The following is a 56,219-nucleotide window of genomic DNA, read 5'->3' as shown; positions in this document are numbered from 1 at the left end:
CGGCCCGTGCCAGATCGGCGTGATTCCGATCGCAGGCGACCTCTTCATGGTCGAGAAATTCGGGGCCTTCACCTTCCTGGACAAATATTCGCATACCTCGGTTGCGGCGTGGGCGCTCGACGACCTCGTCGTCTCGCGCGTTCGCGCCGCAGCGTCCGGCAGTTCAGTGAGGCGGATTCCCTTCACTAGGGAAGAGCTCAAGTCCGGAGGTCGTGCAAAGCAGAATCCATTTTTTTACCGCACCTCGACCGCCGTCGAAAGCTTCGTTCGGTTTCTCGCGCCGAAACTCCGTTGTGAGCGCTACGTCGTCGTGCACCGTCACGGCGGGAGTCAGCGGGAATACGGCATTGGGATCTCGCAATACCCTTTAAACGGGCCAGTATTTCTCTTCGCCATGATGTACATCCGGGTCTATGACGGCACGACCTTCGCCTTGATCAGGGAGGCACCCGCCTTGATGACCGAAGACACGTATATCGAGCGCGTGATGCACAATCCGCTTGGCGGCCCGTCAACCGAGCTGGATCGCACGATGTTTCCCGAGAAGCCGGCGGACGCGATCAGCAATCCGGTGCTGCGCGACGGCGTACGCACGATGCTGACGAAGAGCCTCGACAAGACGCTGCCGGCCCTGCTGCAGCGCCCGTCTCCGTCGCGTTGACCAAGATGTCGCTCGCACAGCGGCTCATCCATCCAGGCGTAGTGCGTTGCGCATCCGACGCAAACACGCAATGAATGCGCCCTCGCCCGTCCCTCGCCGATGAAAGGTCAATGCGATGATCAAGCTCTATTGGTCGCCCCGCTCGCGCTCGTTCTCTGCGCTCTGGCTGATGGAAGAGAGCGGGCTTCCCTATGAGCGCGTGCTGACCGACATTTCGACCGGCGCGCAGAAGGCACCGGACTATTTGAAGGTCAATCCGATGGGCAAGGTGCCGGCGCTCAGCGACGGCGACGCTGCGCTCGGCGAGGCCGCAGCGATCTGTGCTTACATCGCCGACCGCTATCCCGAAACGAAGCTCGCACCGGCCGTGACCGATCCGCGCCGCGCGCGCTATCTGCAATGGCTGTTCTTCTCGCCGAGCTGCATTGAGCCTGCGATCATCCAGATCTTCACCAAGATCGAGGTACCGACCTCGACCGCGGCCTGGGGCAGCGCGACGCAGGTGTTCGACGTCCTGGAGGCGGCGCTCGAAAAGGGGCCGTGGATTCTTGGCGAGCAATTTTCCGCGGCCGACATCACGATCGGCGCAGGCCTGAATTTCGCAGTGCGCCTGTTCAAGATGGTGCCGACACGCACCGTGTTCGATGCCTATATCACGCGCTGCATGGCGCGGCCGGCGTTCCAGCGCGCGGAGAAGATCGCTGCGGGCTAGTCCGGCATCTTCAAATCGTCCGGCCTCGGCATCAGGACGGTGTTGTAGCCGGAATCGACATAGTGAATTTCGCCGGTCACGCCGCCGGAGAGATCCGACAGCAGATACAGCGCCGAGCCGCCGAGCTCGTCGAGCGTAACGCCGCGGCGGAGTGGCGAGTGCTTTTGCATGAAGGCAAACATCGCGCGCGCCTCGCCGATGCCGGAGCCGGCGAGCGTGCGGATGGGGCCGGCGGAGATCGCGTTGACGCGGATGCCGCGCGGCCCGAAATCGGAGGCGAGGTAGCGCACCGAGGCTTCCAGCGCCGCCTTGGCCACGCCCATCACGTTGTAATTCGGCATCGATCGCTCCGAGGCGCCGAAGGTCAGCGTGATCATGCTGCCGCCGTCCGTCATCAGCTCGGCCGCGCGTTTCGCGACCTCCGTGAACGAGAAGCAGGAGATCACCATGGTGCGCGAAAAGTTTTCGCGGCTGGTGTCGGCGTAGCGGCCCTTCAGCTCGTTCTTGTCGGCGAAACCAATTGCGTGGATAACGAAGTCGAGCTTGCCCCACTTCTCGCGCAAGACGTCGAACGTGGCGTCGACGCTGGCAGTGTCCTCGACGTCGCAAGGCAGCACCAGTTCGACCCCGAGAGACTCTGCGAGCGGCTTGACGCGCTTGCCGAGGGCCTCGCCCTGGAAGGTGAAGGCGAGCTCGGCGCCTTGGGCATGCAGCGTCTTCGCCATGCCCCAGGCGATCGAATGATCATTGGCGATGCCCATGATCAGACCGCGCTTGCCCTGCATCAAACCTTCCATCTCGCGATCACCTTCCGCTTTCGTCACGCCTGTGAGAGCTAAGAGCTAAGACGTGGATGGCCGGGACATCATTCGCGAAGACGCGCTTCGCGCTTTTGCCCGGCCATGACGAGAAATTATTGGCGCGCCAACAGTGACGTCACACATCCAGCCGGCTGAACACCAGCGTGGCATTGGTGCCGCCGAAGCCGAAGGAGTTCGACAGCACGGTGCCGATCTTGACGTTGTCGATGCGCTTGCGCACGATCGGCATGTCGGCGAACACGGGATCGAGCTCCTGGATGTGTGCGCTTTCGCAGATGAAACCGTTGTTCATCATCAAGAGCGAATAGATCGCCTCCTGCACGCCGGTCGCGCCCAGCGAGTGGCCGGTCAGCGCCTTGGTCGCCGAAATCGGTGGGCACTTCTCGCCGGCGCCGAACACGCGGCGAAGCGCGTCGATCTCCGGCGGATCGCCTGCCGGCGTCGAGGTGGCGTGCGGGTTGATGTAGTCGACCTTGGTCTTCACCGTCGACATCGCCATGCGCATGCAGCGCTCGGCGCCTTCACCTGACGGCGCGACCATGTCGTAACCATCCGAGGTCGCGCCATAGCCGACGATCTCGCCGTAGATGCGCGCGCCGCGCGCCTTGGCGTGCTCAAGCTCTTCCAGGACGAGGACTCCCGCGCCGCCGGCGATGACAAAACCGTCGCGGTTGACGTCGTAGGGACGCGAGGCAGTGGCGGGCGTGTCATTGTACTTCGAGGACATCGCACCCATGGCGTCGAACAGCACCGACAGCGACCAGTCGAGCTCCTCGCAGCCGCCGGCGAAGACAACATCCTGCTTGCCGATCTGGATCGTCTCATAGGCGTTGCCGACGCAATGGTTCGAGGTCGCACAGGCCGAGGAGATCGAATAGTTCACGCCCTTGATCTTGAACCAGGTCGCGAGCGTCGCAGACGCCGTGGATGACATCGCCTTCGGCACTGCGAACGGACCGACGCGCTTCGGTCCTTTGGTGCGGGTGATGTCGGCGGCCTCCACGATGGTGCGCGCCGAGGGACCGCCGGAACCCATGATGATGCCGGTGCGGATGTTGGAGACTTCGTCAGGCGACAGACCGGAGTCCAGGATCGCCTGCTCCATCGCGACGTGATTCCACGCCGCGCCCTGGCCGAGGAAACGCATCGCGCGGCGGTCGACCACTGTCGAAGGATCGAGCGTCGGCGCACCTTGCACCTGCGAACGGAAGCCGAGCTCGGCATATTTCTCAGCCCGCGAAATGCCCGACTTCGCCTCGTGAAGGCTCGCAAGCACTTCCTGGGTGTTGTTTCCGATCGACGAGACGATACCCATCCCGGTCACCACAACCCGCCTCATGACAGCCTCGCCCTATAATCGTTGTCTTCTTGGTGATGCGCGTTAGCTCAGGCTCGTGCCCTGCTTGAACAGGCCGACCTTCAGATCCTTGGCGCGATAAATAATCTGGTCGTCGACCGAAAGCCATCCGTCGGCAATGCCGAGCACGAGCTTTGAACGCATCATGCGCTTGATATCGACGTTGTACACAACCTTGCGCGCCTCGGGCAGCACCTGGCCACTGAACTTCAATTCGTTCAAGCCGAGCGCGCGGCCACGACCTTCGCCTCCGGTCCAGCCCAGAAAAAAGCCGACCATTTGCCACAGCGCATCGAGACCGAGGCAGCCGGGCATCACGGGATCGTTCTTGAAGTGGCAGCCGAAGAACCAGAGGTCGGGTTTCACGTCGAGCTCGGCGCGCACCACGCCCTTGCCGTACTCGCCGCCATTGTCGCTGATTTCCGTGATGCGGTCGAACATCAGCATCGGCGGCAGCGGCAGCTGGGCATTGCCCGGGCCGAACATCTCACCGCGGCCACATGCCAGCAGATCTTCGTATTCGTAACCGTTGCGCCTGTTCAGCATGCGGAAGCCTCTGTTTGAACCCCGATTGAGCGGCGTTTCTGGCAAAAATGGGCCCGGTTTCGTTCGGAAAGCAACGCCAATTGCCGTCGTCAGGCGCGAATGCCGAGAGCCCGGATGGACTTGCGAACCTGGCCTCAATGCCCGGCCGCGCCACAATCGGCTAAGCGGAACCGCGCGCTCTCTAACACAGGCCTTTTCGGGTGGCAAAGCGGTCCCATGAAGGTAAAGTGACCGGGACCCGGCTCGGTTCCTCCGCTGATTAGAACCACTCTAGTTGCGAGAAACTTGCATCTGCATCTATCTGTCCATATATTGCAAATAGATAGTGTTCACGCGTGCCCGAATTCTGGAAATGAGCGAAAACAACGCCACCCATCACGACGAAGACGCCCATGCGGCGGCCCTTCTGTCCGGCCGCCAGCCGGCCCTGACCGGCTGTCCCTGGCACGACGTCAATGAAATGCTCCAGTCTGCCGGCCTACGGCCGACGCGCCAGCGCATGGCTCTGGGCTGGCTGCTGTTCGGCAAGGGTGCACGCCACCTCACGGCTGAAATGCTCTATGAGGAAGCGACGCTGGCCAAGGTCCCGGTCTCGCTCGCGACCGTCTACAACACGCTGAACCAGCTGACCGATGCCGGCCTGCTGCGTCAGGTCAGCGTCGACGGCACCAAGACCTATTTCGACACCAACGTCACCACGCACCATCACTATTACCTCGAGAACAGCCACGAGCTGGTCGATATCGAGGATCCGCATCTGGCGCTGTCCAAGATGCCGGAGGTGCCGGAAGGCTACGAGATCGCGCGCATCGACATGGTCGTGCGCCTGCGCAAGAAGCGCTGAGATCGTCCTACATCACTGACTTGATCGTCATGGCCGGGCTTTGTCCCGGCCATTGTCGTTTCGGGCCGTCAGTTGACCTGCTCGTCCGAATACACGCCCCAGAGGCGCTCCTGCTGGATCCAGCCGTCAAAGCCGTTGCCGGCGACGTGGCACCAGTTTGTGGTGCACTTCTTCACCTGTGTGACGACGCCGGCCTGGAGTTTCGCCGCCACCGCGCTGTCGGGATCGGCGCGGTCATAGATCGGCGCCAGCTCGTCCTTGTTCTTCATGGTGACAACCGCAGTGCGGCGGCCCGACAGCAGCGAATGATAGACCCATCCCTCGGCGCCTTCGGAATCGCGCACCCGGCGCCAGTTCTCGAACTCGGCGGTGATTTCGACCGGCAGGCCGGAACGGGTGTAGACCCACGCCACGTCATTGTCCTTGGTCGGGCCGGCGCGGACGTTCACGTGATCCGATTTGAGGCTGACATAGCGCGGCACCGGAAGGCCGCTGGCCGTCTGGGGGGTGCTGTCCTTGGCCGAGTGCCCGGGGCTGACCGAGGCGCTCAACCAGGTACAAACGAGCGCCATCACCGAACAAAAACGCCCCAACGCCATCAACCCGTCTCCTGTCGAAGACCTCGGCCTGAGCCAGGTCCTCACCCCAAATTCCAAAACCTGCCGTGTAGACCCTCTCCCGCCCCACGCGGGTGTTCCGCCAAGCCTTGACCCGTGGTTCTTGTCTTGGCCCGGCCTTCTGCTAGAGAGGACGGACATCTGAACAACCAGTTTGCCCCGATTTTCCGGCCGGAAAGTGGGGAGGAAAGCTTGAAGGAAACGCCGGGGACGACACGGCCAAGGCAGTGTCGAACAACCGGGTTAATGAGGCCTCAACGGCCGGCCTTTGGCGACAGAGGCGGGCTGCAACGCCTCATGAGGGCAGGACATGTCGGTGAAGAAAAAGCCCCTCGTCGTGGTGACGCGCAAGCTTCCGGACTCGATCGAGACCCGGATGCGCGAGCTGTTCGACGCACGCATCAATCTCGACGACACACCGATGTCGGCCGAGCAGCTCGCCGAAGCGGCGCGCACCGCCGACATCCTGGTTCCGACGGTGACCGACCACATCAGCGCCGACATCGTCAATCAGCCTGACTGCAAGCTCCGCCTGATCGCCAATTTCGGCAACGGCGTCGACAATATCGACGTCGAGGCCGCGCACGCCCGCGGCATCACCGTCACCAACACGCCAAAGGTTCTGACCGAAGACACCGCCGACATGACCATGGCGCTGATCCTCGCGGTGCCGCGCCGGATGATCGAAGGCGCCTCGGTGCTGACGGAGGGAAAACCCTGGGCCGGCTGGTCGCCGACCTGGATGCTCGGCCACCGCATCGGGGGAAAGCGCCTCGGCATCATCGGCATGGGCCGCATTGGCCAGGCGGTCGCGCGCCGCGCCCGCGCCTTCGGCTTGCAGATCCACTATCACAACCGCCGTCCCGTCGCGCCGAAGATCGCCGAAGAGCTTGGTGCGACCTATTGGGAAAGCCTCGACCAGATGCTGGCGCGGATGGACATCATCTCGGTGAACTGTCCGCACACACCGGCGACTTATCACCTGCTCTCGGCGCGCCGGCTGAAGCTGATCCGCAAGGACGCCTACATCGTCAACACCGCGCGCGGCGGAGTGACCGATGAGGACACGCTGATCAAGCTGATCGAAGGCGGCGAGATCGGCGGCGCCGGCCTCGACGTCTACGAGCACGAACCCGCGGTCAATCCCAAACTGGTGCGGCTCGCCAGGGCCGGCAAGGTGACGCTGCTGCCGCATATGGGCTCGGCCACGATCGAAGGCCGCGTCGAGATGGGCGAGAAGGTGATCATCAACATCCGCACCTTCCTCGACGCGCACAAGCCGCCGGATCGCGTGCTGCCGAGCATGCTCTGAGTTCTATTTGCTGCGCTTGCGCCAGTCGGCGGCGAAATCGATGAAGGCGCGCAAAGCGGGCGGCGTCTGGCGCCGGCTCGGGTAGTACAGGAACGGGCCGGGAAACGGCTCGCACCAGTCTTCCATCAAGCTGACCAGCGCGCCGGATTTCACGGCGTCGCCGACATAGCCATCGAGCGTCGCCCAGATGCCGACGCCATCGAGCGCGGCGCGCATCGCCAGGCCCATATTGGTCGAGATCAGTTTTGCGGGCGGATCGACCTTCACGACCTGGCCAGCCCTCTCGAAATCCCAATCAAACATGACGCCGCTCGAGTAGCGGGCGCGGATGCAATCGTGCTCGAGCAGGTCCTTCGGATGCTTGGGCCTGCCGCGGCGCGCGACGTAAGCAGGCGATGCAACGACGGCATAGCTCTGCGGACCGCTCAGCGGGATCGCCACCATGTCTTGCGCGAGATGTTCGCCATAGCGCACGCCGGCATCGTAGCCTCCGCTGACGATGTCGACGAAACCGCTTTCGGAGACGATGTCGAGATCGACCTGCGGATGCGCTTCGAGAAACGGTCCGACCATCGGCGCCAGCACGAGGTCGACCGCCGGCGGCGGCGCGTTGATGCGCAGGCGCCCTGAGGCCACCTCACGCAGGCCCCGGACCTGGTCCAGGGCATCGCCGACATCGCGCAGGGCCGGCGCCACGCGCGACAGCAGCAGCTCGCCCGCCTCGGTCAGCGCGACGCTGCGGGTGGTGCGGTTCATCAGGCGGACGCCGAGGCACTCCTCCAGGTCCCGCAAGCGCTGGCTAAGGCTCGACACCGACACGCGAATTTCGAGCGCCGCGCGCCGGAAATTGCGGGTGCGGGCGACGGCCACGAAGGCATCGAGATCGCGCAGGTCGGGATCGGCCATTGTTCGATATCATGAACAGACCATTCTCGATTGTCCAGCTTATCGGCGCAATGGAGCGGACGCATATCTGGCCTCGTCACGCGGCGCAATCAGCCGCCTTTTCGAGGAGAGCCAATATGGAACAGCACAAACTCGGTTCAACCGGCCCTGATGTCTCAAGCCTCGGCCTCGGCTGCATGGCCATGTCGGACGCCTATGGCCCGGCCGATCGCGGCGAGAGCATCGCCACCATTCATGCGGCGCTCGATGCCGGCATCACGCTGCTCGACACCGGCGATTTCTACACCATGGGCCACAATGAAATGCTGATCCGCGAGGCGCTGAAGGATGTCCCGCGCGACAAGGTGCAGCTCAGCGTGAAGTTCGGCGCGCTGCGCGGTCCCGCCGGCGAGTTCGTCGGATTCGATTCGCGGCCGGCCGCAACGCGGAACTTCCTCGCCTATTCGCTGCAACGACTTGGTACCGACTACGTCGACGTCTACCGTCCGGCGCGGCTTGATCCCAGCATTCCCATCGAGGAGACGATCGGCGGTATCGCCGAGATGGTGAAGGCCGGCTACATCAGACATATCGGCCTGTCCGAGGTCGGCTCCGATACCATCCGCCGCGCGCATGCCGTGCATCCGATCGTCGATCTCCAGATCGAATATTCGCTGATCGCGCGTGGCATCGAGCGCGACATTTTGAAGACCTGCCGCGAGCTCGGCATCGGCATCACTGCCTATGGCGTGCTGGGGCGCGGCCTGATCAGCGGCCATTGGTCGAAGGACTCGGGCAAGGTCGGCAAGGACTTCCGGCTGATGAGCCCGCGCTTCCAGGGCGCGAATCTCGACGCCAATCTCGCGCTGGTGGAACAGCTGCGCGCGATTGCCGGGGATATCGGCGCTACGCCGGCGCAAGTCGCGATCGCCTGGGTGGCGGCACAGGGCAAGGAGATCGTACCGCTGGTTGGCGCCAAGACCCGCACCCGTCTCACCGAAGCGCTCGGCGCGACCAAGGTGACGTTGACGCCGGCTCATCTTGCGGCGCTGGCAAAAGCGTTCCCGCCGAATGTCGCCTCCGGCACGCGCTACGCAGCTGAGCAGATGGCGCATCTCGACAGCGAGAAGCCGGCCACGGCGTAACGGCTTCAATCAGGTGCGATGGGCGCTGAGGTCAGTCATGACCGGCCCATCGCCATTGAGCGGATTGGCCGGATCGCGCGCGTAGCGCAGCGTCTCGAAACGCATCGCGCGCGCATCGATCATCAGGAGGCGGCCGACCAGGCCGTCGCCAAAGCCGACGATCTCGCGGATCGCCTCCAGCGCCATCATCGAGCCCATGACGCCGGCCAGCGCACCCATGACGCCGGCCTCGGCGCAGGCCGGCACGGTGCCGGGCGGCGGCGCCTCCGGAAACAGACAGCGATAGGTCGGGTTGAATTCGCCTTGCTCGTTTGTCTCATGCGCGCGGATGGTGGTGAGCGAGCCGTCGAACGTGCCGAGCGCCGCGGTGATCAGCGGCCGCTTCGCGAAAAAGCAGGCATCCGAGACCAGATAGCGCGTCGAGAAATTGTCGGAACCATCGAGCACGAGGTCGTAGTCGCCGATCAGCGAGGGCGCATTGTCGGCATTGAGCCAGGTGGCGTGGCCGACAAAGCGGACATGCGGATTGAGCGCCGCGATCCGCTCGGCCGCACTCTCGACCTTGTGCCGGCCGATGTCAGGCGTGGTGTGGATCACCTGACGCTGGAGATTTGACAGCGACACGACGTCGTCATCGACCACGCCGAGTGTTCCAATGCCGGCCGCAGCCAGATACATCAGCGCCGGCGCGCCGAGCCCGCCGGCGCCGATCACCAGCGCAGAGGCGCGCTTCAGCGCAGCCTGGCCCGGGCCGCCAACATCGCGCAGCACGATATGGCGGGCATAGCGTTCGAGTTCGTCCGGGCTCAGCATCGTCGACCGTCTCTCCTCCCACGCCCTCGCTCTCGATCCTCATGGTGAGGAGCGCGGAACGCGCGTCTCGAACCATGAAGGCCCCGATCTCGCCCGTGGCCGTCCTTCGAGACGCGGCCTTTAGGCCGCTCCTCAGGATGAGGACCTGGGTGCGTGGCTCGGCAGCTAGCCTGAACCACCCCGAGATTGTTCGCGACCAACGAGATGTGCTTCAATGGCAGCGCGTTCAATGGGCTGGCTGGATTTGTCATGAGATCGATGCTTGCGGCAACACTGATGTTGGCGTCTGCCACAGGCGCCAGCGCCCAGATGACGACGCCACAGCTCCCCGGCACCAAGCCGAAAGTGGTCCAGACCGTTCCGATCAAGCCGCCCGCCCTGCAGACGCCGTCGGAAACCGCAGATGGGATGGCGCAGGCCGAGCGGCTGTCGCTGCAGTCCGACCTCGCGTGGGTGGGCGAATATAACGGCGCGATTACCGGCGACGTCAGTTCCCGCATGGTCGACGCCATCAAGGAGTACCAGAAGGCCAAGGGTGGCAAGCCGACTGGCGTGCTCAATCCGCAGGAGCGCGCCGCGCTCGCCGAGACCGCACGGCGCAAGCAGGACAGTGTCGGCTGGAAAATCGTGACGGAGATGACCAGCGGCGCGCGGCTCGGCATCCCCTCAAAACTGGTGCCGCAGCAGGCCACCGACGCCAACGGCTCGAAATGGACCTCGCCGACCGGAACGGTGCAGGTGCTGCTGAGCCGCCGCAAGGAGGCGAACCCGACCACAGCAAAACTCGCGGAGGCCGAGAAGAAGGAGCCGGCCGGACGCAAGGTCGACTACACCGTGGTGAAGCCCGACTTCTTCGTGCTGTCGGGATTGCAGGGCCTGAAGAAATTTTACGTGCGCGGCACCTTCAAGGGCGACGAAGTCCGCATCATGACGATCTTGTACGACCAGGCGACCGAGAACACCGTCGAGCCGGTCGTGATCGCGATGTCGAGTGCGTTCAATGCATTCCCGTCAGGGCCGCAGGCCGGACCGCCGCCGCGCAAGAGCGTCGAATATGGCACTGGCATCGTCGTCAGCGACGATGGTGCGATTCTGGCCGATCGTCTCGTCACGGATTCCTGCCTCGCCATCACCATCGGCGGCTATGGCAATGCCGATCGTCTTGCCGAGGACAAGGAGCACGATCTCGCGCTGCTGCACATCTATGGCGCACGTGGCCTGAAGCCACTCAGCCTAACTAGCGGTGCCGCGAAGACGAGCGTCGATGTCATCGGCATCGGAGATCCGCAGAGCCAGGGCGGCGCGGCGGGCGTGTCGAGCATCAAGGCGGTGTTGGCATCTGTCGGTGGCGGTGATGCCGCACTGTCGCCGCCGCCAGCAGTTGGGTTTTCCGGCGGGCCGACGATCGACAGCGACGGCAAGTTCGCCGGCGTTACGCTGTTGAAGCCGGCAATGATTGCGGGACCTGCGACGGCGGCGCCGGCATCACAAGCCGTGATGGTTTCCGCAGATGCGGTGCGCGATTTCCTGAAGGCGAACTCCGTCGCCGCGAACGGCACGTCGACCGATGCGAAGGCCGCCGTCGTGCGCGTGATCTGCGTGCGAAAGTAGGGCGCAGGCAAGCGAGCGCAAATAATCACTCGCTCTGCCTCACGCGCCTTTTGCAGAAGGTGCCAGATTTTCGAGGGGCGCCGTCAGGCGGCAAATAAGACCAGTCGAATCATAAGTAACATCGACGACACCTCTGAAATCGTCTTCCAGCACCCGGGAAATGAGGCGTGAACCAAAGCCGACGCGGGCGGGCTTCGACGCCGATGGACCGCCAAATTCCTGCCAGACGAAAACGAATTTTGGATCTTCGTCCTGATCTCCCGCCGTCCATGTAATCGACACGCCGCCGCTCGCCACGGTTAGAGCACCGTATTTCAAGGCGTTGGTCGCAAGCTCGTGGATTGCGAGCGACAGACCGAGCGCCTGTCGAGATTTGACAACAAGTGGCGGACCCGAAACCGTGAAGCGGCCTTCGCCGGTGCGATAAGGCATGAGGGCGGTGCGGATCACGTCCTGAAGCGGCGCGGCAGCCCAATTCGCTGCGGTCAACAGGTCATGCGCGCGCCCGAACGCGCCAAGTCGCGCCTGGTACTTTTCGAGATCGGCTTTGCTCGTCGGGTCGCGAAAAGTCTGGGCGGCTACCGCGCTCAGGACTGCAAGCGTGTTCTTTACGCGGTGCTTCAGCTCTTCATTGATGAGGCCCAACGCTTCTCTTGCCGTATGCTCGGACGTGACATCCTTGCAGACCACAAGCACGCCGCCCACCTTGCCTTCGAAATCGATCGGGCCAAAGCTATACGTCCACCAAACGTCCTCGCGACGACCATGACGCGTCACCGGGACCAGCTGGTCCTCATTCCATGTCGCGCCCTTGCCGGACATGACGTGCTCGATCTGAGGCCCAATGATGTCCCAGATTTCAGCCCAACACTCCCGACCCTGTGCTCCGAGAGCACTCGGATGCCTTTCGGGCCCCATCGTCTCCCGGTATGCATCGTTATAGAACTGGATGAGGTCTGGTCCCCACCAAATGAACATCGGGTGACGCGACGTCAGAACGAGCCGCACCGTAACCCGAAGACTTTGGGGCCAGGTTTCCGGGGAGCCCACCGACGTGTTCGACCAGTCGAACGCGCGCGTCAGAGCGCCCATCTCGCCGCCCCCGGCCAAAAAGTCGCCGATTGCTTCCCCGGCCATACGCGCAACCTTACTCAGACGCTGATCGACACGACTGTCGCCAGAATTGCGCAGCATACAGCGCCCGACCTGGGTCGTCATCCGCGCCGGTCGGGCCAACCATCCGACGTCCGCCTCGCAGTTGCGAACTCAATTGTCCGAAGACGGCCGCGGAGGTTCGAAAACTGCCACACAATGAGATTTGCGTCTGGGATCAGAGGCGACGTCTGCCGCATCCCAAAGCGGACGCACCGTTTTCATGAAGACACGGCTAACTCAACCTGAACCTGATCCCGGCCTTCGCAAGCCCACCCGAAATCCCGACCGGCGTGCCATCCGCGCGCCAGCAGGCGGCACCGGTCATGGTGCCGTCGTCGTGGAAGGCGATGCCGTTCATGCCGCCGGCGACCGTCGCGACGGGCTGGACCTTGTGGCCGAGCGCTGTGAGCCTCAAACGCACGCTCTCCGGTACCTTCTGCTCGACCTCGAGCGCATTGCCTTCGGTCCAGACCCGCGGCGCTTCGACCGCTTCCTGCAGGCTCATGCCGTGGTCGATCAGATTGACCAGCGCCTGCATCGCACTTGGGAAGATGCGCTTTCCACCGGGCAGGCCGAGCGCGTAGCGCAGCTTGCCGTCACGCAGCGCCATCATCGGCGACATCGAGGTCGTCACGCGCTTGCCGGGCGCGAGCGACAGCGCATGGCCCGGCCGCGGATCGAACAGGTTCATGTAATTGTTGGCGATGGCCCCTAAACCCGGGATCATGATTTTTGCGCCGAACAGATTGTTGATGGTCTGCGTGGTCGCGACCACGTTGCCGAAGGCATCCGCCGCCGTCATGTGGGTCGTATGCGCGCTTTCGAGCTGCGTCACGCCGGCGCCAAAAGCCTGCGCCCGCGCCGGATCGATGGCGCGGCGGCGCTCCTCGGCGTAAGCCTTCGACGTCAGCTTCTCCACGGGCACGCCGACGTAGTCGGGGTCACCGCTGGCGGCGGCGCGGTCGGCGAAAGCGATCTTCAAGACTTCGGAGAGGTAGTGAATGGTCTCGGGCGTACCGAAGCCGAGTCCGCCGATATCGTAGCCCTCCAGAATGTTCAGCATCTGCGCGATATGCACGCCGGAGGCCGCGGGCGGCGGCGGCCCAAAAATGGTCCAGCCACGATAGTCCGCGCGGATCGGCTGCCGCTCGACAGTCTTGTAATTGGAGAGATCCCCGCGGCGGATGAAGCCGCCAGCCTTTTCCATGTAGTCGACGAGGATGTCGCCGAGCGGTCCTTCGTAGAGTGCTCGCTCGCCGTGATCGGCGATGTATCGGAGCGTCTCGGCATACTCGGCCTGCACCACGCGCTCGCCGACCTTGAGCGGCTCCCCGTTGGGCAGGAAGATCGCCGCTATCGGCTTGTCCTTGCGCATCGCAGCGGCGCTCTCGCTGATGCATTCGTGCAAGTAGGGCGTCGCCGCATAGCCGCGCGCGGCATGCTTGATCGCGGGCTGCATGACGTCGGCGAGCGACATGGTGCCGAACCGGCGCAGCGTCTCGCACCAGGCCTTGAGCGATCCCGGCGTGGCGACGGCTTTCGGGCCGTTGAGGTTCTCATTGCCGACCGTGTCGAACACGTCATGGGCGGAGCCCGGCCTAGAGGTGTAGGTGGTGTCCCGGACCGCCGCGGGCACCGTGCTCTGGCCATCGATGAAGCGGTGGCTGCCGTCGGCGAGGCGGATATGGGCCATGCCGCCGCCGATGATGCCGACCATCATCGGCTCGACCACGGTCAGGGTGAACAGGGTGGCAATGGCGGCATCGATGGCGTTGCCCCCGGCCGCCAGCATCTCGGCCCCGGCGCTGGAGGCGAGCGGATGGTTGCTCACCACCATGCCGCGGCTCGAGACCGCCGGCATCTTCTGGCAGTCAAAGGTGGTTGCCGTCCGGTCGCGCCAGTTTCCGCTCATGCCGCCTATCCCTCTTATTCACGGCGGCGAGCACATCATGTGCGCGATAACGGGTCCAGTGGTGGTACGGATTGGCTGGCATTCCCGATTCTGCCATCATTGTTACCGTTGATTCGGACATCCGCGGTCCCCTTTGGATCGGGCAGGGCACGTCCTGAGCGAGAAGAGCTCAGCATCGAGAAGCGATGCACGTTCGCGTGGCGTTACCCCTAGACCCAGGCACTCCAAAGGAATCATCTTCCAATGCACACGATCGTACTGGCCACCCAAAAGGGCGGCAGTGGCAAGAGCACGCTCGCCATCGGCCTCGCGCTGGCGGCCAAGCAGGCCGGCTTCACCGTCCGCCTGATCGAGACCGACCCGCAGGGCACCCTGTCCAACTGGGCGCGCCGCCGCAATAACGACGATGTCGTCGTCGAGCCGATCTATCACGCCGCCGATTTCGAGCCGCGGCTGAAGATGCTGGCCACGAGCGGCCTCCAGCTCGCGATCGTCGACACCGCGGCCGGCCTCAGCGCCGCCACCACCGCCGCGATCCGCCATTCCGACCTCTGCCTGATCCCGGCGCGCCCGAGCGTCGCAGACATCGAGGCGACCGTCTCCACCCTCAGCGTCGCGCGCGCCTGGAAGCGGTCCTACAGCTTCGTGCTGAACCAGACGCCGATCCGCGGCCAGCGCATCGACAACGCCGCCAACGTGCTCGCCGAGGAAGCAGCGCTCGATCTCGCCGACGTGCTCGCACGCCCGCTGATCGTGATGCGCAATGATCACCAGGACTCGCTCGCCTCAGGCCTCGCCGTCAGTGAATTCGCGCCGAACGGCAAGTCGACCGAGGAAGTCCGCGGCCTCTGGCAGTGGGTCGAGACCCGGCTGAACATCTCGGCGACCAACGTGCTGATCGACCAGGTCATCTCGGCCGCCGCCGGCATGTTGCACGTCGCCGCCGAACGCGCGTCGGACGAGACCACGATCCTGGCGTCCTGAGCGGGGCAATCGCTCAGGTGCCAAATGGGCTCTTCGCCATCCGGTGAAAGAGCCCAAGCGACGAAGCAATCCGGCCACCAGCCCGGCCGGATTGCTTCGCTCCGCGTTTTTTGGCGATGGCGCACGCGCCCTCGAACAAAAATCTCGAAAACAACCCCATGCACAGTAGAACCGCTCCCGGCCGAGGCACCTCGGCGGCGGCGCGTAGACATTTGACTCATCGGGCAAAACGGCCGTGCGCCAGTTCTCGTAGCCCGTATCTCACTTCTGACATTTCGAGCACCAGAAGGTCGAGCGGCCGTTCTGGGTGAAGCGCTTGATCGTGCCGCCGCAGCGTGGCGTGGTGCATTTCTCGCCCTCGCGATCGTAGACCTTGAACGAATGCTGGAAATAGCCAAGCTCGCCCGAGGTCTGGCGATGGTCGCGGAGTGAGGAGCCGCCGGCCTTGATGGCGTCGTTGAGCACGGTGTGGATGGCTCCGACCAATCGCTTGGCATGGTCCGTCGGCTCGCTCTTCTTGGTCGACAATGTCGCGGCGATCCGACGCGGCGACAGATGCGAGCGATGCAGGGCCTCGCAGACATAGATGTTGCCGAGGCCGGCCACGACGCGCTGGTCGAGCAGTGCGGCCTTCAGGCTCGTGGTCTTGTCCTGGCAGGAGCGCGCCAGCATCGCGGCATCGAACTCGTTGCCGAGCGGCTCGGGGCCCAGGTCGCGCAGCAATGGCTCGTCTTCAAGCGCGTTGCGCGCGATCACTTTCATGTAACCGAAGCGGCGCGGATCGTTGAAGACGATGTCGGCGCCCGAGGACATCCGAAACAGCACATGGTCGTGTGCGGAGTCCTTCCCCTTCGGATAGTGAAACTCGCCGGGCGCGGCCTCGTTATCCGGCTTGATGACGCGGAACGAGCCCGACATGCCCAGATGCATCAGCAGCACGTCGCCAGAGCCGAGATCGGCCATGAGATATTTTGCACGGCGGCCGAGCCCCGTGACGATCTGCCCCTGGAGCCGGGCCACGAAGTCCGGCTGGAACGGAAACCGCAAATCGGGCCGGCGGGCCTCCGCGACGACGATTTTCGCACCCTCCATGACGGGCTGAAGGCCGCGGCGGACGGTCTCGACTTCGGGCAATTCAGGCATGGTCAGGCATTCACCTTATGAGGGCGGTGTGATAGCGCCATTGCGGCGGCCGCGCTATGGTCGGCGTCGTGGAGTAGAGTAATGGATCGGCCGGGCGATACCACGCATTTTGGCTTCAAAGACGTTCCCCTGGGGGACAAGCAGACGCTGGTGAACGATGTGTTTCACAGCGTGGCGTCGCGCTATGATTTGATGAACGATTTGATGTCCGGCGGCCTGCACCGGGTCTGGAAGGACATCATGATCAACGCATTGAACCCGCCGCGGGGCGACCGGCCGTTTGCATTGCTCGACGTTGCCGGCGGCACCGGCGACATTTCGTTCCGGGCCGCCAAGGCGGCAGGTCCGGCCTTCCATGCCACCGTCTGCGACATCAATTCCGACATGCTGGCGGTGGGCCGCGAGCGCGCCGCCAAGCGGCACCTCGAGACCCAGGTCGACTTCGTCGAAGGCAATGCCGAAGCGCTCGCCTTCGCCGACCGCAGCTTTGACGCATATACGATCGCTTTCGGCATTCGCAACGTGCCCCAGATCGACAAGGCACTGCGCGAGGCCTATCGCGTGCTCAAGCCCGGCAGCCGCTTCCTGTGCCTGGAATTCTCCACCGTCGAGATGCCCGGCCTCGACAAGATCTATGATCTGTTCTCGTTCAAGGTGATTCCGCCGCTCGGGCGCATGGTCACGGGCGACGCCGAATCCTACCAATATCTGGTCGAATCGATCCGGAAGTTTCCGAAGCCGAACGCCTTCGCCGACATGATCCGCGACGCCGGCTTCTCTCGCGTCAGCTTTCAGACCCTGACCGGCGGCATCGTCGCACTGCATTCGGGCTGGCGTTTGTGATCTCTGCCATCACCCACATTTCGCGCCTGATCCGCGCCGCGTTCGTGTTCGCGCGCGAGGGCGTGTTCGGCTCCGTCGATCCGAGCCTGGTGCCGCCGCCCGGGCAGCTTGCGCTGAAGCTTGCGCGCATCGTCGAACGGCGCGGCCCGAAGGATGGTCCGCGGATGTCGCGCGCGCTGACCCGGATGGGCCCGGCCTATCTCAAGCTCGGACAATTCTTGGCGACGCGGCCTGACGTCGTCGGCGTCATCATGGCGCGTGACCTCGAGAGCCTTCAGGATCGCCTGCCGCCGTTTTCGCAAGCCGAGGCGGAAGCTGCGATCGCGACATCGCTGGAGCGGCCGCTGACGGACGTGTTTGCGAAGCTCGGTCCGCCGGTCGCGGCCGCCTCGATCGCGCAGGTACATCGCGGCGAGGTACTGCGTGACGGCGTCCGCAAGGCGGTTGCCGTCAAGGTGCTGCGGCCGAACGTCGCCTCGCGCTTCCGCCGCGATCTCTCCGATTTCTTCTACGTTGCGCACAAGGCCGAGGCCTATTCGTCCGAGGCGCGTCGACTGCGCCTGATCGAGGTCATCAATACGATGTCGCGCTCGGTCGCGATGGAGATGGATTTGCGGCTGGAAGCGGCTGCGCTGTCCGAGATGGCAGAGAATACTCAGGGCGATCCTGACTTCCGCGTGCCGACCGTCGACTGGGACCGCACCACGCACAACGTGCTGACGATGGAGTGGATCGACGGCATCGCGCTGAACGATCACAAGCGCCTCGAAGAAGCCCAGGTCGATTTGCCCGATCTCGGCCGCAAGGTGATCCAGAGTTTTCTGCGCCACGCGCTGCGCGACGGCTTCTTCCACGCCGACATGCATCCGGGCAATCTGTTCCTCGATGAGGCCGGCCGTCTCGTCGCGGTCGATTTCGGCATCATGGGCCGGCTCGGCATGAAGGAGCGGCGCTTCCTCGCCGAAATCCTGCTCGGCTTCATCACGCGCGATTACCGCCGCGTCGCCGAAGTGCATTTCGAGGCGGGCTACGTGCCCGCGCATCACTCGGTCGAGAATTTTGCGCAGGCCATCCGCGCCATCGGCGAACCCATTCACAACCGCACCGCCGAGGAAATCTCGATGGCGCGTCTGCTGACGCTGCTGCTCGAGGTCACCGGCCTGTTCGACATGACGACGCGGCCCGAGCTGATCCTGCTGCAGAAGACCATGGTCGTGGTCGAGGGCGTGGCGCGCGGCTTCGATCCCAAGCTCGACATCTGGAAGGTCGCCGATCCCGTCGTGCGCGAATGGATCGAGCGCAATCTCGGACCGATCGGCCGGGTGCAGGGTGCGCTGGCCGGCGGCGGCGATCTCGCCCGCATCCTGATGCGTCTCCCGGATCTTGCAGCGCGTTCGGTCGCGGTGCTCGAGCAGCTCGAAACCATGACGCGGGAGGGCATCGGGCTGTCGCCCGAAAGCATCGCTGCGATGGGCCGCAGCGAAGGCCGCAAGAACCGCTGGCGCACCGTGGCGCTCTGGATCATCGCCCTGACCTTCATCGGCATTCTGATCGCCGTCCGGAATCTATGATTGCACTGCAATCACACGAGTGATATCATCGCTATCATTCCGTGCTGGAGGGCGTCATGGCAAGCCTGACCATCCGCAAGCTCGACGAACACGTCAAAACCTTTCTGCGGCTGCGCTCGGCCAAGAACCGCAGATCGGTCGAGGAAGAGGTCCGGGTCATCCTGCGGGAACTGATCGAGGGCCGCGAGGAGCCGCTGACGCCGTTTGCGGTGCCGCCCGAGGCATCCCCTGCGGCCGCGTCGGCGCGCTCCAGCACCGTCCCCGAGGCCAGCGTCACCCTGATCATCGGCGGCGGGATCGCGGCCTTCAAGTCGCTCGACCTGATCCGCAGGCTGAAAGAGCGCCGCATCGAGGTCCGCTGCGTGCTCACCAAGGCGGCGGAGCAGTTTGTCACGCCGCTCTCGGTCAGCGCCCTCTCCCATGAGCGCGTCTACAATGATTTGTTCGATCCCCAGAGCGAGTTCGACGCCGGCCACATCCGTCTCGCGCGCGACTGCGATTTGATCGTGGTGGCGCCGGCGACCGCTGATTTGATGGCCAAGATGGCGAACGGCCATGCCGACGATCTCGCCAGCGCGATCCTGCTCGCGACCAACCGCCAGATCCTGATCGCGCCGGCGATGAATCCGCTGATGTGGAACAATCCGGCGACCCGGCGCAACGTCGCGCAGCTTCAGCGTGACGGCGTCCTGCTGATCGGCCCCAACTCCGGCGAGATGGCCGAAGCAGGCGAAGCCGGCGTCGGCCGCATGTCCGAGGCGATCGAGATCGCCGCCGCCGCCGAGCGGCTGCTGCGGCCGCCGGTGCCGCGCCCGCTCGCGGGCAAGCGCGTGCTGATTACCGCGGGCCCCACGCACGAGCCGATCGATCCGGTGCGCTATATCGCCAATCGTTCCTCGGGCAAGCAGGGCTTTGCCATCGCCGCAGCGGCGCAGGCCGCGGGCGCCGAGGTGATTCTGGTCAGCGGCCCAGTGGACCTCGACAATCCGCAGGGCGTGACGGTGAAGCGTGTGGAATCGGCGCGGCAGATGCTGGAGCAGGTGCAGGCCGCGCTTCCCGCCGACATCGCGATCTTCGCCGCCGCCGTCGCCGACTGGCGCGTCGCCAATGAAGGCGAGCAGAAGCTGAAGAAGACATCGGCCGGCATGCCGCCGCTTCAATTGGTGGAAAACCCCGACATCCTCGCCACGATCTCAAAACTCACCGACAAGCGCCCGCCGCTGGTGATCGGCTTTGCCGCCGAGACCGAGCATCTCATCGACAACGCCAAGACAAAGCTCGCCCGCAAGGGCTGCGACTGGATTGTCGCCAACGATGTCTCGCCCGCCACGGGTGTGATGGGCGGCGACCGCAACACCGTGCACCTGATCAGCAAGAATGCTGAGAGTAACGGCGAGATCACAGTTGATTCCTGGCCGGTGATGACCAAGGAACAGGTCGCCATCGAACTGGTCGCGCATATTGCCAAAAGCGTGACCGACAAATCCCTGGAGCCGGCATCTTGAGCAGCAAAGTCACGGTCGAACTGCAACGCCTGCCCCATGCGGAAGGCCTGCCGCTGCCGGCCTATCAGACCACGGAAGCCGCCGGCCTCGACCTGATGGCGGCGGTGGCGGACAGCGAGCCGATGACGCTGGCGCCCGGCCAATACGCGCTGGTGCCGACGGGGCTTGCGATCGCCTTGCCGCCCGGGCACGAGGCCCAGGTGCGGCCGCGCTCGGGGCTTGCGGCCAAACACGGCGTCACCGTGCTGAACTCGCCCGGCACAATCGACGCCGACTATCGCGGCGAGATCAAGGTGATCCTGATCAACCACGGCGCCGCCCCCTTCGTGATCAAGCGCGGCGAGCGCATCGCGCAGATGGTGATCGCGCCGGTGGTGCAGGCCGCGCTGGTTCCCGTGGCAACACTGTCGTCGACCGATCGCGGCGCCGGCGGTTTTGGCTCGACCGGGCGCTAACGCGCGGCAAATCCAACCGAATCATCCCGAAGAACTACGTGGACTGGAACCCCGCGCCCGGCATTTTTTTGGGGCCACCTTTGCGTTCACGGTCTGGACTCTTACCGCTGGAGTCACGGTGAGGGTATTGTCGTTTGATTCGCGTGCGGCGGGGGTCGCCGCGCGCAAATTCGTGCGGTCTTGGGGCAACTATGTCAGGCGTGATCGTGTCGATGCGTCGGACGCTGTTGTCGTGCACTTCGTTGGCGCGCAACGGCTTGTTGGGAGGCGCTCTCGCAGCGCTGCTGCCGGCTGAGCCGGCGGAGGCCGCCGATCTCGTCGACACACTCTCGAAATTGCTGGATTTCAACCGGCAGGAACTCGCGGTGCTGGCCACCGCGCTGGCTCTGCTCGGCTTCTCGGTGGTGGCGGCGATCCTGCTGATGCGCACGCGCGTCGGCAAGGCCAAGACCGAGGCGGCGCTGCGCGCGCGGATCAGGGAACTGCAACTGCAGTCCGACCGCTTCGGCGCGCTGCTGTTTGCCGAACCGCAGGTTCTGATCTCCTGGCCGGCCGGCGACGATCGCGCACAGATCTCGGGCGACATCGCGATGGTGCTGCCGCGCGATTCGTCGCCGCAGCGCGTGCTCGCCTTCGGAACCTGGTTGCCGCCGGAACCGGCGCTGCAGATGGATCACGCCGTCGATGCACTGCGCGAACGCGGTGACGGCTTCCAGCTCACGCTGACCACCGCCAACGGTCACACGCTGGAAGCGATCGGCCGTGCCATCGGCGGCCAAGCCATTGTCCGGATTCGCGAACTCTCCGGCCTGCGGCGCGATCTGGCCGAGACCAATCTGCGCTACAAGGCGCTCTCCGACGAAACCGAGATGCTGCGGGGCTTCGCCGCCGCGGCGCCGTGGCCGATCTGGGCCAAGGGCGAGAACGGCGCGCTGAGCTTCGCCAATCCGGCCTATGCGCGCGCGACGGAAGCGACCAGCATCGCTGATGCCCAGGCGCGGAAGCTTGAGCTGCTCGACAGCGCCGATCGCACCGCCATGGAGCGCAGCCTGAAGGACGCCGCGAGCTTCACCTCGCGGCTGCCGATCGTGACCGGCGGCGAGCGGCGCATGTACGACGTGCGCGCCGTCAATGTCGGCAGCGGCAGTGTCGGTGTCGCGATCGACGCGAGCGAGGCGGATGCGCTGAGCGCCGCGCTGGTGCGGATGGCGGAGGCGCATCGCCGCACGCTCGATCAGCTTTCGTCCGGCGTTGCCGTGTTCGACGGCCAGCGCCGGCTCGCCTTCTACAACGATTCCTACCGGCGGCTGTGGGACCTCGACCGCACATTCCTGGATGCCGATCCCGACGACTCCAGCGTGCTCGACCAACTCCGCGCCGCGCGAAAATTGCCGGAGCAGCCGGACTTCCGCGCCTGGAAGGCCAAGCTGCACGAGGCCTATCGTGCGGTCGAGGCCGCCAAGGACACCTGGTACCTGCCCGACGGCCGCGCGCTGTCGGTCGTCACCACGCCCAATCCCGAAGGCGGCGTCACCTATCTGTTCGACGACGTCACCGAGAGCCTCGAGCTTGCCCGCCGCTTCGACGGCATGATCCGGGTCCAGCGCGAGACCCTGGACAGCCTCGCCGAGGGCGTCGCCGTGTTCGGCAGCAACGGCAAGGCGCAGCTGTTCAATCCGGCGTTCGTCCGGATGTGGAAGCTGTCCGGCGACGCCATGCGCGAGGAGCCGCATATCCAGACCGTCGAGGGCTGGTGCCAGCAGCTGTTCGACGATCCGACCGTCTGGCGCCAGATTCGCGAGGCCATCACCTCGATCGAGAACCGCGCCGACGTGCCGCTCAAGCTGGAGCGCAAGGACGGCAGCGTGCTCGACGGCATGATCCGTCCGCTGCCGGACGGCGCGACCATGCTGACTTTCCTCGACATCACCGACACCGAGAATGTCGAGCGCGCACTGCGCGAGCGCAACGAGGCGCTGGAGGCCGCCGACCAGATGAAGGTGGATTTCGTCCACCACGTCTCCTACGAGCTGCGCTCGCCGCTCACCACCATCATCGGCTTCGCGCATTTCCTCAGCGACCCCTCGACCGGGCCGCTGACGCCGAAGCAAGCCGAATATCTCGACTACGTCACCAAATCGACCAATGCGCTGCTGGCGCTCACCAACAACATCCTCGATCTCGCCACCATCGATGCCGGCGCGATGAAGCTGGAACTCGGCCCGGTCGACGTCAGCAAGACCATCGAGCTTGCGGCTGAAGGCATCCAGGACCGGCTTGCCACCGACCGCATCCGCCTCAAGGTCGAGATTGCGCCCGATGTCGGCAGCTTCGTCGGCGACGAGAAGCGCGTGGTGCAGGTGCTCTATAACCTGCTCGCCAACGCCGTCGGCTTCTCGCCGCAGGATTCCACCGTCGGGATCAGCGCGCGCCGCACCGAGCGCAGTGTGGTCTTTATTGTGACAGATTCCGGACCTGGAATACCCGCCGACATGAAGGACAAGGTGTTCAACTGGTTCGAAAGCCGCTCGCAGGGCTCGCGTCATCGCGGCGCCGGGCTCGGGCTGTCGCTGGTGCGCTCCTTCGTCGAGCTGCATGGCGGCAAGGTGCAGGTGGATTCGGTCGTCGGCAAAGGTACGGTTGTGATCTGCGACTTCCCGACCGACCAGGCGGCGCATCGCGACGCCGCCGAATGAACGCGCCGACCACATTCGCGGTCGCGCTTCACAACGAGACGGCCACCGCGCAATTGATGGCCGATCTCGCGCTGCTGCTCGGCCCGGGCGATGTCATCACGCTCACCGGCGATCTCGGTGCCGGCAAGACTGCGGCGGCGCGCAGCCTGATCCGCTACCTCGCCGATGACGTAGACCTGGAAGTGCCAAGCCCGACTTTCACGCTGGTGCAGGGTTACGAGTTGCCGGCATTTGCCGTGATGCATGCTGACCTCTATCGCGTCGAGGACGAGAGCGAGCTCGAGGAGATCGGGCTGTCACCACTGCCGGATGCGACGCTGGTGCTGATCGAATGGCCCGAGCGTGCGCCCTCGGCAATGCCCGCGGACCGGATCGACATCGCGCTGACGCATCGCCCGGCGCTGGGCTCGAATGCGCGTGCCGCGGACATCACCGGTCACGGCAGGAGCGCAGCCACCGTGGCGCGGCTGAAGGCGTTGCGCGAATTCCTCGATGCGTCCGGCTATATCAACGCAGGCCGCAAGCGCATGGCAGGCGACGCCTCGACGCGCTCCTATGCGCGGCTGATCCGCGACGACGGCGTCGTCATCCTCATGAACTCGCCGCAGCGTCCCGATGGCGCAGCGGTCTACAACGGCAAATCCTACAGCGCCGTGGTGCATCTTGCGGAGAACATCAAGCCATTCGTCGCCATCGACGAAGGCCTGCGCGCGGCAGGAATCTCGGCACCCGCGATCCACCATGTCGATCTCGACCACGGTTTTCTGATCTCGGAAGACTTCGGCAGCGAAGGCGTGATCGAGGGCGATCCGCCGCGCCCGATCGCTCAGCGCTATGAGGCCGCGACCGACGTACTGGCCGTGCTGCACGGCAAGACTCTGCCGGAGACGCTGCCGGTGGACGGGCAAACCCATGCCATTCCCGCCTGGGACACCGACGCACTGCTGATCGAGATCGGCTTGATGCCGGAATGGTATCTGCCCGATCGCAACGCACCGCTGAGCGAGGCGAAGCGCGCGGAATTTTTTGCGATGTGGCGCGAGCTGCTGAAGAAGCCGCTCTCCGCGCCAAAAACCTGGATCATCCGCGACTACCACTCGCCCAATCTGATCTGGCTCGCGGACCGCACCGGCATGGCGCGCGTCGGCGTGATCGACTTCCAGGACACCGTGCTCGGACCGCACTCCTATGATGTGGTGTCGCTACTTCAGGACGCCCGCATCGACGTGCCCGAAGCCCTCGAGCTGACGCTGCTGTCGCGCTACATCAAGGCGCGCCGCGCTGAGGACGCGAGCTTCGATCCGGCCGGTTTTGCCGAGCTCTATGCCATCATGTCGGCGCAGCGCAACACGCGCCTGCTCGGCACGTTCGCCCGGCTCAACCGCCGCGACGGCAAGCCGCATTATTTGCGCCACCAGCCGCGGATCTGGACCTATCTCCAGCGCTCGCTGGCGCATCCAGCGCTTGAGCATTTGCGCGACTGGTATCTCGCTAACGTCCCGCCGCCCCAATCCTGAGACGGAACCGGTTTACCGGCTGTTAGCCATCGCACCGGTATCATCGCCCGCAGGCAGCCGGACAAAGACGGGCTGGAGCAAGGGCAGATGGCGGTCAAGACGGACCATCGCGGGAAAAGTCGGGTTGTTTTCGAACGTGGGGTGCCGGCCCAGATGATGGGCATCGACGGCACCTGGCGGCGCGAATGCACCATGGAGGATGTCTCCGAGAATGGCGCCAAGCTGACCATCGACGGCTCGGTCGAAGGTCTGCATCTGAAGGAATTTTTTCTCGTGCTGTCGTCGACCGGATTGGCCTACCGGCGCTGCGAACTGGCCTGGGTGAATGGTGACCAGATCGGTGTCAATTTTCTCAAGCAAGGCGACAAGAAGAAAAAGACGCGTTCCACAGCCGTCGGGGCGTGACGGCAACACACGTCGTACAACCGTCACGGCGGGTGGTTAAGGCCGTTGAGATGCGGTGCGGTCGAGTCCGGTCCGTGCTAGGATTGCTGCAAACGCGAATTTCAGAGGTTCGAGAAAGCCAAGCATGTCCGTCAAACCGACCAAAGCCATGGTGCTCGCCGCAGGGTTCGGCCTGCGCATGCGTCCGCTGACGGATACGATGCCGAAGCCGATGGTGCCTGTGGCTGGCCAGCCGCTGCTCGACCACGTGCTCGACAAGCTTGCCCGGGCCGGCGTGACCGAGGCGGTGGTCAACGTGCACTATCTACCCGACCAGATCATCAATCACACAGCATCCCGCCAGCATCCGCGCGTGACCATCTCGGACGAGCGCGACCAGGTGCTCGGCACCGGCGGCGGCGTCGTCAAGGCGCTGCCGCTGCTCGGCGATGCGCCGTTCTACCATGTCAATTCCGACACGCTGTGGATCGACGGCGTGCGTTCCAATCTGACGCGGCTTGCGGAAAACTTCGACCCCGAGCGCATGGACATCCTGCTGCTGATGGCGCCCACCGCAACCAGCATCGGCTATAGCGGCCGCGGCGATTACGGCATGCTGCCCGACGGTGCGCTGCGCAAGCGCAAGGAAAAAGAGATCGTGCCGTTCGTCTATGCGGGCGCGGCCATTCTGTCGCCGACGATCTTCGCCGACGCGCCGCAGGGCGAGTTTTCGCTGACGAAGATGTTCGACCGCGCCAACGAGCAGGAGCGCCTGTTCGGCCTCCGCCTCGACGGCGTCTGGATGCATGTCGGCACGCCGGATGCGGTGCACGCCGCGGAAGAGGCGTTTTTGGAGAGCGTGGCGTAAGCCGCCCCAAACACGGTGCCGTAGGGTGGGCAAAGGCGCACTTGCGCCGTGCCGACGACATGCTCGGGCAACTCGGCGGGAATGGTGGGCACGCTTCGCTTTGCCCACCCTACGAGACCTGTCCTCGTCCAGCGAACAGCGGGGACGATTTCACCCCGGCCCATATCCATTTGAGTCCGCCTCCCTATATTGGCGCCTGATCTCCGAATCAGGCGGCCCATGCGCGTTTTCAGCGTTCCCCTCTCAGTTCCGTTCCTGCGCACCATCGTCACCGCCCTGCTTGACGGCCGGCTGGTCGACGGATTCGAGGCGCGCAAGGAACCGGCGCGGCTGGCGGACGCCACGCTCTATCTGCCGACGCGGCGCGCCATGCGCGTGGTCAGGGAGATCTTCCTCGACGAGATGGCGGCGGACGCCGTTGTATTGCCGCGCATCGTCGCGCTCGGCGACATCGACGAGGACGAGCTCGCTTTCGCCGACGAAGGCGAACAGTTTTCCGGCGCAACGCCGCTCGAGATCCCACCGCGGCTCGGCGAGCTCGAACGTCGGCTGACGCTGGCGCAACTCGTCGCCGCCTGGGCCAGGGGTCCGGTGCTGGCGCCGCTCGTGGTCGGCGGCCCCGCCTCGACGCTGGCGCTGGCCGGCGACCTCGCCCGCCTGATCGACGACATGGTGACACGCGGCGTCGACTGGAGCGCGCTCGACGGCTTGGTGCCGGACATGCTCGACCGTTACTGGCAGCACTCGCTGGAATTCTTGCGCATCGCCCGCATCGCCTGGCCGAGCCATCTCGCCGAGATCAACCGCATCGAGCCGGCGGCACGGCGCGATCTCCTGATCGCGGCCGAAGCGAAGCGCCTGACGGCGCATCCGCATGGGCCCGTGATCGCGGCGGGCTCGACCGGCTCGATGCCGGCGACCGCAAAATTCCTGCATGCGGTCGCCTCGCTGCCGCATGGCGCCGTGGTGCTGCCCGGCCTCGACACCGATCTCGACGACGACGCCTGGCGAAGCATCGGCGGCGTGCGCGATTCGCTCGGCAAATTCGCGGAGCATCCGGCCTCGAACCATCCGCAATATGCCATGCGCGCGCTGCTGGATCGCTTTGGCATCAAGCGCAGCGACGTCGAGATCCTTCAGTCGCCGGCGGACGGCGGCCGTGATCTGCTGGCATCCGAATCGATGCGCCCCTCCGCCAAGACGGAAGTCTGGCACGACCGGCTGAAACAGCCGGATGTCGCCGCAAAGATCGCCGGCGGCATGACAAATCTCGCGGTGGTCGAAGCCGCCAACCCGGAAATGGAAGCGCTCGCGATCGCCATTGCGATGCGCGAGGCACGGCACCTCGACAAATCGGCGGCGCTGGTGACGCCCGACCGCGCGCTGGCGCGGCGGGTGATGGCCGCGCTGACCCGATGGGATCTTGCCTTCGACGATTCCGGCGGCGACGTGCTGATGGAAACCTCCGCCGGCGTGTTTGCCCGTCTCGCGGCGGAAGCGGCGACCAGGGGATTGGAGCCGCCGACGCTGCTGGCGATGCTGAAACATCCGCTGTGCCGGCTCGGCCGCGCACCGGGCGCATGGAAGACCGCGGTCGAGGATCTTGAGCTTGCGGTCCTGCGCGGCACGCGGCCACCTGCGGGCACGGGCGGTCTCTTGCGTGAATTCAATCGCTTTCGCGAGGAGCTGGCCAAGCTGCGACGCAGCGAGGTCTCCGCGTTGCACCACGCCGAACCGCGGGCGCGACTCAAGGCAGAAGACCTCGACCGCATCCAGGCGCTGATTGATGCCCTGCAAAAGGCGTTGGCACCGATCGAGAGCCTGGCGTCATCAAAGCCGTTTGACTTCGCCGAGCTCGCGCATCGCCATCGCGAGATCATGATCGAGCTGTCGCGCGACGAGCAGGGTATTCCGCTCGCTTTCGAGGAGCGCGAAGGCCTCGCGCTCGCCGGCGCCTTCGACGATCTCCTGCGCGGTGGCACGATTAGCGGATTGATGGTGACGCTGCCGGACTATGCCGACGTGTTCCAGACCGCGTTCAGCGATCGTGCGGTGCGGCGGCGCGACAAGCCGGGCGCGCGGCTCCAGATCTACGGCCCGCTCGAATCGCGCCTGATGCAGGCCGACCGCGTCATCATCGGCGGGCTGATCGAAGGCGTCTGGCCGCCGGCGCCGCGCATCGATCCCTGGCTCAGCCGCCCGATGCGGCACGAGCTTGGTCTCGATTTGCCGGAGCGCCGCATCGGCCTCTCGGCTCACGACTTTGCACAACTGCTCGGCGGCGACGAGGTGATCCTCACCCATTCCGCCAAGGCCGGCGGCGCACCGGCGGTGGCCTCGCGCTTCCTGCACCGGCTAGAGGCGGTCGCGGGCGACGAGCTCTGGAAGGCGGCGGTTCGCGCCGGCGAAAAATACGTGCGGTTCGCAGGTGCGCTGGACCAGCCTGCCGAGGTCACGCCGATCAAGCAGCCGGAGCCACGACCGCCGCGCGCGACACGGCCACTAAGGATGTCGGTCACCGCGATCGAGGATTGGCTGCGCGATCCCTACACGATCTACGCAAAACACATCTTGCGGCTGGACGCGCTCGATCCCGTCGACATGCCGCTGTCGGCCGCCGACCGCGGCTCGGCGATCCATGATGCGCTCGGCGAATTCACCGAGCAATTTGCCGCGCGTCTGCCCGACGATCCCGCAAATGTGCTGCGCGCGATCGGCGAAACGTATTTTGCCCCGCTGATGGAGCGGCCCGAGGCGCGGGCGCTGTGGTGGCCGCGCTTCCAGCGCATCGCACGTTGGTTTGGCGAATGGGAGACGGCCCGCCGCGACTCGATCGAAGCCATCACGGCAGAGACCCGCGGCGAGATCTCGATTAGGCTCGACGGCGAACGCAGCTTCCGTCTTTCCGCGCGCGCCGACCGCATCGAGCGGCGCCATGGCGGCGGCTACGCCATCCTCGACTACAAGACTGGCCAGCCGCCGAGTGACAAGCAGGTCCGCTTGGGCCTGTCACCGCAGCTGACGCTGGAAGCCGCGATCCTGCGCGAGGGCGGCTTCCCTGATATCCACGCCGGTTCGTCGGTGAGCCAGCTCGTCTATGTCCGCCTGAGTGGCAACAATCCGGCCGGAGAGGATCGTATCGTTCAGCTCAAGATAAATAAAGGTGACGAGCCAATTCCGCCGGACACTGCGGCGGCGGACGCGAGAGCCAAATTGGAGGCGCTGATCCGCGCCTTCGAGGACGAGAGCCAGCCGTACACCTCGCTGAACCTGCCGATGTGGACCAACCGCTACGGCGCTTATGACGACCTTGCCCGGATTAAAGAATGGTCGGCAGCCGGCGGACTGGGGATCGAGGAATGGTGAAGGCACTACGACCCATCCCCGATGCTGTACGCGACACGCAGAGGCGCGCGTCGGATCCGACCGCGTCCGCCTTCGTGTCGGCCAATGCCGGCTCGGGCAAGACGCATGTGCTGGTGCAGCGCGTGATCCGCCTGCTGCTGTCGGGCGTGCCGCCGGAAAAGATTCTCTGCATCACCTTCACCAAGGCCGCCGCCGCCAACATGGCCGAGCGCGTGTTCACCACGCTTGGTCATTGGGTGACGCTGGATGACACGGCGCTCGATGCTGCGATCCGCGCCGTCGGCATCCCGCATCCCGATCGAAAACTGCGCCGCGAAGCGCGAAAACTGTTCGCCTGCGCGCTGGAGACGCCGGGCGGATTGAAGGTGCAGACCATCCACGCGCTGTGCACGCGCCTGCTCCAGCAGTTCCCGTTCGAGGCCAACGTGCCGGCGCGCTTCGCCGTGATGGACGAGCGCGACCAGACCGACATGATGGAGCGCGCCAATCTGAAGGTGCTGCTGGAGGCCGCGCGCGATCCGGAGACCGTCACCGGCCGCGCGCTGCTGACCGCAATGGCGAGCGCCGCCGACGTCACCTTCAAGGAGGTCGTGCGCGAGGCCTGCTTGAGCCGCGACCATTTCATGGCCTGGACTGACGACGCCGGCAACGCCGCGGCGGCGGCTGAACAGATGGCGGTCGTGCTGGGCGTTGACGCGAGCGACCGCATCGAGGATGTCGAGACGGAAATCCTCGATGGCCCGTTCCTGCCGCGCTTGCGCTGGGACGACATCGCCTTCGCGCTAGAGGATGGCGGCAAGTCCGACAACGACCAGGCGGGACGCCTTCGCGAGGCAAAGGCGTTCTCCGGCGCGGCGCAGGTCGATACTTATCTCGGCGTCTTCCTCACCGATGAAAAACTGCCGCGCAAGGCCGTGCTCACCAAGAAGTTCGGCGAGCACAATCCGTCCGTCGCGCGCTTGTTCGAGAACGAGGCGTCGCGCCTCGGTGAATTGATCGAGAAGCGCCGCGCAGTGACCATGCGTGACCGCACCGCGGCTCTCCTGCATATCGCGACCGCCGCCGCTGCAAACTACCGGCGCGAGAAGCAGGAGCGCGGGCTGCTTGACTACGACGATCTCATCGACAAGACGCTGGCGATGCTCGACCGCGTCTCCTCCGGCTGGGTGCATTACAAGCTGGACCGCGGCGTCGATCATGTGCTGATCGACGAGGCCCAGGACACCAGCCCGCGGCAATGGGACATCGTCGCCCACATCATCTCGGAATTCACGGCCGGCGAAGGCGCGCGCGAGGGACTGAACCGCACGGTCTTTGCCGTCGGTGACGAAAAGCAGTCGATCTTCTCGTTCCAGGGCGCTGATCCGCACGAATTCGACAAGCGCAAGCGGGAGCTGGATCGCAAATTCACCGCTGCCGGGCTGAAATTCGATCCAGTCGCCTTCACGTATTCATTTCGCTCTGGCTCCGCGATTCTGCACTCGGTCGACCACGTCTTCCGCGAGCCCGCGATCTACAAGAGCATCCATTCGGTCGAGACCGGCCACCCCCTGCACAACGCGCTCGCCGATGCAGGTCCGAGCGTGATCGAACTGTGGGACCTTGCCGAGGCCGATGACAGGCAGGAGATCGAAGGCTGGCGCGCGCCGTTCGACGGCGTCGCCGTCACCAGTCCCGAGGTCAAGCTCGCTCGCCGCATCCAGGCCGAGATCAAGCGGCTGGTCGAGAGCGGCACGCTGACGGGACACGAAGGCGAGCGGCGGCCGCTGCGCTATGGCGACATGCTGATCCTGGTGCGCCGGCGCGGCAATGCGTTCGACGCGGTGATCCAGGCGCTGAAGCACGCCAACGTTCCCGTCGCCGGCGCCGACCGGCTGAAGCTGACCGAGCACATCGCGATCATCGACCTGATGAACCTTGCGGACGCGCTGCTGCTGCCGCAAGACGACCTCGCGCTGGCGGTGGCGCTGAAGAGCCCGCTGTTCGGTCTCGACGACGACGATTTGTTCCAGCTCGCCCATGACCGCAAGGGATCGCTGCGCCGCGCGCTCGGCGAGCACGCCGCTGGAAGCGAGAAATTCGCCACCGTGCTGCGACGCCTTGAGGCCTGCGAGATCCGTGCGCGCGAGGAGACGCCGTTCGCCTTCTATGCCTGGCTGCTCGGCGGTGACGGCGGTCGCGCGCGCATCCTGCGCCGGCTCGGCCATGAGGCCAATGACGCGCTCGACGAATTTTTGGAGCTGGCGCTGAACTGCGAGCGCAAGGCCCCGGCCTCGCTGCAGGGCTTCATGGCCTGGCTGCGCTCGGCCGACACCGAGGTGAAGCGCGACATGGAAATCACCCGCGACGAGGTGCGGGTGATGACGGTGCACGGCGCCAAGGGTCTTGAGGCATCGGTCGTGTTCATGGTCGACACGACGTCATCGCCCGCGGATTCGCAGCGGGTGCGGCTGATCCACGTGCCGCGCGGCAACGGCGGCGAGGTCGTGGTCTGGGCCGGGCGCAAGGCGGACGATCCCAAGCCGGTCGCCGACGCGCGCAAGGCGATGCTGGATGAGACCGAGGACGAATATCGCCGCCTGCTCTATGTCGCGATGACGCGCGCGGCCGATCGGCTCGTTGTCGGCGGCTGCCTGCCCGGCAACATGAGAACCGTCCGCAAGCTGAGCTGGTACGACCTCATCGACACCGGCCTCACCGGCTCCGGCCTGGACAAGCAGACGATCGAAACGCCGCTCGGCAAGGTAACCCGATTCGCCCGGCCGGAAGATGTCGTCGCGCTCGGCACGCCGGCGACATCCGTCGACCAGACGATCACCCTGCCGGACTGGCTGCGGACGCCGGCGCCGCGTGAAAGCGTCGACGACGATCTGGTGCGTCCCTCCGGCCAGTCGGCCGAGGAAGGCCGCAGCGTGCGGACCGGCGAATCAGTCCAATCGCGCGCACTGGCGCTCCAGCGCGGCACGCTGGTGCACCGGCTGCTGCAGTCCCTGCCCGACATCGCCGCCGACCGCCGGCGCGAGGCCGCGCTGGGCTTCATGACCCGCAATGCCGGCGACTGGCTGGATGCCGATCGCGTCACGCTGGCCGACAAGGTGCTCGCCCTGATCGCCGAACCACGCTTTGCACCGGTGTTTGCCGAGGGCAGCCGGGCGGAGGTCGCCATTGTCGGGAAACTCGACCGGCCGGGCCGCCCGCCGGCGCTGGTGTCGGGGCAGATCGACCGGCTGGTCGTTCGTCCGGACGAGGTTTTGATCGTCGATTTCAAGACCAACCAGACCGCCCCCAAAGGCGCCGCGGAAGCCCCCGCCGCCTATGTCCGGCAGCTTGCGCTGTACCGCGCGGTGCTATCCCGGCTTTATCCCCAAAGGCCGATCCGTGCCGTCCTGCTCTGGACCGAGGCCCTTGAATATATGGAGATTTCAGCCCCCGCGCTGGACGCGGCGCTGGCATCCCTTCATGTCGGCGTGAGCGTCCTTGACCCGGCAAGGGGCCGTTCATAGGTTGGGACCATGATCCCGGGCGCGATTCCATGTCGCGCCGATTCTCTTTCAACCGAGTGAGGTACTCCAATGGCCGTTGGCAAGGTTTCCGATACCGATTTCGAAGCCGAAGTGCTCAAGGCGAACGGTCCCGTCGTCGTCGATTTCTGGGCCGAATGGTGCGGCCCCTGCCGCATGATCGCACCCGCTCTCGATGAGATCGCCGGCGCGATGGGCGACAAGGTCAAGATCGTCAAGCTCAACGTCGACGAGAGCCCGAAGACCGCGTCGAAGTACGGCGTGATGTCGATCCCGACCCTGATGATCTTCAAGGGCGGCGAGATGGCCTCCCGTCAGGTCGGCGCGGCGCCGAAGGCGAAGCTCCAGCAGTGGATCACGTCCGCGGTCTGATCCACGTCGCGACTGATTGTTTGAAAGCGGCCGGCGCCACTGCCGGCCGTTTTATTTTTTGCCGGCCGCAATCATGCCGATCCCGTTTCGGCGAGCTTGGCGAGGCTCGCGAGAACCTCGGGAAAATCTGACGCAACAGCCGGGCCGATCTCGAACGCCTGCGGCCCTCGGGCGTCGACGGCGTAAACGACGCGCGTGCGCGCGGGTCCGATGGTTTCGATGCGATGGGCGACCTTGATGACGAGATCGCCGACCCGCGTTTCGTCGATGAAAGACGCGTTCTCGCGAACGTCGATCAGTTGCGAGCGTAACGCTTCCTCGCCCGGAGGCTTCATCGTGAACCAAGTGCCGGCCGCAAATGGCCCGTCAATCTCGATCTGCTCGATACCTGCGTTCCAGGTTTTCCAGGCGGGCACATCTCGGAAAATGCTCCAGATCGCCTCCGCGGTTGCCGATGTCTCGACCGCGTATTCGCCCCGCCAGATATTTTCGTCGCTCACGACACGCCTCCCCGTTCAATAGGTGCGCTTAAGCAGCTCTATCCGATCCAGCCCGTCGCCAACGCATGCGCCAGCTCGACCTGGCCATTGCTGTGCGCAAGCGCGGCCATGGCCTCGTGATCATAAGCGATGTGGCGGAACGTCACCTGCCACGCACCGTCAACGAGTTCGAGGATCGCGTAGCGCGCGTGCGGCGTGCCGGCCTCCACGACATGCGGGAACGGATGCACATCACGATAGCCGGGGCTGCCGACGCTGCCGGGATTGACGATCAGGCGGCCGTCGCGAAGCCGCACGGCACGGGCAAGATGCGTGTGGGCGCAGAGGATCAGGGATTGCGTGATGCCTTGCGCGAACTGCTCGATCCGATCGAGAGGCGATAGCGCTACGGTGCCGTCTGGGTGCACAGTGTCGAGCCAGTAGATCTCGTCATCCTCGGGCGTCGCGTGACAGAGGAAGACCTGGTCGCGAAGCACGCGAATTATCGGCTGCTCCCGCAGCCAGTCGAGCTGCGCGGCATTGAGCTGCGCGTGCGCGGGGCGGTCCCACGAGCCCATCTTCTCCGGGGGACGGTCGAGCAGATAGCGGTCGTGATTGCCAAGCACGTGCACGGCATCGAGCGTCATCAGAATCTCGATGGTGCGCCGCGCGTCGAGCGGGCCGCTCAGCATGTCGCCGAGATTGACGATGTCGGCGATGCCTTGCGCGCGGATGTCAGCAAGCACCGCCTCCAGCGCGAGATAGTTTCCGTGGACGTCGGCAATCGCGGCAAAACGCATTGGGATTCCCAATCTCGTATCCAGCAACGAGGCGCTCTATGCAGGAGGCGTGCCGTTGAGGCCGAGCACGTGGCCGGCAAGATAGAGCGAGCCGGTGATCAGGATGCGCGGCGGCACTTCGTAGGCGAGCTTCGACAGAGCGCGTAGCGCGGCCTCGATGCCGGGCGCGATCTCGACGCGCATGCCGAGGCTGCGGACCGCATCCGCAAGGCGATCGACAGGCATCGCGTTCTCGGTATCCGGAATCGGCACCACGATGACGTGGCGGGTGAGACCAGCGAAATTGGCAAGAAACGCTTTCGCATCCTTGTTGGCCATCATGCCGGCGATCACAACCAGCGGCCGCGACACGCGCTCTTCGAGATCGCCGAGCGCGGCGGCCGCGACGCGGCCGCCTTCGGCATTGTGCCCGCCGTCGAGCCAGATCTCGCTGCCTTGCGGACCCCAGGAGAGCAACTCGCCCGAGGTGAGACGCTGCATCCGCGCCGGCCATTCGGCGCCAACGATCCCGGCCTCGAATGCCGCATGGTTGATCTTGAAGTTTGGAATCGCACGCAGCGTCGCGATCGCGAGGCCGGCATTGTCGAACTGATGGCGGCCGAACAGGCGCGGCGCCGCGAGATCCATCAGGCCGCGCTCGTCGGAATAGACCAGACGGCCATGCTCGACATTGACGTGCCAGCTTTCGTTGGCGGCAAACAGCGGCGCGCGCATGCGCTTGGCCTCCGCCTCGATCGCCGCCATCGCCTCGGGCGTCTGCTCCGCGCACACCACGGGCATGCCGCGCTTGATGATCGCGGCTTTCTCGCCGGCAATCAACGCCAGGGTGTCGCCGAGGAAATCCATATGATCCATGCTGACAGGCGTGATCACGCAGGCTGCGGGCGTATCGACCACATTGGTCGAATCGAGCCGGCCGCCGAGGCCGACTTCGAGCAGCACCGCGTCGGCAGGATTTTGCGCGAACAAATGGAAGGCGGCGGCAGTCTTGAGCTCAAAGACGGTCGCAGGCTCGCCGGCATTGACGCGCTCGACCTCTTCCAGCGCCGCGCGCAATTCGTCGTCGGAGACGAGCACGCCGCCGCCGACGCGGCCGATGCGGAAACATTCGTTGATGCGGACGAGATAGGGCGAAGTGTAGGCGTGGACGCGCAGGCCGGCCGCCTCCAGCGTCGCGCGCAGATAGGCAACCGTCGAGCCCTTGCCGTTGGTGCCGGCGACATGGATCACTGGCGGCAGCTTGCGTTCGGGATGACCGAGCCGCTCGAGCAGGCGATGCATCCGCTCAAGCCCGAGATCGATGCGCTTCTGATGCAGGGCCGACAGCCGCCCGATCAATGCATCGAGCGAAGGCTTTGCGCTGTCAGAGGGCGCGTTCACGCGTGGGGCGCAGCCGGCGCCGTCTCAGGGGCCGATACGATCTGCGCCGGGCTGACGACCGGCTGCACCGATTTCGATGCATTCTCCTGCACCGGCGCCCTGGTGAGCAGGCGGCAGAGCCGCGCCAGGGTCGGACGCAACTCGTGGCGATGCACGACCATGTCGACCATGCCGTGCTCTTTCAGATATTCGGCGCGCTGGAAACCTTCCGGCAATTTCTCGCGGATGGTCTGCTCGATCACGCGCGCGCCCGCAAAGCCGATCAGCGCGCCGGGCTCGGCGATCTGCACGTCACCGAGCATCGCATAGGATGCGGTGACGCCGCCGGTGGTCGGGTTGGTCAGCACGACGATATAGGGCTGTTTTGCTTCGCGCAGCATCTGCACGCCGACCGTGGTGCGCGGCATCTGCATCAGCGACAGGATGCCTTCCTGCATGCGCGCGCCGCCGGATGCAGCGAACACGATGAAGGGCGACTTCTTCTCGACCGCAAGCTCGAGCCCGCGCACGAGGGCTTCACCCGCAGCCATGCCGAGCGAACCACCCATGAAATCGAAATCCTGCACGGCGATGACGACGCCGGCGCCTTCGAGCTTGCCGTAGCCGACCTTGACCGCGTCGTTCAGATTGGTGCGCGCACGCGCGTCCTTGATGCGATCGACGTACTTCTTCTCGTCGCGAAACTTCAGCGGATCGGGCGTGACGTCGGGCACGGCGACGTCGAACCAGGTCTCGTTGTCGAAGATCGACTTCAACCGCGCCACCGCGCCCATGCGCATATGGTAGTTCGAGCCGGGGATGACGAACTGGTTGGCCTCGACGTCCTTGTAGAACACAAGCTGTCCGGAATCCGGGCACTTGATCCACAAATTCTCCGGCGTCTCCCGCCGCAGCATGTTGCGAATCTTCGGCCGGACCACATTGGTAAGCCAGTTCATGGTTTGCTCCGATGTGCGAACCCGCAGGGGATCGCCTGAAGGACTATATGGCGGCCGGGCCCTTGCCCGGCAAGCCGCGGTGTCGCCCGCCCCTAAAGCGGAATTATGGCTACTCAGCCGCCTGTTTCGCGCCCTTGACGCCCTGGGCCAAGGCCGCAGTCAGCTCAGCCACCGCGTTAACGGTTTTGGCGGTCGCGCGGCCCTCGGCATCGAGACTGTTCTTGAGCGCATCGACCAGCGCGGTGCCGACCACCGAACCATCCGCCTTCTCGGCAATGGCGCGCGCCGCCTCCGGCGTGCGGATGCCAAAACCAACGCAGATCGGCAGCTTGGTATGCCGCTTGATACGCGCGACAGCTTGACCTACGGCATTCGCGTCCGCCGCTGCTGCACCGGTGATGCCGGCGATAGAGACGTAATAGACAAAGCCCGATGTGTTCGCGAGCACCGCGGGCAGGCGCTTGTCGTCGGTGGTCGGGGTCGCGAGGCGAATGAAGTTCAGGCCCGCCTTCAGCGCGGGAATGCAGAGCTCGTCGTCTTCCTCCGGCGGCAAATCGACGATGATGAGGCCGTCAACGCCGGCCGTCTTGGCATCAGCCAAAAACCTGTCGACGCCGTAAATGTAGATCGGATTGTAATAGCCCATCAGGACCAGCGGCGTGACGTTGTCGTCCTTGCGGAAGCCGCGCACCAGCTCCAGCGTCTTCGTCAAGGTCATGCCGTTCTTGAGCGCGCGCAGACCTGCCGCCTGAATCGAGGGACCATCCGCCATCGGATCGGTGAAGGGAATGCCGAGTTCGATGACGTCGGCGCCTGCCTTGGGCAGCGCCTTGACGATATTGAGCGAAGTCGTGAGATCGGGATCGCCGGCCATCACATAGGTGACGAAGGCCGAGCGGCCGGCTTTCTTCAGCTCGGCAAAACGGGTGTCGATACGCGTGGTCATGATTCGGCGGCCGCTGTGCTATACCTCTCCCCTCCGGGGAGAGGTCGGCTGCGGAGCAGCCGGGTGAGGGGGATGGAAAGATTCAAATCGAGAGCGCAAAAGCTTCGCGAGTCGCAGACGAGCGCGGAAGCAAAGATTTGGCAGGCGCTGCGCAACAGGCAGCTCGCCCGCTGGAAATTTCGTCGCCAGCATCCGGTCGATCGATACATCGTAGACTTCGTGACCTTGGACGGAAAACTCATCGTTGAAGTCGACGGCGTCACGCATTCCAGCCCGTCCGAGGTCGAGCGCGATGAAGCCAAGACCAAAGTGCTCGAGGCCTGCGGCTTCCTCGTCCTGCGCGTCTCGAACACTGACGTGTACGAAAATCTTGAGGGTGTCCTCGAGCTGATCCAGACATCACTGAGGTTCGAGTGAGCGGATAGACCCCTCACCCGGCTGCTTCGCAGCCGACCTCTCCCCGACGGGGAGAGGTGAAGAGAGTGCGACACGCGCCTCACTTGCTCTTGCCCTTCAGGATGTCGCCGACCTGGGGGACGTCCTTGTCGCCGCGGCCAGAGAGATTGATGACCATCAGGTGGTCTTTCGGCCGCTTCGGCGCAAGCTCCATCACCTTGGCGATGGCGTGCGCGGGCTCGAGTGCGGGAATGATGCCTTCGAGCTTCGAGAGCAGCTGGAACGCGGCGAGCGCCTCGTCATCGGTCGCGGAGAGATAATTGACGCGGCCGATCTCGTGCAGCCAGGAATGCTCGGGGCCGATGCCGGGATAGTCGAGGCCGGCCGAGATCGAATGCGCGTCCTGGATCTGACCGTCGGCATCCATCAGGAGATAGGTGCGGTTGCCATGCAGAACGCCGGGACGGCCGCCCGCAATTGAAGCCGCATGCAATTGCGTCAGCCCGTGACCTGCGGCTTCGACACCAAAAATCTCGACGGTGGAATCGTCGAGGAACGGATGGAACAGGCCCATCGCGTTCGAGCCGCCGCCGATGCAGGCGACCAGCGAATCCGGCAGGCGGCCCTCGACCTCCTGCATCTGCGTCCTGGTCTCGTTGCCGATGATGGACTGGAAGTCGCGCACCAGCGTCGGATAGGGATGCGGCCCTGCCACGGTGCCGATGCAGTAGAAGGTGTTGTGCACGTTGGTGACCCAATCGCGCAGCGCCTCGTTCATCGCGTCCTTCAGCGTGCGCGTGCCCGACTGCACCGGGACCACCGTTGCGCCCAGCATCTCCATGCGGATCACATTGGGCTGCTGCCGCTCGACGTCGACGGCGCCCATATAGACCACGCATTCCAGGCCGAAGCGCGCGCACAGCGTCGCGGTGGCGACACCGTGCTGGCCGGCGCCGGTCTCGGCGATGATGCGCTTCTTGCCCATGCGACGCGCCAGCATGATCTGGCCGAGCACGTTGTTCACCTTGTGCGAACCGGTGTGGTTGAGCTCTTCGCGCTTCAGATAGATCTTGGCACCGCCGAGATGCTCGGTGAGGCGCTCGGCGAAATAGAGCGGCGAGGGCCGGCCGACATAGTTCTTGAGATAGCCGTTCATCTCGGCCTGGAAGGCCGGATCGGCCTTGGCCGCGGTGTAGGCCTTCTCCAGATCGAGGATCAGCGGCATCAGGGTTTCGGCGACGAAGCGTCCGCCAAAGATGCCGAAATGGCCGCGCTCGTCGGGGCCGCTGCGATAGGAATTTGGTTTGGCGATGTTCATCGAACGCTCAACTCTTGAGTGGCGCGCGCGGCGCGAATGAAGGCCTTGATCAGCTCCGGATCCTTGACGCCTGGGGCGCTCTCGACACCCGAGGACACGTCGGCGCCACCGGCGCCGGTGACTCGGAGGGCTTCCGCAACATTGTCGACGTGAAGCCCGCCCGAGACCATGTAGGGCAGCCTCAAGTCGAGATTTTCCAGCAGGTGCCAATCGAACGGCGCGCCCAGACCGCCGGGACGCGTCGCATCCTTCGGCGCACGCGCGTCGAACAGGATGCGGTCGGCGACCGCGGCATAGCCGGGCAGCACGGCGAGATCGGCCGATGTTGCAACCGGCACCGCTTTCATCACGGGGCGGCCGAACTTCTGCTTGATGTCGCGCAGCCGTGCCACGCTCTCTTGGCCGTGGAGCTGAAAAATGTCCGGCGACAGCGCGTCCATGATGTTGTCGAGCGCGGCATCGTCGGCATCGACGGTGAGCGCGACCTTGAGCGCGCGCTGCCTCACCTGCCGGCCGAGGTCGCGCCCCGTCTCCAGCGAGACATGCCGGGGCGACGGCGGGAAGAACACGAACCCCACCATGTCGGCGCCCGCGTCGAGCGCTATTTCGAGCGTCTCACGCGTGGACAGACCGCAGATTTTGACGAGCAGGGACATGGTCTCAAAGCGGGTGGAGGCCGCAAGCGGCGGCCGGGAAACGGGTTTTTTCGGTCGGGCCGCTTCTACAACGTCGCGCGCTGCTTGTCTCGCCCGATAGCCCCGTAAAGGCCCACCCCGGAGGGCACCGGGAGGTGCCGGGACTCGGGCTTGGCCGGGGCCGCCTGAGCCCGGAGTCCGGCCAATTCGACTTGGGCGGCCCGGGCATCTGCCTCATGCCGGCGTGCAGCGCGCCGCCAGTGCCGCTGGCCGAACCAGACGGCGCAGCCGCCCACCACGACGCCCAGCGCGGCCACCACGATCAAGATCAGGAACAGCGGCCATGTGACCGACAGCGCCGGATCGTTCGCCATGAGGGGATCAAAGGAGACCGTGACGAAATGCCGGTTGGCGACGGCGAAGGTCACCAGGACCAGGAACGCCAGAATCACGATCAGTGCGGTCAGGAACTTTCGCATCGCGATCGCTCGTCTTGAATCAAGCTTGCTGCCGCATCATGCGGCCATTCGGTTAAGCCCGGACGACAGCGTTAGTCCGGGGCGCCCGGATCCGGATGGTCGCGGTTCAGCCGCTCGCGCATTTCCTTGCCGGTCTTGAAGAACGGAACGCTCTTCTGATCGACGGGGACATGGGCGCCGGTGCGCGGATTACGCCCAGCGCGTGCAGGGCGATGCTTGACCGAGAAGGCACCGAAGCCGCGCAACTCGACGCGATCACCGCGTGCGAGAGCCGCTACGATCTCTTCGAGAATCGCATTCACAATGTTCTCGACATCCCGCTGGTACAGATGCGGGTTGTGCTCGGCGATACGCTGAACAAGTTCGGATTTGATCATCGAGAGATAGGACCCGGGAGCGTGCGGATGACCATTTCCGTGAAAATACCGTGATCTGTCAAGACGCTAAATGAAGGTTGAGCGTCGTGAAAATGCGTGACAAATGCCGAAAAAGCGGGCTGCACGGCTACCCGCCGGACGGGAAAAAGCTCTGAAGCTCGCGTTGTTCCCGCTTATTCCCGGTCAATTCGAGGCAGCCGGCTGCCACAAGGCCAGCATTCCATCCAACCCGATGCGATCAACCGCCTGCACGACGCCGGTTTGCGCGATTTGGTGCGCAATCGAGCCGAATCCAAGCGCTTCCAGCGTGACGGCGGCAGCCGTCTTGAGGAACGGCAGGTCGCCAAAGCGCGGCTCGAGCTTGTAATCGCGCACGTTGAGACCCTTCTTGACGCCCTTCTGCTCCTCGAGCCAGGTCACGGCGGTTTTCTCGTCGCCGAGCTGATCGATCAGCTTGAGATCGATCGCCTGGCGTCCGGTGAAGACGCGGCCATCGACGACTTTTTCGAGCTGCGTGTCATCCATGCCACGGCGCTGCTTCACCAGATCCTTGAACCAGGCATAGGAATCCTTCACCAGCGCATCCAGCGCGGCCCGTGCCTCGGGGCTGGTCGGCTCAAAACCGTTGGGCGCGGCCTTCAGGGGCGTGGACTTCACTTCCTCGACCTTGACGCCGACGGTCTTCAGCAGCTCGGTGAAGTTCGGAAACTGGAACAGCACGCCGATCGAGCCGACCAGCGAACTCTGCTGGGCGATGATGTGGTCGCTCGCAATCGCGGTGATGTAGCCGCCGGACGCCGCAAGACCCTCGACCACGACGACCAGCGGCTTCTTCGCCTTCAGGCGCGTCAAGGAATCGTAGAGCTGCTCGGAGCCGGCGGTGGTGCCGCCCGGTGAGTTGACGTGAACGATGACGGCGGCAGCCTGCGAATTCTCCAGCCGCTCCAGCGCCCGCGTCCGCTCGGAATCGCTGCGGATCAGGCCGTCGATCTGCACACGCGCGATTGAGCCTGCGGAGGCGAAGCTGCCCTGTGCGCCGGGCGTCGCGATCAGCGCAAAGCCCGCGATCGCAGCGATCGCGATCAGCGCAGCCATCACGCGCCAGAACGTCAGCTTGCGGCGGATCCTGCGGCGATCGACGATGATGTCCGAATCGAGTGACATCGGAATATCTCCAAATGAAGGGCCGCCGGCGTTGTGCCGTCACAACGTGACCAATGAATTGTCTGGATACATCAATTGCGGCGCAATTTGAAGAAAACAAGGCCCCGCGTCGCCCGGACGGTGCCCCAACAAAAAAGCCCCGGCTCGCGCCGGGGCTCTGATGTCAGCAAAACCTGCGTTTCGCTTACTTGCTGTCGCGGTTCTTGAGCGCGGTGCCCAGGATGTCGCCGAGAGTCGCTCCCGAATCCGAGGAGCCGTACTGCGCGATGGCTTCCTTCTCTTCGGCAACTTCGAGCGCCTTGATCGACACCTGGACCTTGCGGGCCTTCTTGTCGAACTGGATCACGCGGGCATCGACCTTCTCGCCGACGGCAAAGCGTTCGGCGCGCTGGTCGTTGCGGTCACGCGCGAGCTCCGATCGCTTGACGAAGGTGGTGAAGTCGGTCCCGGCGATCTTCACCTCGATGCCGCTTTCCTTCACTTCGAGCACTTCGCAGGTCACGACCGCGCCCTTCTTGACATCGCCCGGCTCGGCGAATGGGTCGCCTTCGAGCTGCTTGATGCCGAGCGAGATACGCTCCTTCTCGACGTCCACATCGAGCACCACGGCTTTCACCACGTCGCCCTTCTTGTAGTTGTCGATCACCTGCTCGCCCGGAAGCTTCCAGTCGAGGTCGGAGAGATGGACCATGCCGTCGACGTCGCCCTCGAGACCCAGGAACAGACCGAACTCGGTCTTGTTCTTGACTTCGCCCTCGACGGTCGAACCAGTCGGGTGACCTTCAACGAAGACCTCCCACGGGTTGCGCATGGTCTGCTTGAGACCGAGCGAAATGCGGCGCTTGACGGAATCGACTTCCAGCACCTGCACGTCGACTTCCTGCGAGGTCGACACGATCTTGCCGGGGTGCATGTTCTTCTTGGTCCACGACATCTCGGAGACGTGGATCAGGCCTTCGATGCCCGGCTCGAGCTCGACGAACGCACCGTAGTCGGTGATGTTGGTGACACGGCCGGTGAAGCGGGCACCCAGCGGGTACTTGGCTTCGATGCCCTGCCACGGATCGTCCAGCAGCTGCTTCATGCCCAGCGAGATGCGGTGCGTCTCGTGGTTGATCTTGATGATCTTGACCTTCACGGTCTGGCCGATCGAGAGCACCTCGGTCGGGTGGTTGACGCGGCGCCACGCGATGTCGGTGACGTGCAGCAGGCCGTCGATGCCGCCGAGATCAACGAACGCACCGTAATCGGTGATGTTCTTGACCACGCCGTCGATGACCTGACCCTCTTCGAGGTTCTGCACCAGCTCCTGACGCTGCTCGGCGCGAGTCTCTTCGAGAACCGTGCGGCGGGAGACGACGATGTTGCCGCGGCGGCGGTCCATCTTGAGGATCTGGAACGGCTGCGCGTTGTTCATCAGCGGCGCGACGTCGCGGATCGGACGGATGTCGACCTGCGAACGCGGCAGGAAGGCAACGGCGCCGTCGAGGTCGACGGTGAAGCCGCCCTTGACCTGGTTGAAGATGACGCCCGTGACCTTCTCGTTGTTCTGGAACGCCTTCTCCAGCTTGCCCCAGCTCTCTTCGCGGCGCGCCTTGTCGCGCGACAGCACGGCTTCGCCGAGGGCGTTCTCGATGCGATCGAGGAACACTTCCACCTCGTCGCCGACCTTGATCTCGCTCTCACGGCCGGGGCCGGAAAATTCGCGCAGGGCGACGCGGCCCTCGGTCTTCAGGCCGACGTCGATGACGGCCATGTCCTTTTCAATTGCAACCACCTTGCCCTTGACGACGGAGCTCTCCTGCAGGTTGCCACCTGCGAAGGACTCGTCGAGCATCGCGGCGAAATCGTCGCGCGACGGGCTATAGGTATCAGCGGAAGTCGAAGCCATTTGTTCTCCAGTTGCGGATGTCTTGCCGGCCGTTGGGTTTTTGGGCGTACCGCGCGTGCAGTGTCGGAAGGTCCACAAAACCTTCGAGCGACCGCTCGTTGCTCCGGTTTGCCGGAACAGCGGAAGCGGGCCGGCTGGGCCCGCACGTTCGATACGTGGAAATCTTTTGTCCGGAGCCTGGATCGCGTCGGCCCCAAAGCAGGGACCGAGAGTATCGACCTCAAAGAGCGGGAGCGGGCGCTTCCTCCAATGACGGCTGCGGCTTAACCCCGCGACCGGCCCGCTCGGACGGCCTCGATAATGTCGATGGCGGCCCGGACGCCGCCTTCTATATCCAGTTGGGAGTTATCAAGCAAGTAAGCATCTGCGGCCGGTTTTAGAGGCGCGATCGGCCTGTTCTTGTCCCGTTCGTCGCGCTGGATGATGTCGGCGAGCACCGCCGCCTCATCCGCCTCCTCGCCCCGCGCTCTCGCCTCCATGGTGCGGCGGCGGGCCCGGACCTTTGGGTCAGCCACGACGAAGATCTTCACGTCGGCGTCGGGGCAGATCACGGTTCCAATGTCCCGGCCGTCCAGCACCGCGCCGGGCGGACCGGCGGCGAATTGCCGCTGGAAATTGAGCAGGACCTCGCGAACCCTGGGAATCGCCGAGACGATGGAGGCGCCCTCGCCGGTCGTCTGGGTCTTGAGGGCCGGATTGCCGAACTTTTCGGGATCGAGTTCCAGCGCGGCTTGCACCGCAGCCGTCTCGTCCCGGAGGTCATGGCCGGACTGCATCAGCGCGTAGGCGACCGCACGATAGATCACGCCGGTATCGAGGTGACGATAACCGTAATGATGCGCGAGGCGCTTGCCGAGCGTGCCCTTGCCCGAGGCCGCGGGTCCATCGATGGCGATGATCATGAAAACTCGGCCCCCAGCGACCGCATCATCGGAATGAAGTCCGGGAAACTGGTGGCGATGAAGGCGGTGTCGTCGACCGTCACGGGCTGATCGGACGCGCAGCCCATCACCAGCGCGGACATCGCGATACGGTGGTCCATATGCGTGGCGACGGTGCCGCCGCCGGGGACGTGGCCGCGGCCCTCGACGATCAGATCGTCGCCGGAAACAGTGACCTTCACGCCATTGACGCGGAGCATGTCCGCGGTGGCCTCGAGCCGATCGGATTCCTTGACGCGCAACTCCTTCAGGCCGCGCATGATGGTCGTGCCTTCGGCGAACGAAGCCGCGACCGCCAGCACGAGATATTCGTCGATCATCGAGGGCGCACGCTCCGGCGGCACCTCGACGCCGCGCAGTTTTGACGCGCGCACGCGCAGCTGCGCCATCGGCTCGCCGGCATCGCCGCGCACTTCGCTTTCCTCGATGGACGCGCCCATTTCACGCAACGTCGTGAAAAGGCCGGTGCGCAGCGGATTGGTCATCACGTCGGACAGAACGACATCGGAGCCTTCGACGATCAGCGCCGCGACGACCGGAAACGCCGCCGAGGACGGATCGGCGGGCACGATGACGGCGGCGCCATGCAGCTCGGGTTGGCCGACCAGCGTAATGCGGCGGCCGTGAGCACCTTCGGCAACCGATGTGATATCCGCGCCGAAATGCTTCAGCATCAGCTCGGTGTGGTCGCGGCTGGCCTCGTTCTCGATCACGGTCGTGGTGCCCGGCGCAGACAGGCCCGCCAGCAGCACCGCCGACTTGATCTGGGCCGAGGCGACCGGGGTCTTGTACGTAATCGGCAGCGGATCGCGCGCGCCCTGGACGGTCAGCGGCAGGCGGCCACCCTCAGCGGCAGACGCGACCTTGGCGCCCATCTTTTCGAGCGGATCGAGGATCCGGCGCATCGGGCGGCTGCGCAGCGAGGCATCACCATCGAACACCGCCGAGATCGGGCAGCCTGCGACGGCGCCCATGACCAGCCGGCAGCCGGTGCCGGAGTTGCCGAAATCCAGCGCTGCCTTGGGCTGGACAAAGCCTCCGACGCCCACACCCTGCACCTTCCAGGCGAAATCACCGGTGCGTTCGACCTTGGCGCCGAGCGCCTGCATGGATTTGGCGGTGTTGAGGACGTCCTCGCCCTCGAGGAGACCTGTGATCCGGGTCTCGCCGACAGCAAGCGCGCCCAGAATGAGGGCGCGGTGGGAAATCGACTTGTCCCCGGGCACCCGTACTTTCCCGGTCAGGGGACCGCTTGAGCGCGACTTCAGCGGCGTCGGCTTGTCGGAATGGGTCAAGATTGTGTCCTTGAATGCGCCTCAGAGGCTCGCGGGCACCTACCACATGGCCTCCCCGCCGTCACGAGCATGTCTTTCTCTCGTAATGCGCTATTGACAGCGGGCCGCCAACTAGCCAAGTGAAACACCGCTTTTCAGACATCCCAGGATTCCTCTGCCGTGGCCAAGTCCGAACTCGGAACCAAACGTATTTGCCCCACGACGGGCAAGAAATTCTACGACCTCAACAAGAATCCGGTGATCTCGCCCTATACCGGCGAAGTGGTACCGATTGCGCCTGTGGCGCCGGCCCGCGCCACCCGCGGCGCCGAAGCCCGTCACGCGGCTGCCGCGGAGACCACGCCGGAGCCGGCAGAGGTCGAAGAGGTTTCGCTCGAGGAGGCCGATGCCGAGGAGAACACCGGCAAGGTCAAGGCCGTCGTCCCCGAATCCGAGGACGATATCGAGGTCGACGAGACCCTCGACGACGACGATGACGATGATTCGACCTTCATTGCCGACGAAGAAGAGGGCGATGAGGACGTGACCGACATCATTGGTGATGTCGGAGGTGATGAAGAGACTTGAGATCAGCCCTGATCTGTGAAAAAGGGTGCACCGCGCGAGTCACCAGGCTCGCCGGTCGGGAGTGATCCACAAGGATCGTCCCAGGACTTAAGGGGCCATAGCTCAGCTGGGAGAGCGCTTGCATGGCATGCAAGAGGTCGGCGGTTCGATCCCGCCTGGCTCCACCACGCTTCGCCCTTCGGGCTACGCGTGGCGCAGCCACGAGGAGCCCGAAGGGTGAAGCGTGGTGTCCGGCGAAGCCCGCAGGGCGAAGACGGACCCGGTGAGACTTCCACCTAACGACTGCCCAGACGCGAGACGTCAATGTGGTACGTCTACATCCTCCGCAGCATCGAATTCCCCGACCAGGAATACATCGGCGCCACGGAAGATTTGAAGCGACGACTCCCTGAGCATAATGCCGGCAAATCCGCTCACACGGCCAAATTCAAGCCGTGGAAGCTAGTCTGGTACTGCGCTTTTCCCGACAAGCTGAAGGCCTTGGCATTCGAGAAATATCTCAAGTCGCACTCGGGCCGCGCCTTCTCGAAAAAGCGGCTCTGCTAGCCCCTATTCCCCAATCACCGCATTCAACCGATCCCGCAGCGCGACGATCTCGTCTTTCATCGCGACCAGTTCTGACACCGAGCAATCCGACGCCGCCAGGATCGACTGCGGGACACTGCGCGCCTTGTCCTTCAGCGCGTGCCCCTGCGGCGTCAGCGCGATCAGGACCTGACGCTCGTCCTCGCTGGAGCGCGTGCGCTTGACGAGGTGCGCGGCCTCTAACCGCTTGAGCAGCGGCGTCAGCGTTCCCGAATCCAGAAACAGCTTTTCGCCGATGTCCTTGAGCGGCACGTCGTCGCGCTCCCACAGCACCAGCATCACCAGATATTGCGGATAGGTCAGGTCGAGCCGGTCGAGCAGCGGCTTGTAGACGCGGTTGAAGGCGTGCGCGGCGGAATAGACGGCGAAGCAGATCTGGTTGTCGAGGCGTTGCGGATCCAGGGTCGATAATTTCCGGGCCATAGAGAATCTCACGAGATTGACCCGCATTGTGGGACCGGGCGGGCCGACATTCAATTGCGAACAATTAAATGTGAGGCATGCAGATTTCAATTGCGCACAATCTAATTGTTTGCGATATAGGCCTCACCCCAACCCGAAGACCCCAAGGGAGACGAAAATGTCCGTGAACGTCCTCTACAAGACCAGCGCAAAAGCCACCGGCGGCCGTGACGGCCATGCTGCGACCCTCGACGGCGCGCTCGACGTCAAGCTTACCACGCCGAAGGAGCTCGGCGGCGGCGGCGGCGCCGGCAACAATCCCGAGCAGCTGTTTGCGGCCGGCTATGCCGCCTGCTTCATCGGCGCGATGAAGTTCGTGTCCTCGCAGGGCGGCCCGAAGGTCCCCGCCGACGCCTCCGTGACCTCGACCGTCGGCATCGGCCCGCGCTCGGCCGGCGGCTTCGGCCTCGACATCGATCTGGCCGTCTCGCTGCCGGGCCTGTCCCGCGCCGACGCCGAGGCGCTGGTCGAGAAAGCGCACCAGGTGTGCCCGTATTCCAACGCGACGCGCGGCAATGTCGACGTCCGCCTGACGGTCGTCTGATCAGACGGTGGATTGGCTGGCCCGGGATCTCCCTCGGGCCGGCCGCCTCTGTTTGATTTGCCATGCCGCGGGATTGTGCCGCGACGCATACGCCCCCACGCGACAAGCCATTGCTGGCTTGGACGAACCTCGCTAGGCCTGTGGTCAAATATCGACACAGGGGAAGCGAAAGCATGACTGAAGCCGCAACCGGCGCAATGAGCGGACTGCGCGTCATCGATCTCACGCGCGTGCTCGGCGGCCCCTACTGCACCCAGATCCTCGCCGACCATGGCGCCGATGTGATCAAGGTCGAGCCGCCTGCGGGCGACGAGGTGCGCGACTGGGGCCCTCCCTTCCACGACGACGATGCGGCTTATTTCGTCGGCATCAACCGCAACAAGCGCTCGATCGGCCTCGATCTCGCTTCCGAGGGCGGCCGTGTCGTGCTGCTCAAGATGCTGGAGACCGCCGACGTCCTGATCGAGAATTTCAAGCCGGGCACGCTGGAGAAATGGGGCATCGGCAACGATGTGCTCAGCAAGACATATCCGCGCCTCGTGCATTGCCGGATCTGCGGCTTCGGCGCCGACGGTCCGCGCGGCGGCAATCCCGGCTATGACGCCATCATCCAGGCCATGACCGGCATGATCGCGGCGACCGGCTCGCCCGAGAGCGGCCCGATGCGGATCGGCGTGCCGCTGGTCGACATCACCACCGGTCTTTACGCAGCGATCGGCATCCTGATGGCGCTGTCCGAGCGCCAGCGCTCGGGCAAGGGCCAGTTCCTGGAGACGACGCTGTACGAGACCGGCCTTGCCATCATGCATCCGCACACCGCGAATTATTTCATGCATGGCAAGCCGCCCGGCCTCACCGGCAACGAGCATCCGAACCTCGTTCCTTACGCGATCTTCCCGACCAAGACCGACAACATCTTCATCGGCGTCGGCAATGACGGCACCTTCCGCAAGCTCGCCAAGGAAATCGGCAAGCCCGAGCTCGGCACCGATCCGCGCTTTGCCCGCAACAAGGACCGCATCGCCAATCGCGAGGCGTTGCGTGCCGAACTTGCCGCGGTGTTCAGCCAGCACGAGGCCGAGCCGTTGTGCAATCGCCTGCTAGCCGCGGGCCTGCCCGCAGGTCCCGTGCAGAAGATCGACCAAGCGCTGACCAACCCGCACACGATCGCGCGCGGCGATGTCATCGAGAAGGACTGGTACAAGGGCGTGGCCTCGCCGATCCGGCTCGATCGCAGCAAGCCGAGCCTGCGCCGCCTGCCGCCGAAGTTCAGCCAGCACGCCCAGGAGGTACTGGGCGAGTTCGGCTACTCAAACGCGGAGATCGACGCGATGGTCGCGAAGGGCACGGTCTGCGGTCCCGAGCGCAAGCGCTAAGCCTTCACGGCGGGCGCTCCCTCTCCCGCTTGCGGGAGAGGGTCGGGGAGAGGGTGTCTCCACAGCGGGACAACCCTGGAGGATAGAGCCCTCACCCGGCGCCGCGCGCCGACCTCTCCCGCAAGCGGGAGAGGTTTAGAGAAATCTGCAAATGCCGCAGTGCGGCGCGAGCACGCATGTGCACCGCGAACGGATGCGGCTGCCCGTTTGGCATTCGCCTATTTGACGGCTTCCCTTTTCCCGCGCTTGCCGCTTTCGTTTCGGCCGCCTACACAGTCATGTGAACGTCATATGGCGCTGCTAGCGCAAGCGATCTTTTTGACGGCCAAGGGAGGTTACTTGATGGCTCTTCGACATTTTGGGGCGGCTGCCGCTGTTGCAATCGCGGTTGGCATGACGGCTTCGCCGGCGCTGGCTGTGACCGAGATCCAGTGGTGGCATGCGATGACGGGCGCCAACAATGACGTCATCGTCAAGCTCGCCACCGACTTCAATACGTCGCAGACCGACTACAAGGTCATCCCGACCTACAAGGGCAACTATCCCGACACGATGAACGCCGGCATCGCCGCCTTCCGCGCCGGCAACGCTCCGCACATCATGCAGGTGTTCGAAGTCGGCACCGCGACCATGATGGCCGCGACCGGCGCCGTGAAGCCCGTCTACAAGCTGATGGCCGAGGCCGGCGAGAAATTCGATCCGAAGAACTATCTGTCCGCGATCACCGGCTACTACTCGACCTCGAAGGGCGAGATGCTGTCCTTCCCCTTCAACTCGTCGTCGACCGTCATGTGGGTCAACCTCGACGAGCTCAAGAAGGCGAATATCGAGATCCCGAAGACCTGGCCCGAGACCTTCGAAGCCGCCAAGAAGCTCCACGACAACGGTCATCCGACCTGCGGCTTCTCCGGCTCCTGGGTCACCTGGGTCAATCTCGAGCAGCTCTCCGCCTGGCACAACGTGCCGCTCGCCAGCAAGGCCAACGGCCTCGACGGCTTCGACACCGTGCTCGAATTCAACGGGCCGCTCCAGCTGAAGCACCTCGAGAAGCTGGTCGAGCTCCAGAAGGACAAGATCTACGACTACGCCGGCCGCACCAACACCGGCGAAGGCCGCTTCACTTCGGGCGAATGCCCGATCTACATCACCTCGTCCGCCTTCTTCGGCAACGTCAAGGCGCAGGCCAAGTTCAACTTCACCGCTGCGCCGATGCCGTACTATCCGGACGTCAAGGGCGCACCGCAGAACTCGATCATCGGCGGCGCGTCGCTCTGGATCATGGGCGGCAAATCGGCCGACGAATACAAGGGCGTCGCAAAATTCCTGACCTTCCTCTCGGACACCGATCGCCAGGTCTACATCCACAAGGCCTCGGGCTATCTGCCGATCACCAAGGCGGCCTACGCCAAGGCGAAGGAAGAAGGCTTCTACAAGGACCAGCCCTATCTCGAGACCCCGCTGCTCGAGCTGACCAACAAGGAGCCGACCGACAATTCGCGCGGTCTGCGCCTCGGCAACATGGTCCAGCTGCGTGACGTCTGGTCGGAAGAGATCGAGCAGGCGCTGGCCGGCAAGAAGACCGCCAAGCAGGCGCTGGATACGGCTGTCGAGCGCGGCAACACGATGCTGCGTCAGTTCGAAAAGACCGCTGTGAAGTGAGGCGATGAGCGGCAGACCGCGATCCGGCCTGCCGCTCTGCTGACATCATGCAAAAGCAATCCATTTTCCAATCAAAGCTGTTGCCCTACGCGCTGGTTGCCCCGCAACTCGCGATCGTCCTGATATTTTTCTACTGGCCGGCCTTGCAGGCGGTGATCCAGTCCTTCCTGCTCCAGGACGCCTTCGGTCTTTCGTCGAGCTTCGTCTGGTTCGACAATTATATCGAGCTGTTCAAGGACCCCGCTTATTTCGAAGCGATCGTCCGGACGTTCTTCTTCTCGTTTGCGATCGCGGTGTCGTCGCTGTCCTTTGCGCTGCTGCTCGCCGTGATGGCGGACAAGCCGCTGCGCGGCTCGATGCTCTACCGTACGCTCTTGATCTGGCCCTATGCGGTCGCACCGCCCGTGGTCGGCGTGCTCTGGATCTTCATGCTGCATCCCTCGCTCGGCGTGCTCGCGCGATACTTGCGCGCCGCCGGCGTCGACTGGAATCCGCTGCTCGACGGCAACCAGGCCGCTGCGCTGATCATCCTCGCCGCGGCCTGGAAGCAGATCTCGTATAATTTCCTGTTCTTCCTCGCCGGGCTGCAAGCCATCCCCAGAAGCGTGTTCGAGGCTGCCGCGATCGACGGCGCGCGCCCGATGCGGCGGTTCTGGACCGTGACCTTCCCGCTGCTGTCGCCGACCATCTTCTTCCTGCTGGTCGTCAACATCGTCTACGCCTTCTTCGACACCTTCGGCATCATCGACACCATGACCCGCGGCGGTCCCGGCACGTCGACGGTGACGCTGGTCTACAAGGTCTATTCCGACGGCCTGCTCGGCGGCAATCTCGGCAGTTCGGCGGCGCAGTCGGTGATCCTGATGGTCATGGTCATCGTGCTGACGGGAATCCAGTTCCGCTTCGTCGAACGCAAGGTGACCTACTGATGGTCGAGCAAGAGGGCTTTCGACGCTACGTCGCCCATATCATCCTCTGGATCGGGATCGCGATCGTCGCGTTTCCCGTCTACATCGCCATCGTCGCCTCGACCCAGGACAACGCGCTGATCGCCAACGGGCAGATGTCGCTGCTGCCGGGCGGGCACTTCTTCGAGGTCTACTACCAGACCATCTTCGTCGGCACGAGCGGCTCGACCCGCGAGCCCGTCTACAACATGATGCTGAACTCGCTGGTGATGGCGCTCTTGATCGCCGTCGGCAAGATCGCGATCTCGATCATCTCTGCCTATGGGATCGTGTATTTCCGCTTTCCGTTCCGGATGCCGATCTTCTGGATCATCTTCATCACGCTGATGCTGCCGGTCGAGGTCCGCATCTACCCGACCTACAAGATCGTCGCCGACCTGCACATGCTCGACAGCTATGCCGGCCTGGCGCTGCCGCTGATCGCATCCGCCACCGCGACATTGCTGTTTCGCCAGTTCTTCATGACCGTGCCGGACGAATTGCTTGAGGCCTCGCGCATCGACGGCGCCGGTCCCTTGCGCTTCTTCTGGGATACGCTGCTGCCGCTGTCGCGCACCAACATGGCGGCGCTGTTCGTGATCCTCTTCATCCTCGGCTGGAATCAATATCTCTGGCCGCTGCTGATCACCACGCGCGACGACATGCAGACCATCCAGGTCGGCATCCGCAAGATGATCACCACCACCGACGCGCTGACCGAATGGCCGGTGGTGATGGCGACCGCCGTGCTGGCCATGCTGCCGCCGGTGTTCGTCGTCGTCGCCATGCAGAAATTGTTCGTCCGCGGTCTGGTCGAGACGGAGAAGTAGAGAGTTATGGCCAACGTCACCCTGCGCAACGTCCGCAAGACCTACACTGGCGGCTTCGAGGCCATCAAGGGCGTCAACGTCGATGTCGGCGACGGACAGTTCTGCGTGCTGGTCGGCCCCTCCGGCTGCGGCAAGTCGACGCTGCTCCGCATGGTCGCGGGCCTCGAGACCGTCTCCGGCGGCGAGATCGACATCGGCGGCCGTGTCGTCAACCAGGTCGAGCCGGCCGATCGCGATATCGCGATGGTGTTCCAGAACTACGCGCTCTATCCGCATATGAGCGTCTTCAACAACATGGCTTACGGCCTGCGCAACCGCGGCATGGCCGAGACCGAGGTCAAGACCCGCGTCGACGAAGCCGCGCGCGTGCTCGAGCTCTCAGCCATGCTGGAGCGCAAGCCGCGCCAGCTCTCCGGCGGCCAGCGCCAGCGCGTCGCCATGGGCCGCGCCATCGTGCGCCAGCCGAAAGTCTTCCTGTTCGACGAGCCGCTGTCGAACCTCGACGCAAAGCTGCGCATCGCGATGCGGGTCGAGATCCGCAAATTGCAGCGCCGGCTCAACACGACGTCGATCTACGTCACCCACGACCAGCTCGAGGCGATGACGCTCGCCGATATTCTCGTCGTGATGAATGGCGGCCAGGTCGAGCAGATCGGCAATCCGCTGGCAATCTACGAGAAGCCGGCCACGACCTTCGTCGCCTCCTTCATCGGCGCGCCGCCGATGAATCTGATGTCGATGCGCACTGAGGAGATCAAATCGCAGCTCGGCAGCGCAGGCGAAGCCGGCATCCTCGGCATCCGTCCGGAAGATTTTGTCATCACCGACCAGACCCCGGCCGGCGGCGTCGCATTGCCGCTGACGGTGGAAGCGATCGAACGTGTCGGCGCCGAAACCTTTATTTACGGCTCACGCGCCGAGGACGAGCAGCGCGTCGCCGCCACGCCGGGCGAGCTGCCGCCGGGCGAGGTCATCGTCCGTGTTCCCGGAACCGAGGCTCCCGCCATCGGCCAGAAAATCCGGGTCGCGGCGGTGCGCCAAAAGCTGCATCTGTTCAGCGGCGACGGGCGGACGCGAATCGAGGGCTGACCGGTTCCGCAAGGGCCGGCCAGGACTGCGAAAACAACCCCATGCACAGTAGATGGGGCTCTGTTTTCATTGGGATAAATCGCCCCGCAAATTCATCACGGCCGGCGACCGCTGAAACAGTGAATCCACAGCCCCCTGCTACGTCCTTGAACCCAAACAGGGATATGCCCATATTGCTGACCAAGGGGCGCCGGTTCCGGGCCTTGAAATGCCAAAGTCGCTTCGAGAGGACTTTGTAAACTATGTCTCGTGTTCCCACGTTATCCAGTCCGTTCCTTCTGGGCTTCGATGAGATCGAGCGCGTGCTCGATCGCGTCGTCAAAGGCGCCGACGGTTACCCTCCCTACAATATCGAGAGGTGCGACCGATCCGACGGCCAGCCCGAGCGGCTGCGGATCACGCTGGCGGTCGCCGGATTCACCCGCGACCAACTCGATGTAACCATTGAGGAAAACCAGCTCGTCATCCGCGGGCGACAGCAGGACGACAAGACCCGGCAATACATCCATCGCGGCATCGCCGCGCGCCACTTCCAGCGCACCTTCGTGCTGGCGGAGGGGATGCTGGTGCTGGGTGCGGATCTGAAGAACGGGTTGTTGTCGATCGACCTGGCCCGGCCAGAACCGGAGAGGATCGTTAAGACAATCGCTATCAATGAGCACGAATAATGGAACGAGTAGCGGACTCGACCGCTTAGTTTCTGTGAAGGAGTCGAGACCATGAGTGAAGGTCACGTTGCGTTCGAATACGAAGCCAAGGCCGTCTCGCCCGAGACGTTGGCAACCCTCGGCGAAGGCCATATCGCCTATGTGAAGCAGATCCGCTCCGAGGATGTTCCGGGCCTGTTTCCCGAAGCGCCGAAGATCGCGCCCGGCCTCAAGCTGTTCGCGCTCCACGCCGCCGACGGCACGCCGATCATGCTGACCGACAGCCGCGAAGCCGCGGTCGCCAATGCCTGGAGCAACGAGCTGCAGGCGGTGAGCGTGCACTGAACGCACGCGCGTCGCACGAATAGAGTTTTGAGCGGGCATGCCTTCGCACGAAGGCATGCCCGTTTTCATTTTGAGGGATGATGTTTCCGCGTCGCAATGACGGAGTGTGAGGCTACGGCGTGCCCACCTCTCATGTCCCGGACAAGCTGCAACGCGCATAGGCGCGTTCACGCGCGTCTTCGACGCGCTATGCGTTGTGGCGCAGAGCCGAAGAAGCGCTGCGCTGTCGGCGGTCTTCGCATCAAGGTCGGCAATGAGGTTGTTAGTGGCATCGGCGTCTCGGGCGGGCCCGGCATTGATGACGACGAAGCTTGCGCCAAAGCCGGCATCGACAAGATCAGCGCACACCTCAAGTAAGTCGGTAGCATCGGAGCGAGTTGCAGGCGGTGAGCGTGCACCGACGCACGCGCGCAGTCGTGCGCGGTTCGCGAACCAAATACGCGGGCATGCCTCAACGCGGCCTGCGCATTTTTTGGCGCCTGGCAAGCGTTTACTAGCACTACTTTGGCAGAA

Annotated in this window: 53 protein-coding genes and 1 tRNA gene (1 of these 54 running past the window's edge); 31 read left to right on the top strand and 23 right to left on the bottom strand. The window is 64.5% G+C overall.

Going from position 1 to position 56,219, the window contains the following annotated elements; all coding sequences use genetic code 11:
- Window positions 1–661: the 3' portion of a hypothetical protein gene (locus FXB40_RS17705; protein ID WP_148773472.1), read on the top strand. The gene continues 146 nt to the left of window position 1, outside the view; the window shows 661 of its 807 coding nt (coding positions 147–807); its start codon lies beyond the left edge, outside the window; the stop codon is at window positions 659–661.
- 115 nt (window positions 662–776) lie between these two features.
- The gene (locus FXB40_RS17700) at window positions 777–1,373 is read left to right on the top strand and encodes a glutathione S-transferase family protein (protein WP_148773471.1); all 597 of its coding nucleotides are present in this window, start codon (window positions 777–779) and stop codon (window positions 1,371–1,373) included.
- Here the strand turns inward: FXB40_RS17700 and fabI are convergent.
- From fabI to fabA, 3 genes are all read right to left on the bottom strand, one after another.
- Window positions 1,370–2,170 carry an enoyl-ACP reductase FabI gene (gene fabI / locus FXB40_RS17695; protein WP_148773470.1) on the bottom strand — a complete coding sequence of 267 codons (801 nt, stop codon included), beginning with the start codon at window positions 2,168–2,170 and terminating at the stop codon, window positions 1,370–1,372. The two genes, FXB40_RS17700 and fabI, sit on opposite strands and share 4 nt — an antisense overlap.
- 139 nt (window positions 2,171–2,309) lie before the next feature.
- Window positions 2,310–3,533 (bottom strand): beta-ketoacyl-ACP synthase I, encoded by a 1,224-nt coding sequence (gene fabB / locus FXB40_RS17690; RefSeq protein WP_148773469.1) that lies wholly within the window; start codon window positions 3,531–3,533, stop codon window positions 2,310–2,312.
- A gap of 42 nt (window positions 3,534–3,575) precedes the next feature.
- The gene (fabA, locus tag FXB40_RS17685; RefSeq protein WP_148773468.1) at window positions 3,576–4,097 is read right to left on the bottom strand and encodes a bifunctional 3-hydroxydecanoyl-ACP dehydratase/trans-2-decenoyl-ACP isomerase; all 522 of its coding nucleotides are present in this window, start codon (window positions 4,095–4,097) and stop codon (window positions 3,576–3,578) included.
- Between the two features lie 352 nt (window positions 4,098–4,449).
- Between fabA and irrA the strand changes: the two genes are divergently transcribed.
- Window positions 4,450–4,941 (top strand): iron response transcriptional regulator IrrA, encoded by a 492-nt coding sequence (gene irrA, locus FXB40_RS17680; protein ID WP_027531564.1) that lies wholly within the window; start codon window positions 4,450–4,452, stop codon window positions 4,939–4,941.
- Window positions 4,942–5,009: 68 nt separating this feature from the next.
- Here the strand turns inward: irrA and FXB40_RS17675 are convergent, their stop codons facing one another.
- Window positions 5,010–5,540, bottom strand: a complete 531-nt coding sequence (locus tag FXB40_RS17675; protein ID WP_148773467.1) for an SH3 domain-containing protein — start codon at window positions 5,538–5,540, stop codon at window positions 5,010–5,012.
- 328 nt (window positions 5,541–5,868) lie between these two features.
- Here FXB40_RS17675 and FXB40_RS17670 point away from each other — a divergent pair, with 328 nt between their 5' ends.
- Window positions 5,869–6,870, top strand: coding sequence for a 2-hydroxyacid dehydrogenase (locus tag FXB40_RS17670; RefSeq protein WP_148773466.1), 1,002 nt, complete (start codon window positions 5,869–5,871; stop codon window positions 6,868–6,870).
- A 3-nt stretch (window positions 6,871–6,873) separates the two neighbouring features.
- On the opposite strand, the gene FXB40_RS17665 is transcribed toward FXB40_RS17670, so the two are convergent.
- Window positions 6,874–7,776 (bottom strand): LysR family transcriptional regulator, encoded by a 903-nt coding sequence (locus FXB40_RS17665; RefSeq protein WP_148773465.1) that lies wholly within the window; start codon window positions 7,774–7,776, stop codon window positions 6,874–6,876.
- A 116-nt stretch (window positions 7,777–7,892) separates the two neighbouring features.
- Here FXB40_RS17665 and FXB40_RS17660 point away from each other — a divergent pair, with 116 nt between their 5' ends.
- Entirely contained in the window at window positions 7,893–8,900 is a 1,008-nt protein-coding gene (locus FXB40_RS17660) for an aldo/keto reductase (protein ID WP_148773464.1), read from the top strand.
- A 9-nt stretch (window positions 8,901–8,909) separates the two neighbouring features.
- Here FXB40_RS17660 and FXB40_RS17655 read toward each other — a convergent pair whose 3' ends face one another.
- Window positions 8,910–9,713: a HesA/MoeB/ThiF family protein gene (locus FXB40_RS17655; protein ID WP_148773463.1), complete on the bottom strand. Its 804-nt coding sequence runs from the start codon at window positions 9,711–9,713 to the stop codon at window positions 8,910–8,912.
- A 249-nt stretch (window positions 9,714–9,962) separates the two neighbouring features.
- On the opposite strand from FXB40_RS17655, the gene FXB40_RS17650 reads away from it, so the two are divergent.
- Window positions 9,963–11,324, top strand: a complete 1,362-nt coding sequence (locus FXB40_RS17650) for a serine protease (RefSeq protein WP_187436948.1) — start codon at window positions 9,963–9,965, stop codon at window positions 11,322–11,324.
- A 39-nt stretch (window positions 11,325–11,363) separates the two neighbouring features.
- Here the strand turns inward: FXB40_RS17650 and FXB40_RS17645 are convergent, their stop codons facing one another.
- Entirely contained in the window at window positions 11,364–12,542 is a 1,179-nt protein-coding gene (locus tag FXB40_RS17645; RefSeq protein ID WP_246207678.1) for a sensor histidine kinase, read from the bottom strand.
- A gap of 169 nt (window positions 12,543–12,711) precedes the next feature.
- Window positions 12,712–14,391, bottom strand: a complete 1,680-nt coding sequence (gene ggt, locus FXB40_RS17640) for a gamma-glutamyltransferase (RefSeq protein ID WP_148773462.1) — start codon at window positions 14,389–14,391, stop codon at window positions 12,712–12,714.
- A gap of 243 nt (window positions 14,392–14,634) precedes the next feature.
- Here ggt and FXB40_RS17635 point away from each other — a divergent pair, with 243 nt between their 5' ends.
- On the top strand, window positions 14,635–15,375 hold the full coding sequence (locus FXB40_RS17635; protein WP_148773461.1) for a ParA family protein: 741 nt from the start codon (window positions 14,635–14,637) through the stop codon (window positions 15,373–15,375).
- A gap of 261 nt (window positions 15,376–15,636) precedes the next feature.
- Here the strand turns inward: FXB40_RS17635 and mutM are convergent, their stop codons facing one another.
- Window positions 15,637–16,518 carry a bifunctional DNA-formamidopyrimidine glycosylase/DNA-(apurinic or apyrimidinic site) lyase gene (gene mutM / locus FXB40_RS17630; RefSeq protein WP_148773460.1) on the bottom strand — a complete coding sequence of 294 codons (882 nt, stop codon included), beginning with the start codon at window positions 16,516–16,518 and terminating at the stop codon, window positions 15,637–15,639.
- 81 nt (window positions 16,519–16,599) lie between these two features.
- On the opposite strand from mutM, the gene ubiE reads away from it, so the two are divergent.
- The 11 genes from ubiE (at window position 16,600) to trxA (ending at window position 33,616) form a co-directional block, all read left to right on the top strand.
- The gene (ubiE, locus tag FXB40_RS17625) at window positions 16,600–17,361 is read left to right on the top strand and encodes a bifunctional demethylmenaquinone methyltransferase/2-methoxy-6-polyprenyl-1,4-benzoquinol methylase UbiE (protein WP_148773459.1); all 762 of its coding nucleotides are present in this window, start codon (window positions 16,600–16,602) and stop codon (window positions 17,359–17,361) included.
- Window positions 17,358–18,932 carry a 2-polyprenylphenol 6-hydroxylase gene (gene ubiB / locus FXB40_RS17620; RefSeq protein ID WP_148773458.1) on the top strand — a complete coding sequence of 525 codons (1,575 nt, stop codon included), beginning with the start codon at window positions 17,358–17,360 and terminating at the stop codon, window positions 18,930–18,932. The genes ubiE and ubiB overlap by 4 nt, the downstream gene beginning before the upstream one ends.
- A 56-nt stretch (window positions 18,933–18,988) precedes the next feature.
- A complete protein-coding gene (gene coaBC / locus FXB40_RS17615; protein ID WP_148773457.1) occupies window positions 18,989–20,437 on the top strand; it encodes a bifunctional phosphopantothenoylcysteine decarboxylase/phosphopantothenate--cysteine ligase CoaBC in 1,449 nt (482 codons plus the stop codon).
- Complete coding sequence (gene dut / locus FXB40_RS17610) at window positions 20,434–20,892, top strand: dUTP diphosphatase (protein WP_148773456.1); 459 nt, start codon at window positions 20,434–20,436, stop codon at window positions 20,890–20,892. The genes coaBC and dut overlap by 4 nt, the downstream gene beginning before the upstream one ends.
- Before the next feature lie 191 nt (window positions 20,893–21,083).
- Window positions 21,084–23,588 (top strand): PAS domain-containing sensor histidine kinase, encoded by a 2,505-nt coding sequence (locus FXB40_RS17605; protein WP_148773455.1) that lies wholly within the window; start codon window positions 21,084–21,086, stop codon window positions 23,586–23,588.
- On the top strand, window positions 23,585–25,105 hold the full coding sequence (gene tsaE, locus FXB40_RS17600; RefSeq protein ID WP_148773454.1) for a tRNA (adenosine(37)-N6)-threonylcarbamoyltransferase complex ATPase subunit type 1 TsaE: 1,521 nt from the start codon (window positions 23,585–23,587) through the stop codon (window positions 25,103–25,105). The genes FXB40_RS17605 and tsaE overlap by 4 nt, the downstream gene beginning before the upstream one ends.
- Before the next feature lie 87 nt (window positions 25,106–25,192).
- Window positions 25,193–25,510, top strand: coding sequence for a PilZ domain-containing protein (locus FXB40_RS17595; RefSeq protein WP_148773453.1), 318 nt, complete (start codon window positions 25,193–25,195; stop codon window positions 25,508–25,510).
- Between the two features lie 124 nt (window positions 25,511–25,634).
- Window positions 25,635–26,357, top strand: coding sequence for a nucleotidyltransferase family protein (locus FXB40_RS17590; RefSeq protein WP_148773452.1), 723 nt, complete (start codon window positions 25,635–25,637; stop codon window positions 26,355–26,357).
- 219 nt (window positions 26,358–26,576) lie between these two features.
- Entirely contained in the window at window positions 26,577–29,723 is a 3,147-nt protein-coding gene (addB, locus tag FXB40_RS17585) for a double-strand break repair protein AddB (RefSeq protein WP_148773451.1), read from the top strand.
- Window positions 29,717–33,226, top strand: coding sequence for a double-strand break repair helicase AddA (gene addA / locus FXB40_RS17580; protein WP_187436947.1), 3,510 nt, complete (start codon window positions 29,717–29,719; stop codon window positions 33,224–33,226). The genes addB and addA overlap by 7 nt, the downstream gene beginning before the upstream one ends.
- A gap of 69 nt (window positions 33,227–33,295) precedes the next feature.
- Window positions 33,296–33,616, top strand: a complete 321-nt coding sequence (trxA, locus tag FXB40_RS17575; RefSeq protein ID WP_007598398.1) for a thioredoxin — start codon at window positions 33,296–33,298, stop codon at window positions 33,614–33,616.
- A 71-nt stretch (window positions 33,617–33,687) separates the two neighbouring features.
- On the opposite strand, the gene FXB40_RS17570 is transcribed toward trxA, so the two are convergent.
- From FXB40_RS17570 to trpA, 5 genes are all read right to left on the bottom strand, one after another.
- Entirely contained in the window at window positions 33,688–34,116 is a 429-nt protein-coding gene (locus FXB40_RS17570; protein ID WP_148773449.1) for an SRPBCC family protein, read from the bottom strand.
- Window positions 34,117–34,154: 38 nt separating this feature from the next.
- Window positions 34,155–34,895, bottom strand: a complete 741-nt coding sequence (locus tag FXB40_RS17565; RefSeq protein WP_187436946.1) for a metallophosphoesterase family protein — start codon at window positions 34,893–34,895, stop codon at window positions 34,155–34,157.
- A gap of 36 nt (window positions 34,896–34,931) precedes the next feature.
- On the bottom strand, window positions 34,932–36,275 hold the full coding sequence (locus FXB40_RS17560) for a bifunctional folylpolyglutamate synthase/dihydrofolate synthase (protein ID WP_148773448.1): 1,344 nt from the start codon (window positions 36,273–36,275) through the stop codon (window positions 34,932–34,934).
- Complete coding sequence (accD, locus tag FXB40_RS17555) at window positions 36,272–37,213, bottom strand: acetyl-CoA carboxylase, carboxyltransferase subunit beta (protein WP_148773447.1); 942 nt, start codon at window positions 37,211–37,213, stop codon at window positions 36,272–36,274. The genes FXB40_RS17560 and accD overlap by 4 nt, the downstream gene beginning before the upstream one ends.
- A gap of 109 nt (window positions 37,214–37,322) precedes the next feature.
- The gene (trpA, locus tag FXB40_RS17550; protein WP_148773446.1) at window positions 37,323–38,159 is read right to left on the bottom strand and encodes a tryptophan synthase subunit alpha; all 837 of its coding nucleotides are present in this window, start codon (window positions 38,157–38,159) and stop codon (window positions 37,323–37,325) included.
- A gap of 72 nt (window positions 38,160–38,231) precedes the next feature.
- Here trpA and FXB40_RS17545 point away from each other — a divergent pair, with 72 nt between their 5' ends.
- Window positions 38,232–38,576 (top strand): endonuclease domain-containing protein, encoded by a 345-nt coding sequence (locus tag FXB40_RS17545; RefSeq protein WP_148773445.1) that lies wholly within the window; start codon window positions 38,232–38,234, stop codon window positions 38,574–38,576.
- A gap of 79 nt (window positions 38,577–38,655) precedes the next feature.
- Here FXB40_RS17545 and trpB read toward each other — a convergent pair whose 3' ends face one another.
- The 8 genes from trpB to aroA form a co-directional block, all read right to left on the bottom strand.
- Window positions 38,656–39,873 carry a tryptophan synthase subunit beta gene (gene trpB, locus FXB40_RS17540; RefSeq protein ID WP_148773444.1) on the bottom strand — a complete coding sequence of 406 codons (1,218 nt, stop codon included), beginning with the start codon at window positions 39,871–39,873 and terminating at the stop codon, window positions 38,656–38,658.
- Window positions 39,870–40,529 (bottom strand): phosphoribosylanthranilate isomerase, encoded by a 660-nt coding sequence (locus FXB40_RS17535; RefSeq protein WP_148773443.1) that lies wholly within the window; start codon window positions 40,527–40,529, stop codon window positions 39,870–39,872. Before FXB40_RS17535 ends, trpB begins: the two co-directional genes overlap by 4 nt.
- A 65-nt stretch (window positions 40,530–40,594) precedes the next feature.
- The gene (locus FXB40_RS17530; RefSeq protein ID WP_148773442.1) at window positions 40,595–40,987 is read right to left on the bottom strand and encodes a lipopolysaccharide assembly protein LapA domain-containing protein; all 393 of its coding nucleotides are present in this window, start codon (window positions 40,985–40,987) and stop codon (window positions 40,595–40,597) included.
- Window positions 40,988–41,058: 71 nt separating this feature from the next.
- Window positions 41,059–41,364, bottom strand: coding sequence for an integration host factor subunit beta (locus FXB40_RS17525; protein ID WP_007598410.1), 306 nt, complete (start codon window positions 41,362–41,364; stop codon window positions 41,059–41,061).
- Between the two features lie 183 nt (window positions 41,365–41,547).
- Window positions 41,548–42,528, bottom strand: a complete 981-nt coding sequence (gene sppA, locus FXB40_RS17520) for a signal peptide peptidase SppA (protein WP_148773441.1) — start codon at window positions 42,526–42,528, stop codon at window positions 41,548–41,550.
- A 184-nt stretch (window positions 42,529–42,712) separates the two neighbouring features.
- Window positions 42,713–44,419: a 30S ribosomal protein S1 gene (rpsA, locus tag FXB40_RS17515; RefSeq protein WP_148773440.1), complete on the bottom strand. Its 1,707-nt coding sequence runs from the start codon at window positions 44,417–44,419 to the stop codon at window positions 42,713–42,715.
- A gap of 263 nt (window positions 44,420–44,682) precedes the next feature.
- Complete coding sequence (cmk, locus tag FXB40_RS17510) at window positions 44,683–45,321, bottom strand: (d)CMP kinase (protein ID WP_148773439.1); 639 nt, start codon at window positions 45,319–45,321, stop codon at window positions 44,683–44,685.
- The gene (aroA, locus tag FXB40_RS17505) at window positions 45,318–46,655 is read right to left on the bottom strand and encodes a 3-phosphoshikimate 1-carboxyvinyltransferase (RefSeq protein ID WP_148773438.1); all 1,338 of its coding nucleotides are present in this window, start codon (window positions 46,653–46,655) and stop codon (window positions 45,318–45,320) included. The genes cmk and aroA overlap by 4 nt, the downstream gene beginning before the upstream one ends.
- A 159-nt stretch (window positions 46,656–46,814) precedes the next feature.
- Between aroA and FXB40_RS17500 the strand changes: the two genes are divergently transcribed.
- From FXB40_RS17500 to FXB40_RS17490, 3 genes are all read left to right on the top strand, one after another.
- Entirely contained in the window at window positions 46,815–47,222 is a 408-nt protein-coding gene (locus tag FXB40_RS17500; protein WP_148773437.1) for a TIGR02300 family protein, read from the top strand.
- A gap of 91 nt (window positions 47,223–47,313) precedes the next feature.
- Window positions 47,314–47,389 (top strand) — tRNA-Ala (locus FXB40_RS17495).
- 136 nt (window positions 47,390–47,525) lie between these two features.
- On the top strand, window positions 47,526–47,768 hold the full coding sequence (locus tag FXB40_RS17490; protein WP_148773436.1) for a GIY-YIG nuclease family protein: 243 nt from the start codon (window positions 47,526–47,528) through the stop codon (window positions 47,766–47,768).
- A gap of 3 nt (window positions 47,769–47,771) precedes the next feature.
- Here the strand turns inward: FXB40_RS17490 and FXB40_RS17485 are convergent, their stop codons facing one another.
- Window positions 47,772–48,230 (bottom strand): MarR family winged helix-turn-helix transcriptional regulator, encoded by a 459-nt coding sequence (locus tag FXB40_RS17485; RefSeq protein ID WP_148773435.1) that lies wholly within the window; start codon window positions 48,228–48,230, stop codon window positions 47,772–47,774.
- A 157-nt stretch (window positions 48,231–48,387) separates the two neighbouring features.
- Here FXB40_RS17485 and FXB40_RS17480 point away from each other — a divergent pair, with 157 nt between their 5' ends.
- The 9 genes from FXB40_RS17480 (at window position 48,388) to FXB40_RS49890 (ending at window position 56,063) form a co-directional block, all read left to right on the top strand.
- Window positions 48,388–48,813 carry an organic hydroperoxide resistance protein gene (locus FXB40_RS17480; RefSeq protein ID WP_027531600.1) on the top strand — a complete coding sequence of 142 codons (426 nt, stop codon included), beginning with the start codon at window positions 48,388–48,390 and terminating at the stop codon, window positions 48,811–48,813.
- A 173-nt stretch (window positions 48,814–48,986) separates the two neighbouring features.
- Entirely contained in the window at window positions 48,987–50,189 is a 1,203-nt protein-coding gene (locus FXB40_RS17475; protein ID WP_148773434.1) for a CaiB/BaiF CoA transferase family protein, read from the top strand.
- Window positions 50,190–50,531: 342 nt separating this feature from the next.
- The gene (gene ugpB / locus FXB40_RS17470; RefSeq protein WP_148773433.1) at window positions 50,532–51,848 is read left to right on the top strand and encodes a sn-glycerol-3-phosphate ABC transporter substrate-binding protein UgpB; all 1,317 of its coding nucleotides are present in this window, start codon (window positions 50,532–50,534) and stop codon (window positions 51,846–51,848) included.
- A gap of 47 nt (window positions 51,849–51,895) precedes the next feature.
- Window positions 51,896–52,777, top strand: a complete 882-nt coding sequence (ugpA, locus tag FXB40_RS17465; RefSeq protein WP_148773432.1) for a sn-glycerol-3-phosphate ABC transporter permease UgpA — start codon at window positions 51,896–51,898, stop codon at window positions 52,775–52,777.
- Window positions 52,777–53,625, top strand: a complete 849-nt coding sequence (gene ugpE, locus FXB40_RS17460; RefSeq protein WP_148773431.1) for a sn-glycerol-3-phosphate ABC transporter permease UgpE — start codon at window positions 52,777–52,779, stop codon at window positions 53,623–53,625. Before ugpA ends, ugpE begins: the two co-directional genes overlap by 1 nt.
- Before the next feature lie 6 nt (window positions 53,626–53,631).
- Window positions 53,632–54,714 carry a sn-glycerol-3-phosphate import ATP-binding protein UgpC gene (locus tag FXB40_RS17455; RefSeq protein WP_148773430.1) on the top strand — a complete coding sequence of 361 codons (1,083 nt, stop codon included), beginning with the start codon at window positions 53,632–53,634 and terminating at the stop codon, window positions 54,712–54,714.
- A gap of 242 nt (window positions 54,715–54,956) precedes the next feature.
- Window positions 54,957–55,382 carry an Hsp20 family protein gene (locus FXB40_RS17450; RefSeq protein ID WP_011083554.1) on the top strand — a complete coding sequence of 142 codons (426 nt, stop codon included), beginning with the start codon at window positions 54,957–54,959 and terminating at the stop codon, window positions 55,380–55,382.
- A 51-nt stretch (window positions 55,383–55,433) separates the two neighbouring features.
- Complete coding sequence (locus FXB40_RS17445; protein ID WP_097663320.1) at window positions 55,434–55,706, top strand: BQ00720 family protein; 273 nt, start codon at window positions 55,434–55,436, stop codon at window positions 55,704–55,706.
- 189 nt (window positions 55,707–55,895) lie between these two features.
- Complete coding sequence (locus FXB40_RS49890) at window positions 55,896–56,063, top strand: heme-binding protein (RefSeq protein WP_347339768.1); 168 nt, start codon at window positions 55,896–55,898, stop codon at window positions 56,061–56,063.
- Window positions 56,064–56,219 lie beyond the last annotated feature (156 nt).

The organism is Bradyrhizobium rifense, assembly GCF_008123425.1.
In the GTDB taxonomy this organism is placed as follows: domain Bacteria; phylum Pseudomonadota; class Alphaproteobacteria; order Rhizobiales; family Xanthobacteraceae; genus Bradyrhizobium; species Bradyrhizobium rifense.
This window is presented reverse-complemented; position numbering and strand designations above follow the sequence as displayed.

What these genes read in the sequence shown, in the direction of transcription:
- trxA (WP_007598398.1), top strand. Translation starts at nt 33,296, where the DNA reads ATGGCCGTTGGCAAGGTTTCCGATACCGATTTCGAAGCCGAAGTGCTC.
- addA (WP_187436947.1), top strand. Translation starts at nt 29,717, where the DNA reads ATGGTGAAGGCACTACGACCCATCCCCGATGCTGTACGCGACACGCAG.
- FXB40_RS17650 (WP_187436948.1), top strand. Translation starts at nt 9,963, where the DNA reads ATGAGATCGATGCTTGCGGCAACACTGATGTTGGCGTCTGCCACAGGC.
- cmk (WP_148773439.1), bottom strand. Translation starts at nt 45,321, where the DNA reads ATGATCATCGCCATCGATGGACCCGCGGCCTCGGGCAAGGGCACGCTC.
- FXB40_RS17455 (WP_148773430.1), top strand. Translation starts at nt 53,632, where the DNA reads ATGGCCAACGTCACCCTGCGCAACGTCCGCAAGACCTACACTGGCGGC.
- ugpB (WP_148773433.1), top strand. Translation starts at nt 50,532, where the DNA reads ATGGCTCTTCGACATTTTGGGGCGGCTGCCGCTGTTGCAATCGCGGTT.
- FXB40_RS17660 (WP_148773464.1), top strand. Translation starts at nt 7,893, where the DNA reads ATGGAACAGCACAAACTCGGTTCAACCGGCCCTGATGTCTCAAGCCTC.
- FXB40_RS17595 (WP_148773453.1), top strand. Translation starts at nt 25,193, where the DNA reads ATGGCGGTCAAGACGGACCATCGCGGGAAAAGTCGGGTTGTTTTCGAA.
- ugpA (WP_148773432.1), top strand. Translation starts at nt 51,896, where the DNA reads ATGCAAAAGCAATCCATTTTCCAATCAAAGCTGTTGCCCTACGCGCTG.
- mutM (WP_148773460.1), bottom strand. Translation starts at nt 16,518, where the DNA reads ATGCCTGAATTGCCCGAAGTCGAGACCGTCCGCCGCGGCCTTCAGCCC.
- coaBC (WP_148773457.1), top strand. Translation starts at nt 18,989, where the DNA reads ATGGCAAGCCTGACCATCCGCAAGCTCGACGAACACGTCAAAACCTTT.
- fabI (WP_148773470.1), bottom strand. Translation starts at nt 2,170, where the DNA reads ATGGAAGGTTTGATGCAGGGCAAGCGCGGTCTGATCATGGGCATCGCC.
- FXB40_RS17475 (WP_148773434.1), top strand. Translation starts at nt 48,987, where the DNA reads ATGACTGAAGCCGCAACCGGCGCAATGAGCGGACTGCGCGTCATCGAT.
- FXB40_RS17700 (WP_148773471.1), top strand. Translation starts at nt 777, where the DNA reads ATGATCAAGCTCTATTGGTCGCCCCGCTCGCGCTCGTTCTCTGCGCTC.
- ggt (WP_148773462.1), bottom strand. Translation starts at nt 14,391, where the DNA reads ATGAGCGGAAACTGGCGCGACCGGACGGCAACCACCTTTGACTGCCAG.
- FXB40_RS17645 (WP_246207678.1), bottom strand. Translation starts at nt 12,542, where the DNA reads ATGACGACCCAGGTCGGGCGCTGTATGCTGCGCAATTCTGGCGACAGT.
- fabB (WP_148773469.1), bottom strand. Translation starts at nt 3,533, where the DNA reads ATGAGGCGGGTTGTGGTGACCGGGATGGGTATCGTCTCGTCGATCGGA.
- FXB40_RS17590 (WP_148773452.1), top strand. Translation starts at nt 25,635, where the DNA reads ATGTCCGTCAAACCGACCAAAGCCATGGTGCTCGCCGCAGGGTTCGGC.
- FXB40_RS17675 (WP_148773467.1), bottom strand. Translation starts at nt 5,540, where the DNA reads ATGGCGTTGGGGCGTTTTTGTTCGGTGATGGCGCTCGTTTGTACCTGG.
- FXB40_RS49890 (WP_347339768.1), top strand. Translation starts at nt 55,896, where the DNA reads ATGCGTTGTGGCGCAGAGCCGAAGAAGCGCTGCGCTGTCGGCGGTCTT.
- FXB40_RS17450 (WP_011083554.1), top strand. Translation starts at nt 54,957, where the DNA reads ATGTCTCGTGTTCCCACGTTATCCAGTCCGTTCCTTCTGGGCTTCGAT.
- trpB (WP_148773444.1), bottom strand. Translation starts at nt 39,873, where the DNA reads ATGAACATCGCCAAACCAAATTCCTATCGCAGCGGCCCCGACGAGCGC.
- FXB40_RS17485 (WP_148773435.1), bottom strand. Translation starts at nt 48,230, where the DNA reads ATGGCCCGGAAATTATCGACCCTGGATCCGCAACGCCTCGACAACCAG.
- FXB40_RS17635 (WP_148773461.1), top strand. Translation starts at nt 14,635, where the DNA reads ATGCACACGATCGTACTGGCCACCCAAAAGGGCGGCAGTGGCAAGAGC.
- FXB40_RS17535 (WP_148773443.1), bottom strand. Translation starts at nt 40,529, where the DNA reads ATGTCCCTGCTCGTCAAAATCTGCGGTCTGTCCACGCGTGAGACGCTC.
- ubiE (WP_148773459.1), top strand. Translation starts at nt 16,600, where the DNA reads ATGGATCGGCCGGGCGATACCACGCATTTTGGCTTCAAAGACGTTCCC.
- sppA (WP_148773441.1), bottom strand. Translation starts at nt 42,528, where the DNA reads ATGTCACTCGATTCGGACATCATCGTCGATCGCCGCAGGATCCGCCGC.
- FXB40_RS17665 (WP_148773465.1), bottom strand. Translation starts at nt 7,776, where the DNA reads ATGGCCGATCCCGACCTGCGCGATCTCGATGCCTTCGTGGCCGTCGCC.
- FXB40_RS17565 (WP_187436946.1), bottom strand. Translation starts at nt 34,895, where the DNA reads ATGCGTTTTGCCGCGATTGCCGACGTCCACGGAAACTATCTCGCGCTG.
- FXB40_RS17605 (WP_148773455.1), top strand. Translation starts at nt 21,084, where the DNA reads ATGTCAGGCGTGATCGTGTCGATGCGTCGGACGCTGTTGTCGTGCACT.
- ugpE (WP_148773431.1), top strand. Translation starts at nt 52,777, where the DNA reads ATGGTCGAGCAAGAGGGCTTTCGACGCTACGTCGCCCATATCATCCTC.
- rpsA (WP_148773440.1), bottom strand. Translation starts at nt 44,419, where the DNA reads ATGGCTTCGACTTCCGCTGATACCTATAGCCCGTCGCGCGACGATTTC.
- tsaE (WP_148773454.1), top strand. Translation starts at nt 23,585, where the DNA reads ATGAACGCGCCGACCACATTCGCGGTCGCGCTTCACAACGAGACGGCC.
- addB (WP_148773451.1), top strand. Translation starts at nt 26,577, where the DNA reads ATGCGCGTTTTCAGCGTTCCCCTCTCAGTTCCGTTCCTGCGCACCATC.
- FXB40_RS17545 (WP_148773445.1), top strand. Translation starts at nt 38,232, where the DNA reads ATGGAAAGATTCAAATCGAGAGCGCAAAAGCTTCGCGAGTCGCAGACG.
- FXB40_RS17525 (WP_007598410.1), bottom strand. Translation starts at nt 41,364, where the DNA reads ATGATCAAATCCGAACTTGTTCAGCGTATCGCCGAGCACAACCCGCAT.
- fabA (WP_148773468.1), bottom strand. Translation starts at nt 4,097, where the DNA reads ATGCTGAACAGGCGCAACGGTTACGAATACGAAGATCTGCTGGCATGT.
- FXB40_RS17670 (WP_148773466.1), top strand. Translation starts at nt 5,869, where the DNA reads ATGTCGGTGAAGAAAAAGCCCCTCGTCGTGGTGACGCGCAAGCTTCCG.
- trpA (WP_148773446.1), bottom strand. Translation starts at nt 38,159, where the DNA reads ATGACCACGCGTATCGACACCCGTTTTGCCGAGCTGAAGAAAGCCGGC.
- FXB40_RS17490 (WP_148773436.1), top strand. Translation starts at nt 47,526, where the DNA reads ATGTGGTACGTCTACATCCTCCGCAGCATCGAATTCCCCGACCAGGAA.
- FXB40_RS17530 (WP_148773442.1), bottom strand. Translation starts at nt 40,987, where the DNA reads ATGCGAAAGTTCCTGACCGCACTGATCGTGATTCTGGCGTTCCTGGTC.
- FXB40_RS17655 (WP_148773463.1), bottom strand. Translation starts at nt 9,713, where the DNA reads ATGCTGAGCCCGGACGAACTCGAACGCTATGCCCGCCATATCGTGCTG.
- FXB40_RS17480 (WP_027531600.1), top strand. Translation starts at nt 48,388, where the DNA reads ATGTCCGTGAACGTCCTCTACAAGACCAGCGCAAAAGCCACCGGCGGC.
- irrA (WP_027531564.1), top strand. Translation starts at nt 4,450, where the DNA reads ATGAGCGAAAACAACGCCACCCATCACGACGAAGACGCCCATGCGGCG.
- FXB40_RS17445 (WP_097663320.1), top strand. Translation starts at nt 55,434, where the DNA reads ATGAGTGAAGGTCACGTTGCGTTCGAATACGAAGCCAAGGCCGTCTCG.
- accD (WP_148773447.1), bottom strand. Translation starts at nt 37,213, where the DNA reads ATGAACTGGCTTACCAATGTGGTCCGGCCGAAGATTCGCAACATGCTG.